43 protein-coding genes, 1 tRNA gene and 2 pseudogenes are annotated in these 57,671 nt (G+C 70.2%); 20 read left to right on the forward strand and 26 right to left on the reverse strand.

Annotated elements, in window-relative coordinates; all coding sequences use genetic code 11:
* Positions 1-17: 17 nt before the first annotated feature.
* Positions 18-356: a hypothetical protein gene (locus ACL02U_RS23500; protein WP_412792888.1), complete on the reverse strand. Its 339-nt coding sequence runs from the start codon at positions 354-356 to the stop codon at positions 18-20.
* On the reverse strand, positions 353-763 hold the full coding sequence (locus ACL02U_RS23505; protein ID WP_412792889.1) for a hypothetical protein: 411 nt from the start codon (positions 761-763) through the stop codon (positions 353-355). The genes ACL02U_RS23500 and ACL02U_RS23505 overlap by 4 nt, the downstream gene beginning before the upstream one ends.
* A 265-nt stretch (positions 764-1,028) precedes the next feature.
* Between ACL02U_RS23505 and ACL02U_RS23510 the strand changes: the two genes are divergently transcribed.
* Positions 1,029-2,033 (forward strand): helix-turn-helix transcriptional regulator, encoded by a 1,005-nt coding sequence (locus ACL02U_RS23510; protein ID WP_412792890.1) that lies wholly within the window; start codon positions 1,029-1,031, stop codon positions 2,031-2,033.
* Between the two features lie 64 nt (positions 2,034-2,097).
* Here ACL02U_RS23510 and ACL02U_RS23515 read toward each other — a convergent pair whose 3' ends face one another.
* The 7 genes from ACL02U_RS23515 to ACL02U_RS23545 form a co-directional block, all read right to left on the reverse strand.
* A complete protein-coding gene (locus ACL02U_RS23515) occupies positions 2,098-3,147 on the reverse strand; it encodes a helix-turn-helix transcriptional regulator (protein WP_412792891.1) in 1,050 nt (349 codons plus the stop codon).
* A 201-nt stretch (positions 3,148-3,348) separates the two neighbouring features.
* Positions 3,349-4,455, reverse strand: a complete 1,107-nt coding sequence (locus ACL02U_RS23520; protein ID WP_412792892.1) for a substrate-binding domain-containing protein — start codon at positions 4,453-4,455, stop codon at positions 3,349-3,351.
* A 550-nt stretch (positions 4,456-5,005) separates the two neighbouring features.
* Complete coding sequence (locus ACL02U_RS23525; protein ID WP_412792893.1) at positions 5,006-5,458, reverse strand: heat shock protein transcriptional repressor HspR; 453 nt, start codon at positions 5,456-5,458, stop codon at positions 5,006-5,008.
* 5 nt (positions 5,459-5,463) lie between these two features.
* Positions 5,464-6,654, reverse strand: a complete 1,191-nt coding sequence (gene dnaJ, locus ACL02U_RS23530) for a molecular chaperone DnaJ (RefSeq protein ID WP_412792894.1) — start codon at positions 6,652-6,654, stop codon at positions 5,464-5,466.
* Positions 6,655-6,696: 42 nt separating this feature from the next.
* Positions 6,697-7,365, reverse strand: coding sequence for a nucleotide exchange factor GrpE (grpE, locus tag ACL02U_RS23535; RefSeq protein ID WP_412792895.1), 669 nt, complete (start codon positions 7,363-7,365; stop codon positions 6,697-6,699).
* Entirely contained in the window at positions 7,365-9,215 is a 1,851-nt protein-coding gene (dnaK, locus tag ACL02U_RS23540; protein ID WP_412792896.1) for a molecular chaperone DnaK, read from the reverse strand. The genes grpE and dnaK overlap by 1 nt, the downstream gene beginning before the upstream one ends.
* Positions 9,216-9,353: 138 nt before the next feature.
* Positions 9,354-10,649 (reverse strand): MraY family glycosyltransferase, encoded by a 1,296-nt coding sequence (locus tag ACL02U_RS23545; protein ID WP_412792897.1) that lies wholly within the window; start codon positions 10,647-10,649, stop codon positions 9,354-9,356.
* Between the two features lie 243 nt (positions 10,650-10,892).
* On the opposite strand from ACL02U_RS23545, the gene ACL02U_RS23550 reads away from it, so the two are divergent.
* Positions 10,893-13,175, forward strand: a complete 2,283-nt coding sequence (locus ACL02U_RS23550; RefSeq protein ID WP_412792898.1) for a (Fe-S)-binding protein — start codon at positions 10,893-10,895, stop codon at positions 13,173-13,175.
* 654 nt (positions 13,176-13,829) lie between these two features.
* Here ACL02U_RS23550 and ACL02U_RS23555 read toward each other — a convergent pair.
* Positions 13,830-14,294 carry a MauE/DoxX family redox-associated membrane protein gene (locus tag ACL02U_RS23555; protein ID WP_412792899.1) on the reverse strand — a complete coding sequence of 155 codons (465 nt, stop codon included), beginning with the start codon at positions 14,292-14,294 and terminating at the stop codon, positions 13,830-13,832.
* Positions 14,295-15,540: 1,246 nt separating this feature from the next.
* Between ACL02U_RS23555 and ACL02U_RS23560 the strand changes: the two genes are divergently transcribed.
* A complete protein-coding gene (locus ACL02U_RS23560; RefSeq protein ID WP_412792900.1) occupies positions 15,541-16,392 on the forward strand; it encodes an MBL fold metallo-hydrolase in 852 nt (283 codons plus the stop codon).
* A 173-nt stretch (positions 16,393-16,565) separates the two neighbouring features.
* On the opposite strand, the gene ACL02U_RS23565 is transcribed toward ACL02U_RS23560, so the two are convergent.
* Positions 16,566-17,201, reverse strand: coding sequence for a YbhB/YbcL family Raf kinase inhibitor-like protein (locus ACL02U_RS23565; RefSeq protein ID WP_412792901.1), 636 nt, complete (start codon positions 17,199-17,201; stop codon positions 16,566-16,568).
* 144 nt (positions 17,202-17,345) lie between these two features.
* On the opposite strand from ACL02U_RS23565, the gene ACL02U_RS23570 reads away from it, so the two are divergent.
* Entirely contained in the window at positions 17,346-18,281 is a 936-nt protein-coding gene (locus ACL02U_RS23570; protein WP_412792902.1) for a helix-turn-helix transcriptional regulator, read from the forward strand.
* Positions 18,282-18,342: 61 nt separating this feature from the next.
* Here the strand turns inward: ACL02U_RS23570 and ACL02U_RS23575 are convergent, their stop codons facing one another.
* Positions 18,343-19,011 (reverse strand): GntR family transcriptional regulator, encoded by a 669-nt coding sequence (locus tag ACL02U_RS23575; RefSeq protein ID WP_412792903.1) that lies wholly within the window; start codon positions 19,009-19,011, stop codon positions 18,343-18,345.
* A 1,343-nt stretch (positions 19,012-20,354) separates the two neighbouring features.
* Here ACL02U_RS23575 and ACL02U_RS23580 point away from each other — a divergent pair.
* Together ACL02U_RS23580 and ACL02U_RS23585 are read left to right on the forward strand one after the other, a co-directional pair.
* Positions 20,355-21,881, forward strand: coding sequence for a hypothetical protein (locus tag ACL02U_RS23580; protein ID WP_412792904.1), 1,527 nt, complete (start codon positions 20,355-20,357; stop codon positions 21,879-21,881).
* A 421-nt stretch (positions 21,882-22,302) separates the two neighbouring features.
* Positions 22,303-24,627, forward strand: coding sequence for an ATP-binding protein (locus tag ACL02U_RS23585; RefSeq protein WP_412792905.1), 2,325 nt, complete (start codon positions 22,303-22,305; stop codon positions 24,625-24,627).
* 173 nt (positions 24,628-24,800) lie between these two features.
* Here ACL02U_RS23585 and ACL02U_RS23590 read toward each other — a convergent pair whose 3' ends face one another.
* From ACL02U_RS23590 to ACL02U_RS23600, 3 genes are all read right to left on the reverse strand, one after another.
* Complete coding sequence (locus tag ACL02U_RS23590) at positions 24,801-25,667, reverse strand: RICIN domain-containing protein (RefSeq protein WP_412792906.1); 867 nt, start codon at positions 25,665-25,667, stop codon at positions 24,801-24,803.
* A gap of 483 nt (positions 25,668-26,150) precedes the next feature.
* Positions 26,151-27,803 carry an RICIN domain-containing protein gene (locus tag ACL02U_RS23595; RefSeq protein WP_412792907.1) on the reverse strand — a complete coding sequence of 551 codons (1,653 nt, stop codon included), beginning with the start codon at positions 27,801-27,803 and terminating at the stop codon, positions 26,151-26,153.
* Positions 27,804-28,117: 314 nt separating this feature from the next.
* Positions 28,118-30,154, reverse strand: a complete 2,037-nt coding sequence (locus tag ACL02U_RS23600; protein WP_412792930.1) for a peptidoglycan-binding domain-containing protein — start codon at positions 30,152-30,154, stop codon at positions 28,118-28,120.
* A gap of 228 nt (positions 30,155-30,382) precedes the next feature.
* On the opposite strand from ACL02U_RS23600, the pseudogene ACL02U_RS23605 reads away from it, so the two are divergent.
* Positions 30,383-31,414 (forward strand): annotated as a pseudogene (locus ACL02U_RS23605) (DUF2637 domain-containing protein); the annotation flags it as partial.
* Between the two features lie 1,277 nt (positions 31,415-32,691).
* A complete protein-coding gene (locus ACL02U_RS23610) occupies positions 32,692-33,855 on the forward strand; it encodes an RICIN domain-containing protein (protein ID WP_412792908.1) in 1,164 nt (387 codons plus the stop codon).
* 882 nt (positions 33,856-34,737) lie between these two features.
* On the opposite strand, the gene ACL02U_RS23615 is transcribed toward ACL02U_RS23610, so the two are convergent.
* The gene (locus ACL02U_RS23615; RefSeq protein WP_412792909.1) at positions 34,738-35,676 is read right to left on the reverse strand and encodes a hypothetical protein; all 939 of its coding nucleotides are present in this window, start codon (positions 35,674-35,676) and stop codon (positions 34,738-34,740) included.
* A gap of 1,116 nt (positions 35,677-36,792) precedes the next feature.
* Here ACL02U_RS23615 and ACL02U_RS23620 point away from each other — a divergent pair.
* From ACL02U_RS23620 to ACL02U_RS23635, 4 genes and pseudogenes are all read left to right on the forward strand, one after another.
* Positions 36,793-38,154 (forward strand): hypothetical protein, encoded by a 1,362-nt coding sequence (locus ACL02U_RS23620; RefSeq protein WP_412792910.1) that lies wholly within the window; start codon positions 36,793-36,795, stop codon positions 38,152-38,154.
* Positions 38,151-39,371, forward strand: a complete 1,221-nt coding sequence (locus tag ACL02U_RS23625; RefSeq protein ID WP_412792911.1) for a DUF917 domain-containing protein — start codon at positions 38,151-38,153, stop codon at positions 39,369-39,371. The genes ACL02U_RS23620 and ACL02U_RS23625 overlap by 4 nt, the downstream gene beginning before the upstream one ends.
* On the forward strand, positions 39,368-40,885 hold the full coding sequence (locus ACL02U_RS23630) for a PucR family transcriptional regulator (RefSeq protein WP_412792912.1): 1,518 nt from the start codon (positions 39,368-39,370) through the stop codon (positions 40,883-40,885). Before ACL02U_RS23625 ends, ACL02U_RS23630 begins: the two co-directional genes overlap by 4 nt.
* A gap of 135 nt (positions 40,886-41,020) precedes the next feature.
* Positions 41,021-41,152: pseudogene (locus tag ACL02U_RS23635) on the forward strand (IS630 family transposase); the annotation flags it as partial.
* Position 41,153: 1 nt separating this feature from the next.
* Here ACL02U_RS23635 and ACL02U_RS23640 read toward each other — a convergent pair.
* The 3 genes from ACL02U_RS23640 to ACL02U_RS23650 all read right to left on the reverse strand — a co-directional run bounded on the left by ACL02U_RS23640 (position 41,154) and on the right by ACL02U_RS23650 (position 44,242).
* Positions 41,154-41,600 (reverse strand): ATP-binding protein, encoded by a 447-nt coding sequence (locus ACL02U_RS23640; RefSeq protein ID WP_412792913.1) that lies wholly within the window; start codon positions 41,598-41,600, stop codon positions 41,154-41,156.
* Between the two features lie 370 nt (positions 41,601-41,970).
* Positions 41,971-43,260: an NAD(P)/FAD-dependent oxidoreductase gene (locus ACL02U_RS23645; protein WP_412792914.1), complete on the reverse strand. Its 1,290-nt coding sequence runs from the start codon at positions 43,258-43,260 to the stop codon at positions 41,971-41,973.
* Positions 43,261-43,321: 61 nt separating this feature from the next.
* Complete coding sequence (locus ACL02U_RS23650; RefSeq protein WP_412792915.1) at positions 43,322-44,242, reverse strand: ornithine cyclodeaminase family protein; 921 nt, start codon at positions 44,240-44,242, stop codon at positions 43,322-43,324.
* Between the two features lie 147 nt (positions 44,243-44,389).
* Between ACL02U_RS23650 and ACL02U_RS23655 the strand changes: the two genes are divergently transcribed.
* From ACL02U_RS23655 to ACL02U_RS23675, 5 genes are all read left to right on the forward strand, one after another.
* Complete coding sequence (locus ACL02U_RS23655) at positions 44,390-45,082, forward strand: GntR family transcriptional regulator (RefSeq protein ID WP_412792916.1); 693 nt, start codon at positions 44,390-44,392, stop codon at positions 45,080-45,082.
* 274 nt (positions 45,083-45,356) lie between these two features.
* Complete coding sequence (locus ACL02U_RS23660; protein ID WP_412792917.1) at positions 45,357-46,121, forward strand: amino acid ABC transporter ATP-binding protein; 765 nt, start codon at positions 45,357-45,359, stop codon at positions 46,119-46,121.
* The gene (locus ACL02U_RS23665) at positions 46,111-46,755 is read left to right on the forward strand and encodes an amino acid ABC transporter permease (RefSeq protein WP_412792918.1); all 645 of its coding nucleotides are present in this window, start codon (positions 46,111-46,113) and stop codon (positions 46,753-46,755) included. The genes ACL02U_RS23660 and ACL02U_RS23665 overlap by 11 nt, the downstream gene beginning before the upstream one ends.
* Positions 46,752-47,405 (forward strand): amino acid ABC transporter permease, encoded by a 654-nt coding sequence (locus ACL02U_RS23670; RefSeq protein ID WP_412792919.1) that lies wholly within the window; start codon positions 46,752-46,754, stop codon positions 47,403-47,405. The genes ACL02U_RS23665 and ACL02U_RS23670 overlap by 4 nt, the downstream gene beginning before the upstream one ends.
* Positions 47,406-47,602: 197 nt before the next feature.
* Positions 47,603-48,454 (forward strand): substrate-binding periplasmic protein, encoded by an 852-nt coding sequence (locus ACL02U_RS23675; RefSeq protein WP_412792920.1) that lies wholly within the window; start codon positions 47,603-47,605, stop codon positions 48,452-48,454.
* Positions 48,455-48,508: 54 nt separating this feature from the next.
* Here the strand turns inward: ACL02U_RS23675 and ACL02U_RS23680 are convergent, their stop codons facing one another.
* Positions 48,509-48,850: an antibiotic biosynthesis monooxygenase family protein gene (locus ACL02U_RS23680; RefSeq protein WP_412792921.1), complete on the reverse strand. Its 342-nt coding sequence runs from the start codon at positions 48,848-48,850 to the stop codon at positions 48,509-48,511.
* Between the two features lie 147 nt (positions 48,851-48,997).
* On the opposite strand from ACL02U_RS23680, the gene ACL02U_RS23685 reads away from it, so the two are divergent.
* Positions 48,998-50,065 carry a Yip1 family protein gene (locus ACL02U_RS23685; protein WP_412792922.1) on the forward strand — a complete coding sequence of 356 codons (1,068 nt, stop codon included), beginning with the start codon at positions 48,998-49,000 and terminating at the stop codon, positions 50,063-50,065.
* A gap of 280 nt (positions 50,066-50,345) precedes the next feature.
* On the opposite strand, the gene ACL02U_RS23690 is transcribed toward ACL02U_RS23685, so the two are convergent.
* From ACL02U_RS23690 to dcd, 4 genes are all read right to left on the reverse strand, one after another.
* On the reverse strand, positions 50,346-51,065 hold the full coding sequence (locus ACL02U_RS23690; RefSeq protein ID WP_412792931.1) for an SDR family NAD(P)-dependent oxidoreductase: 720 nt from the start codon (positions 51,063-51,065) through the stop codon (positions 50,346-50,348).
* A 345-nt stretch (positions 51,066-51,410) separates the two neighbouring features.
* A complete protein-coding gene (locus tag ACL02U_RS23695) occupies positions 51,411-52,577 on the reverse strand; it encodes an RICIN domain-containing protein (RefSeq protein WP_412792923.1) in 1,167 nt (388 codons plus the stop codon).
* Between the two features lie 662 nt (positions 52,578-53,239).
* The gene (locus ACL02U_RS23700) at positions 53,240-53,569 is read right to left on the reverse strand and encodes a winged helix-turn-helix transcriptional regulator (protein WP_412792924.1); all 330 of its coding nucleotides are present in this window, start codon (positions 53,567-53,569) and stop codon (positions 53,240-53,242) included.
* A gap of 562 nt (positions 53,570-54,131) precedes the next feature.
* On the reverse strand, positions 54,132-54,707 hold the full coding sequence (dcd, locus tag ACL02U_RS23705) for a dCTP deaminase (RefSeq protein ID WP_412792925.1): 576 nt from the start codon (positions 54,705-54,707) through the stop codon (positions 54,132-54,134).
* Between the two features lie 574 nt (positions 54,708-55,281).
* Between dcd and ACL02U_RS23710 the strand changes: the two genes are divergently transcribed.
* Both ACL02U_RS23710 and ACL02U_RS23715 read left to right on the forward strand, forming a co-directional pair.
* Positions 55,282-55,355 (forward strand) — tRNA-Gly (locus ACL02U_RS23710).
* A gap of 584 nt (positions 55,356-55,939) precedes the next feature.
* Positions 55,940-56,428, forward strand: coding sequence for a hypothetical protein (locus tag ACL02U_RS23715; RefSeq protein ID WP_412792926.1), 489 nt, complete (start codon positions 55,940-55,942; stop codon positions 56,426-56,428).
* 629 nt (positions 56,429-57,057) lie between these two features.
* On the opposite strand, the gene ACL02U_RS23720 is transcribed toward ACL02U_RS23715, so the two are convergent.
* Positions 57,058-57,324 (reverse strand): Txe/YoeB family addiction module toxin, encoded by a 267-nt coding sequence (locus ACL02U_RS23720; protein WP_412792927.1) that lies wholly within the window; start codon positions 57,322-57,324, stop codon positions 57,058-57,060.
* Entirely contained in the window at positions 57,321-57,599 is a 279-nt protein-coding gene (locus tag ACL02U_RS23725) for a type II toxin-antitoxin system Phd/YefM family antitoxin (RefSeq protein ID WP_412792928.1), read from the reverse strand. The genes ACL02U_RS23720 and ACL02U_RS23725 overlap by 4 nt, the downstream gene beginning before the upstream one ends.
* Positions 57,600-57,671: the final 72 nt, after the last annotated feature.

Genomic DNA, 57,671 nt, shown 5'->3' on the forward strand with positions numbered 1-57,671 from the left:
ACGACGGGGGAATCGCGTCAGGCACTGCGGGGGGTGGCTGAGATGGTCCGGGGAACAGCCGGAGCCGCCGGCTGCGTCAGTTGCTGCTCACGCTGGTCGAGGTTGACGAAGATCATGCCGTACCGGATCGCGCACCGAACCGGCTGTGGCGCCCCCCGAGGCCGCCGCAGACATCGGTACGCCCGCACGTCACCGTCCTCGTCGCGGGTGACGACGACCGGCTCACCGAACACGGTCACCATCAGCGAGTCACCGTCATGGGGCAGCGCGGTGACCAGGTCGATGAAGTGCCATCCGGAGCGGTAGGCGGTGGCCATTTCTCGCCGGAAGGAGCGATCGTCGGGTGGGTTGGTCACGTCTGCTCCTCACCGCCGGTGGCGTCGGCCGCCGAAGGGCCGACGTACCCCGGATCACTGTCCGCGACCACGGCGGGCCAGGCGGTGTCCGCCTGTACCGCCTCCCCGGGCGCCGGCCATGCGGTGTCCCCCGGCACCACCGGCGCCGCAGGCCAGGCCGTGTCCGCCGGCACCATCGCCGCCGCAGGCCAGGCGGTGTCCGCCTGCACCACCGCCGCTGCGGGCCATGCGGTGTCCGCCTGTACAGCCTCCCCGGGCGCCGGCCATGCGGTGTCCCCCGGCACGACCGGGGCCGCCGGCCATGCGGTGTCCGCCGGCACGATCGGCGCCGCAGGCCAGGCAGTGTCCGCCTGCACCACCGCGGCAGGCCATGCGGTGTCCGCCGGCCAGGCGGTGTCCGCTTCCACGACTACGGCAGGCCACGCAGTGTCCGCGAGTACGGCTGCGGCAGGCCACGCAGTGTCCGCCCGAACGTCACCCTTCACACCAGAGAGGCCACTCAGTGTTCCGAAGGCCACGACAGCGGAGAAGGTGGCGACAAGTATCGAGCGAAGCATTCTCTTACGCATATTCGGCTTCGTCCTCACTTGAAGGTCCCTCTTCCCCCGTCGGGTAAGACGATGGCTCATTCAGGCACGTCGTGGCCACACAATCGATGCATCATGTTCCTGCATGTTCAGGACCCTGGGGGGTGGAGATTTGGAAACGAATCAGGTCAAAGCGACACATCCCCATGCGGTCACCGATATGTGCGACGAGGGTGGCCGCCTCTACGCGAACGCCCTGCGTACGGGACGCATCGCACGTGTCGACGTGGAATCGGCGCCCTGCTTGGTGGAGTTCTCCCTCCTCTACCCCGATCCTGACGATGCGGACTGGTTGCGCCCGGTCCCTCCGGCGGCCGCCCTCGCCCAGCGACTGCACCCCATAGAGCACGAGATCACCGAACGCCGGCGGATGTCGATCGAACTCGCCGACGTCTTCGAGCCGTTCATGGCGCTGAGCACCCAGGTGACGGCGTCCACCGACTCGATCACCGTGCTGGAGGGCGGCGAGCGTATCAACGCGGCGCTCAACCTGGCAGCCACCCAGTGCCAGTCGGAGGTACTCACCATCCAGCCCAGCGGCAACCGCCCCGAACGCAGCCTCCTGCAGGGCCTGGAGCGCGACCGGCCGCTCATCGAACGCGGGGTGCGCATCCGCACCCTCTACCAGCACACGGCACGCTACAGCCCGGAGAAGCTGGCCTACGCGTCCCACCTCTCCAACGGCAAGGCCGAATACCGCACCATCGACGAACTGGTGGAGCGGCTGATCATCTGCGACAAGTCGGTCGCCTTCATCCCGGCCCGCGACGACCAGCAGGTCGCCCTGGAACTCCGCCACCCCGGCATCGTCCGCTACCTGACCAAGCTCTTCGAGTTCCTGTGGGACCGCTCGGTGCCGCTGAGCACCGGCGCCCCCTACGAGACCGCACCGGACGGCATCACGGAGGTCCAGCACTCCATCGCCAAGCTCCTGGTGGAGGGCCACGTCGACGAGGCGATAGCCCGCCGGCTCGGGATGAACGTGCGCACCTGCCGGGCGCACATCGCCAAACTGGCGTCCGCCCTGGGCAGCGGCAGCCGGGCCCAGCTCGGCTACCTCATCGCGCAGTCCGGGATGCTCGACCAGTAACCGGCCTCCCGCCCCCGGGACCGACCTGACACGTGTCCACCGGCCCGGCACCCCGCCCCGCGCCTCACCCCGCGGCCGACGATCCCCGTTCGGGCGCGGCGACCGCGGCCGGCCCCGCCGGGCGGACCTGGCCGTCCAGCCCCACCTGCGCGATACGCACCCCCAGCTGCGTCCGGCTCGCCGCGCCCAGCCGCTCCGACAGGCGCGCGATGTGCGCCCGGCAGGTGCGCACGCTGATGCCGAGCCGCTCGGCGATGACCGCGTCCTGGTGCCCCTCGGCGAGCAGCGCGGCGATGGACTGCTCGCGGTGCGAGATGCCCTCGATGCCGGTGTCGGGGATCGGCGCGGACAGCGGGACGGCCAGCCGCCACAGCCGCTCGAAGACGGTGACCAGGTAGGAGATGAGCGCCGGGTGGCGAAGCTCCAGCGCCATGGTGTGCTCGCTGTTGGCCGGGACGAAGGCGACCGTGCGGTCGAAGAGGATCAGCCGGTCGACGACCTCGTCCAGGGTCCGCGCCTCCACCGTGTCGCCCATCAGCTCCAGGTAGTTCAGCAGGCCCTGACCGTGCCGTGCGACGTGGTTGTACAGGTCGCGCATCCGCACGCCCCGCCCGCGCAGCGCCAGCGCCCGGTGCAGGCCCTCGGACAGCTCGTGCTCCCGCCGGATGCCGCCGGGCTGGACGGTGAGCACCTCCGTGGTGCAGGCCTGCGTCGCCTCGTCCATGGCCGCCTGGATGCGGGGCAGGCCGTCCAGCACGCGGATGGCGGAGCCCTCCGCGGCACCGGGGCCCGCGGCCGGCGCACCACCGCCTCCCAGGGCCGCGTAGCGCTCCACGGCCGCGACCGCGACGCCCACCCGGCGCTGGCCGGCGGCGACCTCGTCGTACACACCGCGCAGCAGCCTGGTCATGACCTCCTGCGGCGCCGTCGGCACCAGCCAGTCCATGTCGTCCGGGTCGGGGTGGAGCAGCGCCAGCTCCAGCAGGCAGGGGACCGGGTCGGCGTCATGGCGGCTCACCCGGCCGCGCCGCACGGCCCGGGAGTACACGCGGTCCCCGGCCTCGCACAGCCGGTCGGCGCCGTGGGGATGCTCATCCGTAGCGTGCCCGGCCATCGCCCTCCACCCCCGGTTCCAGCCTCCTACGCAGCGCAACTATGCGCGGGCCGGACGTGCTCCGCAACAAGGCTGGGCACACGACGGGCAGGGGAAACCACCGGTTCGGGGTGTTTCCTCCCGACCTCGGCCCGGCGCGTTCGCACCGGGCCGAGTCGGCGTGCGAGGTGCGGGCGGGGGCCTCGCGCCCCCGGCCGGGCCTCACTTCACCTTGTTCTCCTTGCAGGCCGCCGCGTACTTGGCGGTGCAGATCTCGGAGACCTTGTAGATGCCGTCCGCGACGACGGTGTCCATGATGTTGCTCTTGGTCAGGGCGACGACACTGACCAGCTGCGCGGGAATGCCCTTCTTGGTGGGGCTGTCGACCTTGTCGGAGGTGAGGGCGTCGAACTGGATGCCGTGCCCCTGCACCTTGGCGACGGCCATCTCGGCGGCGGCGTCGGCCTCCTGCGGGTACGACTTGTAGACGCTCATGTACTGGTCGCCGGCGAGGATGCGGTGCACCGCGGACAGTTCCGCGTCCTGGCCGGTGATGGGCGGCAGGTCGGTGCGGCCCGCGGCCTTGAGGGCCTTGACGATGCCGCCGGCCATGGCGTCGTTGGCGGAGTAGACGGCGGCGATCTTGTCCACGCCGATCGCCTGGATCGCCTCGGCCATGTTGGCCTTGGCGTTGTCCGGGTCCCAGTCCTTGGTGTCGTAGGACTCGGCGATGTTGACCTTGCCGTTCAGCTCGGCCAGCGCACCCTGCTTGAACTGCGCCGCGTTGGGGTCGGTGGGCGAGCCGTTCATCATCACGATCTTGTCGGAGGTGTGGTCCCCGTCGCCCATCGCCTCCAGCAGGGTGCGGCCCTGCACCTCGCCGACCAGCTCGTTGTCGAAGGAGACGTAACCGTCGATCGGGCCCTCGGCCAGCCGGTCGTAGGCGATGACGGGGATGCCCGCGTCCTTGGCCTTCTTCACGTCGCCGGCGATCGCGTGCGAGTCGACCGCGTCCAGCAGGATCACGTCGACCTTGTCGTCGATCATGGCCTGGAGCTGGCTGCTCTGCTTGTCGGCCTTCTGCTCGGCGTTGGCGTACTGGACCTTGCCCTTCCCGCCGGTGAGCGAGCGGACCTTGTCCTTGATGATGGGCAGGTCGAACTTCTCGTAGCGGGTGTTCACGTTCTCCGGCAGCAGCAGGCCCACCGTGATGTCGTTGCCCTTGGTCGGACGCGCCGAGGCGCCGTCACTCGTGGCGTTCAGCATGCCGCATCCGGCGAGCGAAAGGGTCATGGCGGAGGCGGCCACGAATATGGCGGTACGACGCATGCGGGGCTCACTTCAGGTGCGTGACGGGTGGAGGCGCGGTGCGGCTCACGTGACTGAAAAGCCAACGCTTCGCCGCTACCCGGCGTCAAGCCCCACCACTTAACGAGATAGCAACATCACGCACCGTTCCGTGCGAAACCGTTCGCGAAGATGATGCAAAACCCCCACCAAGCACACGTTATGGACCGTCCACGCTACGGAAGTTGCCGAAGCCTGCCGCAGGGAGCGGCCGACGCGGGCGGACGGAAGCGGACCGCGCGTGTCCGACCCACCGAACGAACTCGGCCATCCCGCACGTGCGGCAGGACCCCCGAACATGCGGCAGGACCCCGCACATGCGGCAGGGCCCGGAGACCCCGTGAGAGGTCCGGGCCCTGCACACCGCCTGCGCGACACCGCCTGCGCGACACCGCCTGCGCGACACCGCCTGCGCGCCACTCGGTCCGAGGACCACTCGGCCCCGAGGCTGCTCGGAGCGAGGACCGCTCAGTCCGAGGACCACCAAGTCCGAGGACCGCTCAGTCCGAGGACCACCAAGTCCGGGGACCGCTCAGTCCGAGGACTGCTGCCGCTTCGGCCGCCAGACGACCAGCGCGCTGGTCTGCTGGACCTCCTGATACGGCACCAGGTCGCGCCGGTAGGAGGCGTGAACGGCGGCCTCCCGCTGCTGCATCGCCGCCGCCGCGCCCTCCAGCGCCGTCTGCAGCTCCGCGACCCGCGACTGCAGCGCGGCGACCTGGTTCTCCAGTTCGATGATCCGCTTGATGCCGGCCAGGTTGATGCCCTCGTCCTGCGACAACTGCTGCACCTGGCGGAGCAGTTCGATGTCACGGGCCGAGTAGCGGCGGCCCCGGCCGGCGGTGCGGTCCGGGGAGACCAGGCCGAGCCGGTCGTACTGGCGCAGCGTCTGCGGGTGGAGACCGGAGAGCTGGGCCGCCACCGAGATGACGTAGACCGGGGTGTCCTCGGTCAGTTCATACGGGTTGCGTCGACGGCCGTCCATCCCTCTCAAGCTCCCTTCGCCGCCTCGAACAGCTCGGCCCGCGGGTCCTCGTCCGCGGTCGCCTCGCGATACGCCTCCAGCGCGTCACGAGCCTTCCCCGACAGGTCCCTCGGAACACTCACCTCGACGGTGACCAGCAGATCGCCCCGGGTGCCGTCCTTGCGGACCGCGCCCTTGCCACGCGCGCGCATCGTACGCCCGTTCGGGGTGCCCGGCGGCAGCTTCAGCGTCACCGGCGGACCGCCCAGGGTGGGCACCCTGATCTCGCCGCCGAGCGCGGACTCCGAGAAGGTCACCGGAACGGTCACCGTCAGGTTGTCGCCCCTGCGCCCGAACACGGGGTGCGCGTCGACGTGCACGACGACGTACAGGTCGCCCGCCGGGCCGCCCCGCTCGCCGGGCGCGCCCTTGCCGCGCAGCCGGATGCGCTGCCCGTCCGACACACCGGCCGGGATGCGCACCTGCATGGTGCGGGAGGACTTCGCCCGCCCGCTGCCCTTGCAGACCTCGCACGGGTCCTCCGCGATCAGTCCGCGGCCCTTGCAGTCCGGGCAGGGGTCGGTCAGCGAGAAGCCGCCGCCGGAGCCCCGCGCGACCTGACCGGTACCGACACAGGTCGGGCACACCCGCGGGGTGCCGTTCTTGTCGCCGGTGCCGGAACAGGCCTTGCAGGGCTGCTGCGAGGACATCCGCAGCGGGACCGTCGCCCCCTCGATCGCCTCCGTGAAGCTCAGGGTGACCTCGGACTCGACGTCCTGGCCGCGGCGGGGCTGGGTGCGGGCACCGGTGCCGCCGCGGTTGAACAGGCCGCCGAACACGTCGCCGATCCCACCGCCGCCGCCGCCGCCGAAACCGCCCTGACCGCCGCCCTGGCCTCCCTGGGCGCCCCCGAAGAGGTCGCCCAGGTCGAAGTTGAAGGAACCGCCGCCCGCGCCCGGCCCCGGACGGAACCCGCCGTTGCCGAACAGGGCGCGGGCCTCGTCGTACTCCTTGCGCTTCTTGGGGTCACCGAGGACGTCGTTCGCCTCGGAGACCTCCTTGAAGCGCTCCTCGGCCCTGGCGTTGCCCTTGTTGGCGTCCGGGTGGAACTCGCGGGCGAGTTTCCGGTACGCCTTCTTGATCTCGGCCTCGGTGGCGTCCTTGGGGACGCCGAGGACCTTGTAGTAGTCCTTCTCGATGAAGTCCTTGGTACTCACCCTCGACGTCCCTCCTTCCCCTCGGTGATGACGGTGATGACGTCAGCCCTCCTCCGGGCCACCGTTCTCCTTGCTGTCCGCGTCGTCGGCGGCCGCCTCCGACTCGTCGGCCGCCTTGACCGTCTGGGCGCCGGGCTGCGGCTCGGCCACCGCCACCCGTGCGGGGCGGATGGTGCGCTCGCCGATCCGGTACCCGGGCTGCAGGATCGCCACGCAGGTCGTCTCGGTGACGTCCGGCGCGTACGAGTGCATCAGCGCCTCGTGGATCGTCGGGTCGAAGGACTCGCCCTCCTTGCCGAACTGCTGCAGCCCCATCTTCGCCGCCACGGTCTCCAGCGACTCCCCGACGGACTTGAACCCGCCGACCAGTTCGCCGTGCTCCCGCGCGCGGCCGATGTCGTCCAGCACCGGAAGCAGCTCGGTCAGGAGGTTCGCGATGGCGACCTCCTTGACCGCGATCCGGTCCCGGTCGACACGGCGCCGGTAGTTCTGGAACTCGGCCTGCAGCCGCTGGAGGTCCGCGGTGCGCTCACCGAGCGCGGTACGCGTCTGGTCCAGCTGCGCGGTCAGGCCGGTGACCTGTGCGCTTGCGTCCCCGGCCGGGGCCGCGCCCTCCTCCGCGGAGGGGGCGGCGGCCTGCGGCTCGGCGTCGTCGGCGGCGCCGGAGGGGACGTCGGGCTTCTCCTCGAAGCCCGGGGTCTCCTCCGTCATTACGCGGCACCGTCCTTGCGCTCGTCGTCCACGATCTCGGCGTCGACCACGTCGTCCTCGGCGGCCTTCGCGCCACCGTCGGCGGCGCCCTCCGGACCACCCGCGGCCTGGGCACCCTGGGCGTCGGCGTACATGGCCTGGCCCAGCTTCTGGGAGACCGCGGCGACCTTCTCGGTGGCGGTGCGGATCTCGGCGGCGTCCTCGCCCTTGAGCGCTTCCTTCAGCTCGCCGACGGAGGTCTCGACCTCGGTCCTCACCTCGCCGGGGACCTTGTCCTCGTTGTCCTTGAGGAACTTCTCGGTCTGGTAGACGAGCTGCTCGCCCTGGTTGCGGGCCTCGGCGGACTCGCGGCGGCGGTGGTCCTCCTCCGCGTACTGCTCGGCCTCCTGGCGCATCCGGTCGACCTCGTCCTTCGGCAGCGAGGAGCCGCCGGTGACGGTCATCTTCTGCTCCTTGCCCGTGCCCAGGTCCTTCGCGGTCACGTGCATGATGCCGTTGGCGTCGATGTCGAAGGACACCTCGATCTGCGGGACGCCGCGCGGCGCCGGCGGCAGACCGGTCAGCTCGAACATGCCGAGCTTCTTGTTGTAGGCCGCGATCTCGCGCTCGCCCTGGTAGACCTGGATCTGCACCGACGGCTGGTTGTCCTCGGCCGTGGTGAAGATCTCCGACCGCTTGGTCGGGATGGTGGTGTTGCGCTCGATCAGCTTGGTCATGATGCCGCCCTTGGTCTCGATACCGAGGGACAGCGGGGTGACGTCGAGCAGCAGGACGTCCTTGACCTCGCCCTTGAGGACACCGGCCTGGAGCGAGGCGCCGATGGCGACGACCTCGTCCGGGTTGACGCCCTTGTTGGCCTCCTTGCCGCCGGTCAGCTCCTTGACCAGGTCGGCGACGGCGGGCATCCGGGTGGAGCCGCCGACCAGCACGATGTGGTCGATGTCGCTGATGGAGATGCCGGCGTCCTTGATGACGTTGTGGAACGGCGTCTTGCACCGCTCCAGCAGGTCGGCCGAGAGCTGCTGGAACTGGGCCCGGGTGAGCTTCTCGTCCAGGTGCAGCGGACCCTCGGCGGAGGCCGTGATGTAGGGCAGGTTGATCGAGGTCTCGGTGGACGAGGACAGCTCGATCTTGGCCTTCTCGGCGGCCTCGCGCAGGCGCTGGAGCGCCATCTTGTCCTTGCTGAGGTCCACGCCGTGACCGGACTGGAACTGCTTGACCAGGAAGTCGACGATGCGCTGGTCCCAGTCGTCGCCACCGAGGTGGTTGTCGCCGTTGGTGGCCTTCACCTCGACGACACCGTCGCCGATCTCCAGCAGCGAGACGTCGAAGGTGCCGCCGCCGAGGTCGAAGACGAGGATCGTCTGGTCGTCCTTGTCGAGGCCGTAGGCGAGCGCGGCCGCGGTGGGCTCGTTGACGATGCGCAGGACGTTGAGGCCCGCGATCTCACCGGCCTCCTTGGTGGCCTGGCGCTCGGAGTCGTTGAAGTAGGCGGGGACGGTGATGACCGCGTCGGTCACCTTCTCGCCCAGGTAGGACTCGGCGTCCCGCTTCAGCTTCTGCAGGATGAACGCGGAGATCTGCTGCGGGTTGAAGTCCTTGCCGTCGAGCTGGATCTTCCAGTCGGTGCCCATGTGGCGCTTCACCGAGCGGATGGTCCGGTCCACGTTGGTGACCGCCTGACGCTTGGCCACCTCGCCGACGAGCACCTCGCCGTTCTTGGCGAAGGCGACGACGGACGGCGTGGTCCTGGCGCCCTCGGCGTTGGTGATGACGGTGGGCTCGCCGCCCTCCAGAACGCTGACGACGGAGTTAGTCGTGCCCAGGTCGATGCCGACCGCACGTGCCATGGTTGATTCCTCCAGCTGACTTGAGTGGAACGGACTCAAGTGTGCACGACGTCCGCGCTGCGGTCAACAGACCTGAGCCGAGCAGACTCAACTCTTATCCGTTCCTTACGCGCAATGACCCTCTGAGCTGCGACGACATCAGGCATCCCACCCGGCGGCCTCGACAGCACCCCGCCCCGTCACCTCGGCGGCACCCCGCCCAGTCACGTCGGCGGCGCCCCGCCCCGCAGCGGTCTCGGCGGCCACCGCGGCGGCAGGTTCACGGGCGGCCCCGCTCGCGGCCCCGCCCCCGAGCCCGCCGGCACCCTCGCCGGCGGGGTCGCCCCCGGCCTCGGCGGCGGCCGGGCCGAAGACGACGCCCCCGCGGACACCGCGGGGCTCGGCGCGGGGCTCGGCGCGGGGCTCGGCGCGGGACTCGGCGCGGAACTCAGCGCGGGGCTCGGCGCGGGGCTCGGCGCGGGGCTCGGCGCGGAGCAGTCCGAGCACGGCCGCCAGCGCCGCCGCGACCACCCACAGCGCCGCCCCCGCACCGGCCCACCCGGCCTGCACCAGCACGCCCGTCCCGGCTCCGGCGAAGGCCGCGACGCCGAGCAGGACCACCGAGGCCCGCGGGCCCGGCCCCAGCCGCCGCAGCCGGTGGGCCAGGTGGTCGGGGCCCGGGCGCCGCAGCGGCCGCCCCGCCGAGCGCCGTACGAGGACGACCAGGACGGCGTCGGCGGCCGCCACCGCGGTCAGCGCGAACAACACCCCCGCGGAGGACGCGATGCCGTGACCGGCCCGGGTCAGCACGGCGGCGGAGGCGAGCAGGAACCCGGCGAACAGCGAGCCGCAGGCACCGAGCGCGATCCGCGCGGGCGGCCAGTTGTGCATCAGGAAGCCGGTCATCGCGGCGGCGAGCACGCTCAGCAGCACCGCGAGTCCGTCCCGCACCTCGATCGCCGCGCAGACCCCCACGCCGAAGGCGGTCACCACCGCGACGGTGCCCGCGAGCGCGTCCGCGTGGTCCAGCGACCGGAAGGCGAGCGCGGCGCACACGATCCAGCCGGCCGCCAGCAGCCCACCCGGCACACCCGTCTCGCCGTAGGGCACGACGCAGACCGCCGCCACCGCCGTACCGGCCGCCAGGAACCGCGCCTTCAGCCGCCACACGTCCGCGGCCAGCCCCAGCGCCGCCACGACCGCCGCCGCGGCGAGCAGCCGGCCGACCCCGTGCCCCAGCGGGGCGGCACCGCTCCACTCCCCCGCCACGGCGACGAGGCAGGTGGCGGCCGCCACGGCCGCACCGCCGAGCAGCGGCACGGGCCGGCCCCGGCCGGGACGGACCCGGCGGCGCCGGTCGGTGATCCCGTACCGCAGGGCGGGCACCCGGAGGAGAGCGGCGAGGACGGCGGCGAGGAGAAGGGCGGCGGTGGCGGAGGCGATCCCGTAGAGCACGGATATAAATTAGTGGCAATTGCACCGATTTGGCGCGAATAACACGATCGGATCACCCCGGGCGCGGGAGGGGGCGGCACCGCACGCCACGCCGACCCGCCGACTTGAGGCAAGCCTCAGCGACACAGATCACCGCACGCCTGGCTACAGTGCGACCGAAGATGGGGGTAGTCTCGAACGGACTGAATAAGTTACCGCTTAGTAATATCCCCTCGAACCATCTCGCAGGCCCGAGGAGCCCCCATGCAACTCGCCGCGATCATCGTGTCGCTGGTCTTGACCGTGGTCGGCGTGGCGCTGCTCGCGCGCGCCGTCGGCCAGTTCGTCCGGTACTTCCGGCTGGGCCAGCCGGTGCCCGCCGGCACCCGTACCGACAACCCCTACCAGCGGAGCGTGACGCTGGTACGGGAGTTCCTCGGACACACCCGGATGAACCGGTGGGGCATCATCGGCTTCGCCCACTGGTTCGTCGCCGTCGGCTTCCTGACGCTGCCGCCGACCCTCGCACAGGCCTTCGGCCAGCTCTTCCAGGCCGACTGGACGCTGCCGGTCATCGGCGGCTTCCTGCCGTTCGACATGTACATCGAGTTCATCGGCGTCATGACGACCATCGGCATCGTCGTCCTGATGAGCATCCGCCTGATGAGCCTGCCGTCCCGCGCGGGCCGCAAGTCGCGGTTCGCCGGATCCAAGGCCGGCCAGGCCTACTTCGTCGAGTACGTCATCCTCACCATCGGCCTGGCGATCTACGTCCTGCGCGGCCTGGAGGGCGCCCTCCACCACGTCGACGCCTACGAGGCCTCCTACTTCGCCTCGTACCCGCTCGTCCTGGCCTTCAAGGGCCTGAGCGTCACCACTCTGCAGAACCTGGTCTACCTCACCGCCATGGTGAAGATCGGCACCTCGTTCATCTGGATGATCGTCGTCTCGCTCAACACCAACATGGGTGTGGCCTGGCACCGCTTCCTGGCGTTCCCCAACATCTGGTTCAAGCGGAACGCGACCGGCGGCACCGCACTCGGCGGCCTGCAGCCGATGACCTCCGGCGGGCAGCCCATCGACTTCACCGACCCCGGCGAGGACGACGTCTTCGGCGTCTCCCAGGTCGAGCAGTTCTCCTGGAAGGGCCTGCTGGACTTCTCCACCTGCACCGAGTGCGGCCGCTGCCAGTCCCAGTGCCCGGCCTGGAACACCGGCAAGCCGCTCTCCCCCAAGCTGCTGATCATGTCCCTGCGGGACCACGCCCACGCCAAGGCCCCCTACCTGCTCGCCGGCGGCGGCAAGACCATGGAGGGCGAGGAGAAGGGCACCGAGGAGCAGCTCGCCCAGGTGCCCGCGGCCGCGCTGGCCGAGGCCGAGCGCCCGCTGATCGGCACCGCCGAGGAGCACGGAGTCATCGACCCCGACGTGCTCTGGTCCTGCACCACCTGCGGAGCCTGCGTCGAGCAGTGCCCGGTGGACATCGAGCACGTCGACCACATCGTCGACATGCGCCGCTACCAGGTGATGATCGAGTCGGCCTTCCCCTCCGAGGCCGGCACGATGCTGAAGAACCTGGAGAAGAAGGGCAACCCCTGGGGCCTGGCCAAGAAGCAGCGCCTGGAATGGACCAAGGAGGTCGACTTCGAGGTCCCGGTCGTCGGCAAGGACATCGAGGACCTCACCGAGGTCGAGTACCTCTACTGGGTCGGCTGCGCCGGCGCCCTGGAGGACCGGGCCAAGAAGACCACCAAGGCCTTCGCCGAACTGCTGCACATCGCGGGCGTCAAGTTCGCGATCATGGGCGGCGACGAGAAGTGCACCGGTGACTCCGCCCGCCGCCTCGGCAACGAGCCCCTGTTCCAGGAGCTCGGCATGGAGAACGTCATGTCGCTGAACGCGGCGTTCGGCGAGGAGATGGACGACGACGGCAAGGTCACCGAAGGGTCCCGCAAGCCGAAGTCGGCGAAGAAGATCGTCGCCACCTGCCCGCACTGCCTCAACACCCTCGGCAACGAGTACCCGCAGATCGGCGGCGACTACGAGGTCATCCACCACACCCAGCTGCTCCAGCACCTCATCGACGAGGGCAAGCTGATCCCGGTGACCCCGGTCGAGGGCCTCATCACCTACCACGACCCCTGCTACCTGGGCCGCCACAACAAGATCTACACCCCGCCGCGGGAGATCATCGGCAAGGTCCCGGGCCTGCGCAACGAGGAGATGCACCGCCACAAGGAGCGCGGCTTCTGCTGCGGCGCCGGCGGCGCGCGGATGTGGATGGAGGAGCGGATCGGCAAGCGCATCAACAACGAGCGCGTCGACGAAGCCCTCTCCCTCAACCCCGACATCGTCTCCACCGCCTGCCCGTTCTGCCTGGTCATGCTGACCGACTCGGTCAACGGCAAGAAGAACGACGGCCAGGCCAAGGAGTCCGTCCAGGTCGTCGACGTCTCCCAGCTCCTCCTCGACTCCGTCAAGACCCCGGTCGACCCCGCGGGCGACACGGAGACCGAGGACGCCCCGGAACCGGCCCCGGTCGAGTAGTCGAGCAACCGGAGCCGGCCGAGACAGGCCCGAGCCGGCCGGGCGACCGGGGACGGTCGGTCGAGACGACCGGGGACGGTCGAGACAGGCCGGAGCCGGTCGAGACAGGCCGGAGCCGGCCGAAAGACCAGCGAGGTCGACGGACTACCGCGGTTGCCCCACCGGAACCCTCCTACGGACAACCGCGGTTGCCCCACCGGGACCGGTGGAGCAACGGGCCCGGCCGAGCAACCTGCCGACGGCGGCCCCGATCCGAACGGGCGCAGTTGCCGAGCGACGAGCCCCGGCGGGAGGTGACGGCGCTCGTGCGGCAGGAGCAGGCGCGCGGTGCCTACCCCGTTGGTATCCGCTCAGGCGGAACCGGCGAGTTGGCCCAGCCCGCCGGGGACGGGCGGTGATGACGCGGCAGGCCCGGTCCTCGGTCGTGGTGATCAGTTAATTCGACAATCCGTGATCACCGGGGGCTGCGCCTGCACGTGGTCCTGCCGATCCATCCCGGAACGCCATCACGGCCGAGTTGGGGCATCGGACCCACACCGGCCACTTCGGACCGACCGCGAGAACGACGGAGCCCTGGCAGCCTGGCCGTCTCCGCCACACGCAGCAGGTGCTCACGGTCACCCGGCGCGACCAGCAGCTCCCCGGTCGGCCCGCTCATGGCGCGTGAACATCACGCACGCCGTCAGCACCTGTCACCGGTTGCTGGGTGCGGGCCCGGCGTGCAACGTGAAACAGGGTGTACGAATATGACGAAGCCGCAACATTCTGCAACAGGGCGAACCAATTCAGTCGCTGGCTGAAGTACACCCCGAAGGTGCCACTGTTCGAAACGGCCAGCCCACGAAGGTAAGCCTGCACGGAGAGCAATGTCCACACCGCCGACACGCCCGTGTACACCCACGCCACAAGACCGGACCTGGACCGGGGGCGCACCAGGAACCATATTCCGCATGCCAGTTCACCTGCGATCAGCGCGGCGGGCAATACGGTGGCGGTCTCATCGGTCTTCAGCCCGTAGGCGGACAAGATGTGCGGCATTTGCGAAAAGGAGGCGAGCTGACCGATACCCATCGCGGCGTACAAGACGCCGGTGAACCACTTCAGGCTTCTGTTGAGCATCGCACCCCCACTTGGTCGGCGAGAAGCGCGCGGAGTTCGGTTCGTACGCTGTCGGTGCGGTGACCGGTACGACATTTTCCTGTCCCGGCGTCCCGGGGCCGGAAGTGATGGGTATGGAGGGTGCGCGCGGCACTGCGGCCGCCGTGGGCGGCGATTACTGACTTCATGGGTGTTCTTTGCACATTTCGAACCGGCAGCGTGTGGCGACGGAAAGGGCACCGGATGTCCGGCGGGGGAGAGGGGAACGAGCCGTTCGGCTCGCTGCATCGGGCTGACTTCCCGCGGTCGTTTTCTTTGACGACACAATCACTATTCGATACTTCCTCAACCTCAGGCATCCGCAGAACTACCCGATCAGATACCTGAGCCGTGTTGCTCTCTCGTTGGAGAAGGGGCTTTCCCGATGCCTTCAGGCGTGGGCCGACTTGGGTGGTGCCCCGTCTCGTGGCGCAAGCGATCTCGAGTGGGGGTGCGCGGGCGTTCGCTCGGGGCGCACACATGCGGGAGACCTGCCCGATAGAGAAGCGAGGTGGGGCACCGGTGGCTCATATGCCAACAGTCCAAGTGGCGGTTGTGCCCGGTGGCCCTGTCCCGGTCTGCCCCGGTACGCCTACTGAGGTCAGCTGCGCTCGGCCGTCGAAATCGAATTCTTCCGGACCGTCGCCGAGTAGATGGTGTCGAGGCGGATCGAGGCAGAGGCCGGCGCGCACATCGGTACGGAAAGGCAGATTCCCGGCGCGCAAGGGATGACGGGCCCCGCCTTCGGTATCCGCCTCCTGCGATGAGGCGGATACCGATACAGGTATCGGAGCGGGTAGTTTCACGGAGGCCTGACACCCCGTCAATGCCGAATGGTTGTCGTGTCGTCAAGGCGGCTCACGGAGCCGGTCCGGCGCGTGGCCCCGGGTCGCTGCCAGTGGGCTCCTGCCTCTCCAGACGCATCTGGCGTCCTTCCCGTTACTCCCAGGGGAAAGGCGTCAGGGGTTCCGCCCGGACGGCCCCATATCCGACGACGCCGAGCCGGACCAGCAACCCGCTCGACGGTGGGACAGCAACGACTGCACGCGTAAGGAGGTCCACCAGGTGCACGGGGCCGCCCCTCGGGCGAACGGCAGGGGGCATCGGAAGGTCCCTCGGCGCGACCGCAGTCGGCCGACATACCGCCCCCCGGCAGGCAAGCCGGCACACCTACCTGCACACGCCGGCCCGGCGCCGATCTCAGCCATGTCGATTCAACGCTGTCGCCGTGGATCCGGCGCCGACCACCGAGGGAAACCTCGACAACTCACACCGCACAAGAGATTGGGAAAAAATGAATTGCCTCTTGGATCACATTCCTGGAATCATAGGGAATCGCGACCCCAAGACATGGTACAAGACGGAAGCGATTGATCCCCAGACCATCGCCATTCGGGAATACCGGTACTATCAGCACAACATTCACTACCTGATCATGGGTACCGAGAGGGCAATTCTTCTCGATACGGGCCCCGGGCTCTCCGACATCTCTGCCGTGACTTCTCAGCTCACGCGACTCCCGGTAACCGCCCTCGCCACCCATGGACACTATGACCACATTGGAAATCTTCACCTGTTCGAAAGAATCGCGGCCGCAGACATACCCGCTATACGGGAGCACTGTGAAGGCGATGAATATCATTCCACCTTCCACAGCTCCGTGAGTGCACGGCGACGCGCGTTCACGGTCACTGAATGGCTGGATCTCAGCAAGCCCATCGACTTGGGAGGCAGGCAGCTGACGATACGGCACACGCCGGGCCACACCAACGACTCAATTTCTCTCCACGATCCAGATCGCGGCTATCTCTTCACAGGCGATTTCATCTGCCCGCTCCCTAACGTCTTCGGCAAGATACTCATGGGAACCAGCCTGCCGGACGCAGTGGCCTCCGCGAGAATGTTGGCGACGGAGTTCCCGGAAAGCAGGGTTTTCGGAGGGCATACCGGTTTCCTTCCGCCGCGTTCTCTTCAAGATACGCATGAAGCGCTGGAAGAAGCGGCGGAATGGGCAGAGCACGGATCGGGAATTATGTGCTCATTCCAAAAGGGGGACATGCGAATCATCGCCAGTAAGTAACCACATGAGAGACACCTTCCGCGCTCTTGGCCATCCAGCAGCGTTTCGCTGTTCGGCCGCCTGGCCGGATGGCGTCATTCGGAGTGCAGTCGGCTGATGCCTTGTCAGGGGCGATCCTCGCGGACCGCCCCTGACAAGGCGTGGATCACGAGGGCCCGGTGCGGGTCTCCGGGTCAGCGGTGGGCTGTGCCCGTGATCCGGGCGTATCCGATGACGTGGCCGGACATGGTGAACGCTGCGACGGTCGGCGGCGTGGAAGCGGGCAGGTCGAGCGTGGGCACGTCGAGGGCGTACACCGTGATCTCGTAGTGGTGGGTGAGGTCGCCGCTGGGCGGGCAGGGCCCCAGATAGCCGGTCTTTCCGGAGTCCCCGGTGCCGGCGACGGCGCCGGCCGGCATCGGGGTGCCCACGCTGGTCTGCGTGGCGGGGACGTCCCAGACGAGCCAGTGCCAGAATCCGGCCCCGGTGGGCGCGTCCGGGTCGAACATGCTGACCGCATAACTGCGGGTGGCCTGCGGCGCGCCGCTCCACGACAACCGGATCTGCCGGTTGCCGCCGGTGCAGCCGAAGGCGTCGGCCCAGGTGCCGGCCGGAAACTCCTCGCCGTCGCGCACGTCGGGGCTGGTCACCGTGAAGCGTGCCGCCGAATCGGGCACGCCCTTGCGGATCTCGGTGTAGCCGAAGCCCGTCCGGCTGGTCGCGGCCGCAGCGGAGTCGGGTTTCCCGGACATGGTCACGGCCGCCCCGGCGGTGAGCGCGGCACCGGCGACGACGGCCGAGACCACCGTGGTGCGCAGGCACTTGTTCATCGGATCCTCCTGAAGTTCGGCATCGGCTGGATCGATGGTCGGGACCCGGGCCCAGGGGCGGGAAGGCCCCTGGGATGCTGGTACGCGGCGTACCACCGTCCGCTCTGGACAGGGGGGTGCGGCGTGGGGCGACGATGGGGCGTGGTGGATCGTCGAACAGGGCGCAACGAGGAACTGGCTCAGTTCCTGAGGGCCATGCGGGCGCGGCTGCGGCCAGGCGACGTGGGCCTGCCGCAGCAGGGGCGTCGCCGCACGCCGGGACTGCGGCGCCAGGAAGTCGCCCAGTTGGCGGCCGTCAGCGTCGAGTGGTACGTCCGGCTGGAGCAGGGGCGGGCGAGCGTGCCCGGCACGGCGGTGCTCGACGCCCTCGCCCGAGCACTGCGGCTGTCGCCTGCCGAGCACCGGCATCTGCACCTGGTGGCCCGCGGCGAAACGCCGGTGTCCCGCCCGGTGGACCTGCCGGTGAGCGGGTCGCTGCGCGCGCTGATGGAGGGCATGCCGCTCCTGCCCGCCTACCTCGTCGATCTCAGGTTCGACGTGCTGGCCCACAACAGCGCCGCGGCGGCGCTGTTCGGCGAGGATTTCGGCTCCGGCGACACGGGCAACGTCGCTCGGATACTGTTCCTGTCGCCGCGTATGAGGCAGATGCAGTTGGACTGGGCGCAGGTGGCCCGCGAGACGGTGGGCAACCTGCGCGCCACGCTCGCACGCCACCCCGACGACCCGCGGCTGTTGGAGGTGGTCGGTGAACTGCGTTCAGCCAGTCCGGAGTTCGCGATCTGGTGGGACGACCACACGATCAGGCAGCGTGCCCACGGCACCAAACGGATCAGTCACCCCTCGGCCGGCGAGCTGGCCGTCAACTACGACACCCTGGCGACCCTGGACGGGGCGGGGCAGTGCCTGATCGTCGTCACGCCTGCCGACCCGGCGGCCGAGAGGTGCCTGCGCGCGCTGATGGCCGATCGTGCCGGTTCCCTGGGCGGTCCCGGTCTGCACGCCCTGCCCGCCCGGGCCGGGCACCCCGGAGAGGCCGGCGGCGGGCAGCCGGGGCCGCGCCGCCGACCGGGCCGCAGGTGACCGCGCCCGCTCCACGGGCGGCGGGATGGCACACCGGACGCGGGGAGGTGTTCAGGGGGCCTCAGTCCTGGCCCTCGATCTCGTGTCCGACCTGGGAGACGGTGTGCGCCTTGGCTGCGGCCTCCGCGGCGACGGAATCCCGCCGGCGCAGGGCGTCCACGATCTCGTCGTGCTCAGCGATGACGGCGGACCAGTTCGGAATGTCGCGCGGGGCGGTGACGCGGTAGCGGCGAATGGTCACCAGCAGGCACTCCGTCACCTCCGCCAGAATGTGATAGCCACTCGCCTCGGCGAGGAGGCGGTGGAACTCGGAGTTCAGCCGGTGGAGTTCGTCGGTGTCCTTCGTCCGCAGCGCGCCTCGCATCCTGTCCTGCACGCCCTGGAGATCCGCCAGCAACCGGTCGTCCGCCCGCTCCGCCGCCAGCCTCGCCACCAGGCCGTCGAGCACCTCGCGGGCGAGAAACGCGCCGTGGCTCTCGGTCTTGTCGACCCGGGTGACGACCACGCCCGAGTGGGCGCGAGAGGCGAGCAGCCCCTCGGACTCCAGCCGCTTGACCGCCTCACGGATGGGAATCTTGCTGACACCGAGGTTGCGGGCCAACTCGTCCATGTTCACCCGCTCACCTGGAGCGAGATGCCCTGCCACAATCGCCTCGTGCAGGCTCTCGTATGCCAGGTCTGCCTTGCTCTTGATCGCGGGTAGTCGAGTCGCCCAAGCCTTTTCCACCATCCGCCTATCGTATGCGATATTTTTTGGCGATACCATTACTTTAAGCCGATGCTAGATATACCAAATACCATATAGCTTCCATTCACCGCCCGCGCCCGCCCCACTCGATCGAGGTACACGGTCGAATCCCGCAGCGCACCGCAAGCCCCCTACGCGCCGCTCGCCGCTCCGAGCACTGGAAGCACCATGACCGCCCCGCGTCCCAACGTCACGGACGTGGCCGCCACCCCGCCCCCCGCGCTGCGATCTCGCGCCTGCACGGCCTTCCCAGGGACGACCGCCCCGGCGGCGGTCGCGGGCCTGGACGCCGGCGGCGCCGGAGCGGGCTTCGACGCCGCCCCCGCGGTCCGGCCGCCGCCGTGCGCCCGGTCCGGTGTGTGCGCGCGAATCGGGGCGCCCGTGGACCGGGTCGCGCCGGAACTCCCTCAAGTTTGGGAAATCCCCCTATCCCCCAGATCGTATGTCGTATATCGTCCGCCGCATGTTAGCCGCACCACCCCCGCCGTCAGGAGCCTCCGCAGCAATACCGCACGCTTCCGCCTCGGGAGCCCGGGGCCCGAGGCGCCTCGGCGCCGACCGGCGGACCCCCCTGGGAGGCACGCGCCTGACCACCGCCTTGGCCGTGCTTCCCACCACCGAGCAGGCGGCAACCGCCCCCAAGCGCGCCGCCTCAAGCCAGCGTGACACGTTCCGCTGGGACGCACTGCGTCAGACCGTCCGGGGCCAGAGCACCGAGGTCCGGAGCGACTCCATCGGGCCGACGCACAGGGGCCTTCCCGAGCAGCGCATCCCGGTGCCGAATGACCTGACCCCCTCCGAGCGTTCCCGGGTGTTCCGGCGGATTCTGCGCACCGGCGGGCTCCGGGGGTCGCGGTACTGCCGACTCGCCCCGGACCTTCACCTGCGCGGGCTCGTCCCGAAGGCGAAGTCCAGGGCACCGCCTTCGAGGACGCCCACGCCCTGCGGGAACAGCGCAGCTACTACGTGGTCCGGTCCAAGAACCGGCACGGAGTCCGTCGCCCTGACCTCCGCACTGCGGGAACACCACCCGGCGCGAGGCGGCCCACCTCCCGACCGCCCCCTCCTCCTATGCGAAGGGGGAGAACAGCGGGGGCGTCGGGAGCAGCGACACGAGGGGGAAGCCCCCCTTCGGCACATCACGCACGCGGTGGGCCGGTCACGCCTGTGTCCAGGCGGGTCCGGCCCGGGGAACCGCGTGTCGATCCAGGCGGTTCCCCGGCCTTCCCCCTTCCTCGAAGGGGTGCCGTGCGGCGCCGCACACACCAGGTACCCGATGCGGTCACGGGTGGACCCAGCGGGGAACCACAGTCAGGAGCAGGCCAGTGCCCCGAAACAACGTGACTCCTTCCTCCCGCACGCCGCGACGGCACGCCCGGCGCTGGAAGAAGTCGAAGATCTCGCTCGCGCTGCTCGCGGGGCCGGCGGTCCTCGCCGCCGTCGCCGGGTCGGTGTTCGCCGCCGGCAGCCACCCCTCCCCCGCGCAGCGGCGCGCGGCCGGATCCCCGAAGGCGTCCGCGCGGCCGACGCCGGCCGCCGCACCCGACCCGAACTGCACCCTGGTGGTCCCGGACCGGCCGCTCACCGCCCGGGGCCTGGCCACGCCCTACGAACTCCTCGCCACCGACCCGGCGAAGGGTCCGTGCCACGAGGCCCGCCCCGGTCAGGCGGCCTTCGTGGAGGCCGCCGTCCTCACCCGGGACGGCACACTGACCGTCTACCACCCCCTGGTGATCGACCACGGCACCGCACCGGCCGCGCCCCCCGTGCGGGCGTCGGTGCCCGACGGGGCGATCGTGGGGATCTGGTTCGGTTTCAACGGCGACCACCTGACCCTGAAGGCGAGCGGTGCCAGGAGCCTTGCCCAGGGGGCCTGCGTCAACGGTGTGCCGGGCTCGGACTTCGGCCAGTTCGCCTACTGCAACGCGCCGGCCTTCTTCCAGGCCGCCCGCACCCAGATAGCCGCCGGGCGGCTGGTCGTCCCGGTGCCCGGCACCGCCAAGGACGGCCTGCCCTGCCCCACCACCAGGGACTTCTCGGTGGTGGATCAAGACGGAAGCGACAACGTCGTCACCCGCTACCTGGTCGGCGCCGACGGCCGGACCGCCCAGAGCAACGCCGCGAACAAAGCGGCCCTGGGCGGCACCGCGAAGGATCTGGCCAACGGCAGCGACAACCTGCTGCTCACCCAGTTCATGGACCCGGCGCTGGGGTGCACGCCGTTCACCGCGCCCGACCAGTCCGCCGGCGGCCAGGCCACCTCCGCCCTGGTCCTGGACGAACTGTCCGCCGCGGCCGGCCAGAAGGCGCCGATCGCGCTGGTCCCGCAGAACGATCCGATGACGCTCGTCGACGGCCGCGCCAGCACCGAGAAGACCGACGCCTACCGCGCCGGAGTCGGCATGCCTCCGATCGGCAGCGCCGACGGCGGCAACGGCAACGGGGCGGCGTACTGCACGACCCTCTTCCACGACCCGGCCGGCATCCGGCGCGTCTTCGCCGACAGGGCGCTCCTGGCCGCCGCGCCCTCGCCGGACCCGGCCATGGCGTCGAACCTCTTCACGTTTCTCGCCGCGCGCGGCCGGCAGAGCTTCACCGAGCTGGGCTGCGACCGCCTCCTGGGGACCGCCGACCCCGTCACCCTGACCACCGGCGCCGGCGGCCTCGTCACCGACGCCGCGCTGGCCGAGGGCGGCCCGACGCCGGCGAGCGGCAGGGACCCGCACAGCGCCCGGCCCTGGGCACCGAACGCCACGGCCACGCCGGCGACGGCGACAACGACGGCGACGGCTTCGTGCTCTGCGGCGCCGACGGCACAGCCCTCACGTCCGGCCCGCCCCGGCAACGGCTGACAGCCGGGAGCGGAGCGAGCGGGGTGCAGCCCAAGGCTGCGACGGCCCCAGCACTCGCCCCGGCTCGGCAGTTCCGGCCTGCCGCCCGCGGGTCGCCACCGGCAGGTTCTCGCGCACCGCACCGGCGGTCTTGCGGGAGCCGCGTCCCGTCCCGTGTCGTGCCCGTGGTCACGGGCGTCGGTGCCCGGACCGGGCGGGACGACAGCGGGCCGCACACCGGCCAATGGCGTATGGGGCCGGACCTGCGGGGACGGCCTCTGCGGGCCGTCCGGTGCCGCCCGACGGTGCCTTCGCCCTTTCGCCCTTTCGTCCCTACGTCCCGCCGGGCGCGCCTCTTCGGCCGCCGGACCCGGCGGGGCCGGTCCCCTTCTCGGCCGAGGATCGCCCCGGCCGTCCGCGAGCAGTACCCCATGGAGAAGAAGTGGAAGCCAAGGTGCCAAGATCTCGTTCATCCACGCAGGGCCTGCCAGCCGAGACGACGAGTTTTGTAGGCCGTCGTCAGGAGATCGCGCGCGTCCGGGAACTGCTGTCGTCGGCACGGCTGGTGACACTGTCCGGTCCGGGGGGTGTGGGCAAGAGCCGGGTCGCGCTGCGGCTGGCCGCGCAGGTCAGACGCAGTTACTCCTTCGGGGTGCACTGGGTCGACCTGTGCGGCGTCAGCGACGCGCAGGGGGCCGTCGGAGCGATCCAGGACGCGCTGCACCAGGACGCCGTCCCGGGCGGCACGGACGGTGCTCCCCTCGCATCCGGGGGCGCCGCGGCACTGATCAGGAGCCTGCACGGCAGGAGGACGCTGCTCGTACTCGACAACTGCGAGCATCTGACGGCGTCGCTGGGACCGTTGGCGCGCACCCTGCTCGCGGCGCTGCCCGCACTGCAGATCGTCGCCACCAGCCGGCGCGCGCTGGCCGTGCCGGACGAGTACGTGCTCAGGATCGCTCCGCTGGGCACTGCGGGCCCGGACGTCGGAGCGGCCAAAACGCTCGGGGAGGCAGTGCAGTTGTTCGTCCAGCGGGCGGCTGCGGCCCGGGGCGGTCTCCTGCCGGACGGTTTCAGCCATAGCGAGGCAGCGGCGGTCTGCCGCCGCCTGGAGGGGATACCGCTGTCCGTCGAACTGGCCGCCGCGCGACTGCGGGTGCTCACCTGCCGGCAGATCCTGGACCGTCTCGGCGACCGGTTCGGGCTGCTGACCGCCAGCGGCACGGCGCGACCGCCGCGGCAGCGGAGCCTGCTGTCGACACTGGAGTGGAGCTTTGAGCTGTGCAGCAAGGAGGAGCAGTTGCTGTGGGCGCGGCTGTCGGTCTTCCGGGGCAGTTTCGACCTGGAGGCGGTGGAGTCGGTCTGCTCCGGCGGGCTCCTGCCGCGCGAGCGGATACTCGACGTGGTCGCAGGCCTGGTCGACGCCTCCGTCCTGGTCCGCGAGGACGACGGCCCGCACGTGCGCTACCGCATGCTGGACACGCTGCGTGCCTACGGGGAGCGGCACTTGAACGACGGCGGTGACGGCGCGGCCCGGGTTCTGGGGCTGCTCCATCGCGACTACTACCGCAACCTGGCGGGCAGGGCCGAGGCGGGCCTGTTCACCGGCTGCGGGGGCGCTCCTGGCTGGCCGCAGGCCCTGGGACGGGAGTGGCCCAACATCTGCCGGGCCGAGCGGCTCAGCCTGGCCACGCCCGGTGAGGAGTCCGTGGGACTGTCCATGGCCGGCTCGCTGTGGGCCTACCGGATCGGTTCCGGCGATCTGCGCCAGGAACGGCGGCGGCTGGGCCGGGCGCTGGCCGGCACGCGCCCGACCGGCTCCGAGGGGGCCAGAGCGCTGTGGGTACACGGCTGGCTGTCCCTGCTGTGCGGGGAGACGGCCGGGGTGGACGAGGACATCGCCCGGTGCCGGGCCGCAGCCGGGCAGTCGGCCGGCTGGGGCGAGCAGTTGTCCGGGCTGGCGCTGCTGTTCGCCGGGGCTTACGCGCAGTCCGCGGACGCTCTGGAAAGTGCCCTGGACGCTCATCGCACCCACGGCGCCCCGGTCGACGTCTGGACCTCGCGGCTTCTCCTGGGGCTGGCCAGAATGCTGGACGGCGCCGCGGACGCCGCGACTGACCTCCACCGCTGCGTGACCCTCGCCGCGGAGCACGGCGAGCAGTGGTTCCTTCCCTACGCCCGGTGGGCTCTGGGCCTGCACACCTGGCTTCGCGGCGACCCGCGCCGGGCCGCCCAGGTGCTGCGCTCCGCCCTCGACGCGGTATCGCCCGGCAACCGGCTGGCGGGTGCACTCGTCCTGGAATCGCTGGCGTGGGCCCTCACGCCCGAGGGTCACCACGAGGAGGCTGCCGGCCTGCTGGGCGCGGCGCACCGCACCCGGCAGGCGATCGGTATGGTGCAGCCCGGGTTCCTGCGGCTGCACCACCGGGCCTGCGAACGGGTGCTGCGCCGCGTTCTGGGCGGCGACCGGTTCGAGGCGCGCCGACAGGCAGGTGGGGCGTGGACGGCGGAGCAGGCGCTGCAGCATGCGAGCGGGGCCTCCCCGCAGCCGCCCGCAGGTGCCGAACCGGTCGGCCCGCAGACTGTGCTGACCCGGCGTGAGCGCGAGGTGGCCCAGCTCGTCCGGGAGGGTCTCACCGACCGGCAGATCGCTGCCCGGCTGGTCATCTCCCCGCGCACGGCTCAGGGGCACGTGCAGAACATCCTGCGCAAACTCGGCTTCACCCGCCGTGTCCAGGTCGCTCTGTGGCTGCAGAGGAGGGTGTGAAGGGCGCTGCCGGGCGGTGGTACGCCGCCCGCGCAGGGCGGGCGGCGGCTGAATCGGTGGAGCGCCACCGGGGACGGCGGCCCGGCCCACCGGGGGACGGCGGGCCGGCGATGCGGTGGCCCGCCGTCCCCGGGGTCGTTCCTCTCCTTCGGTGTCACGGCCTCCGGGGGGCTTCAGGCCGTGGTGCAGCTCGTGGGCTCGCTGTCGGACTCGTGGATCACCTTGACGGGCTGCGCCCCCGCGACCGGGATGGAAACGGTGGCGGGGACGGTCCACGCCACGCCGTGCACGTCGAAGGTCCACTCGCCGGTGACCTTGCGGCTGGGCCGGGAAACGGTGACCCATCCCCACTTGCCCGGCGGCACGTCCTGCCACAGGGTTTCGGTCCTGGTCTCGGACTCCCACCAGCCGGCGGTGTAGGTGGTGGTGAGTTTGATCGTCACCTTGCCGATGAGGGCGCCCGTGAGTTCACCGGTCTCGGCGGCGACCTCCAGGCTGTTGGCGATGGAGTAGGTCGTGCCCTTGGCGAGTTCGATGGCCGTCTGGAACCTTTGCTGGAGCGACGTGTCGTTGTGCCAGGGCGAGGTGTAGCAGCGTGCCGGTGAGGGGGCCATCGGGGACACGGAGTCCTGGGTCCAGGTGCAGGAGTTGGTGTCCTTGGCACACTGTGCGGAGGCGTGCTCGATGGCAAGCCGGAGGAGTTGACTGGATCCCTGATCGGCCTCGGGCAGCCGCGGGTCGTTGGCCCCGATGATCCACTGCTGGGTGGGGGCTCCGGTGCAGTGGACGGGCCGGACGGTCCCGCCGTCCTGGTGTTTGCCCGTGATGTCCAGGCATTTCCCGGTGGCCTCGTTGCGGATCAGGAAGACGCCGTTCTTGACGTTCCCGCTGGGGGTGACGTACCACTTCTGTGCCTTGGCGCCCGTGCAGTCGCGCGCGCCGGCGAGGTCGTGGGAGCCGTCGGCCGTGAGGCACTTGCCGTAGCCGCGGTTGTAGAGGGTGAACGTTCCGTCGGAGTGGTCCGGGCTGATTTTCCACAAGGGGGCCGCGGCATGTACCCAGTAGGCGACCAGCAGGCCGCCGGCTCCGGCGGGCGGGTACAGGTCGAGGTTCCTGTTGCCGACGGAGGGGGTTCTGATCTCGGCGCAGTTGAGGGAGTGCAGGGTGTCGGTGCCGCATGCGTCGATGCGGGAGTCGGCCTGAGCGGGAGTGACCGCGTGGGGGGTCAGGCCCGCGGCCGTCGCCAGAAGAGCTCCGACGGCGATGGCGGCCAGGCGTCTGCCGGTGTGTCGGCGTAGGGGTTTGTCACGACTGACATTCCACTTCCTGTCTCGGTGTGTGTCGGGGGTTGCGGACGTGAGCCGGTTCTGCGGGATCCTTCGCGTGCTCCGGGGTGCGGCGGCGGGCGCGGTCGGCGTCCGAGAACGCGTCCGGCCGTGGTGGTGCTCGGTGCCCGAGCCGGAGCGAGAGGCGCGGGACCCGCGGGTGACCGGGGCTGCGTGCCGGAGGGTGGCATCCGGCGTTCACGGGGCCGGTCGCAGAACGAACAGGAAGCTCGGCGAGGAGTAGTAGTTCGGCAGGTGGGCCAGGAAGGTTCCGGCGCCCGGCGGGTCCGACTTCGCCCAGTGCTCGGGCCCGAGCAGGTGCTCGGCGTAGTCGCTGCCCGTGACGGGGTGGACGAGGAAGACCCGGTAGGAGCCGGCCGGATCGCCGCTCGGCTCGAACCTCCACAGCTGTCGGGTGTCGCCGAGCGCGGCGCAGGACCTCATCTCCACGCGCACGATGTTTCCGGGCCGTGCGGTCCCGTCCAGGCAGGTGCCACTGCCGGCCCCGCGCAGCCGGTAGACGGACCCGCCGCCGGCCGCGGCCCGCTCCCACACCTGGACCGCGCCGGTGGCGCAGTCCTCCAGCCGCAGTGCCCCCTGCGCTCCGTCTCCGGCACCGACGCACAGGCCGGTGGCCCGGTTGACCAAGACGAACCGTCCATCGCCTCCGCCGGGGCGGGCCGTGGAGGACGAGGCGGTGGCACTCGGCCCGCCCGGGGCCCTCGCGGGCGAGGGCCGCCGTGTGCGCAAGGTGCCGCCCGGCGTGGGAGACGGGGCGGCGGGCGGCGTACCCGCGCGGGCGCGGGGGGTGTTGGTCACGACGAGCGGCCACCTCTGTATCTCGCCGGCCCGGTGAGCCACCGCTCCGCTGCCCGACATCGACACCAGAGCGCCCAGCATCACCAGAGCGGTCACAACGGCCCCGGCGGCCACGGACTTCACGGCCGGATGTCCCGCCCGCGTTCCTCCCCCGTCCACGGCGCCGTCCCCGGCTCCTTCCCCGGGCAGGCCTCCGGCCCGCCGCGGCGCGGGCGGGGCGGCGTGCTCGGCGGGCGTGGGAACGGGCGCGCGCAGCGGGCCCAGCGGCCACAGCAGCGCGGCGGCCAACCGGGCGCGGTCACCGGTGTGCAGGGCCCTGAGTTCGCTCTCGGCGCGGGTGCAGTCCTCGCACGCCGCCAGGTGCCGGCCCAGTTCGTCACCAGGGTGGGCCGGGTCCTGGCTGACGGACTCCCCCAGGGCCGCGGTCAGGTGGCGGCAGGCCCGCCGGGGCGCATCGGTGGCCCGGGAGCGCAGGTAGGAGGCGTACATCGCCAGGCGGGCCGGGCCGGTCAGGCAGTCCCATGGCCGCCCGGCAGAGTCCGGGGGCGGCGGCAGCGATGCACCGGGCAGAGGTGCGTCCACGGCCATGTGCCATACGGCCGCCTGCTGGATCGGCGGCAGGCCGCGAAGGGCCCGCAGCAGCGGCGCGTCCTCCTCCTGCGCAGCAACCGCCGCTCGGAGCCCGCCGTCCTGCGCCAGCGGCTCCAACCAGCCGGTGGCGTCGCCGCCGAGGTCGCCGCCGCGGGCGCCCTCGTACCAGCGGGCGGCCGTTCGCCGCGCGGCGCTCATCAGCCATGGGCGTACGCGGCCCGGATCGCTGCCGGCGCGCAACGCCTGCAGGCAGGCGTCGAACACCTCACGGGCGAAGTCCTCGGCCGCCGGGTCCTCCCGGCAGCACAGACCCGCGTACGCCCGGGCGGCCGACCGGTGACGGGCGGTGAACTCCGCCTCGGCCCGCGCACGTTGCCCACCGGCACTGGTGCCGATGAGCCGGACGAGTTCCTCGTCCGGTCTCCTGCTGTCTGCTGACACGAACCGATACTCCTTGCCTGCCAAGGGGGTACGACCGGTGGAAGGGGCGCGGCGGGCGGCTGCGGTGATCCGCGCAGAGCTGCGGCCCGGTGCAGCGTCCCGAGAGAGCAAGAGCTCGAAGGAAGAAAAGGGGGCGAGAGAAAGAGAGGGACGGCAGGTGGTCCCCGCCTCGGATGCACTGCCGGCCTCGGCGGAGAAAGCCGGGACCGAACGGCCACGCCGCGACCAGGTCCTCGGGCGCCGCGACCGGCGGGGCCCCGAGCCGCGGCGCGGCGAACCCGTGGGGGCGTCCTGTCGCGGAGAGCACGAGGTGTTCAGCCCGCGGCACGTTGCAGAGCGTGGAACGTGGCCGGCCCGCAGACGCCCGCCGGGTCCCCCCGGACACCGAATGCCCGTTGGAACTGGACCACCGCCGTACGCAGTCGCCCGGAGTACCAGCCGTCCAGGCGGTGGGACCAGAACCCGAGCAACTTCAACTGCGCTTGCAGCGCCCTGACATCGGCCCCCTTGTCCCCCGGGCGCAGGACGGACTGCGAGGACGGCGACCGCGTGGGCCGGGCGCTGGGTGTCGCGGGCGGCGGGACACGCGCAGGCGAGTCGTCCCCGTCCCGCCCGGGTGACGCAGACCGCTTCGGCGCGGAGGGAGGTGCGGTGGAGGGAGGCGGCGTGGACGGCTCGGGCGTGGGCAGGGACGGCGGGGGTGGAGGTGGGGGTGGGGGTGGGGCGGACCACGCGGATGCGGACAGGGTGGGGGTGGGGGACGTCGGCTGGACGGGCTCCGGGTCCGAGGTCGGCTGCGTGATCTTCATCGCCTGGCCCGACGGATCCTGCGATCCGGTACTCAGGTGCGAGGGGTTCGACAGCGCCGCCGCAGCAGCAGCGATCGCCCCGACGACCAGAGCCGTACCGGCGGCCAGTGGCAGACGCCGTCTGGGCGCCGCGTGCCGCCCCCCCGCGTGCCGGCCGCCCGCGCGCCCACCCGCCTGCCGGCGCACGGCCACGGATGTCTCGGGGCCGGTGAACCCGTTTTCCGCGCCGTACGGATATGCGCCCCCGAACAGGGGGTCCGCCTGCTCCCACACGGCCTCCCCGAGCGCTCCGGGAGCCTCCTGGGCCCAGGGCGGGCCCGCCTCGCCGAGATACGGGCGTATCCGCAACCGCCGGAACTCCTCGGGCACTTCCCGCGGATCGCCGCTCCACCACCCCGAGCGGCCCCCTGCACCCAGGACGAGCGTGCAGACGGGGCAGTCCTGCGATGCCGACACGGCACCACAGCGGGAACACCGATTCATGTCACCGATCCCTCTCGATTCCTGCGGGGCAACGCCCGTGGCTACGGCGCCGACCGCCATGGCGCTGGGCCCGTGAGGCGGGTAACCCGCGGCACGGCGGTGTTCTCCCGGCTCTTTCCTCGTGGCCGCGGCGCTGCCCGGTTGCACGCCGCGACCTCTGCAGCCGGCCCGGCCTGCGACGGACCGGCGCTCCACCCCGCACGTTCCCGAGCCGGCAGGGTTCCCGCTTCCGCGCCGTCCCGACCCCGCGCCGGCGCCCCGCCGTGCCCGTCTCAGGGTCTGTGAGGGATTCCTGAAGGGGCCACCGGCCGGGTGACGACGGACAGCGTACGCAACGCACGGACCGGCGCTGCCGCTGCCGGCACGGCCCACCACGCCGACTCGCCCGGGCAGAGGCCCCATTGGCTGCGGCGGGCCGCCCCGGCCTGTCCGGCACCGGCCCGAGCGCCTTCGCGGGCCGCCACCACGCCACGAGGAGATCGGGTTGCCGGGACCGACACCGAGCACCGGGCACGCCGCCGTCGCACCGGCCCGCATCAGCGCCGTGCTCCCGGGCACGGCGCCGTCACGCCCCCCCTGGGCCCTCGGCAGCCCCGGCAGGAACGCTCCCCGCACCCGCTGCGCACAGGCCCCGAAGGAGCATCCGCCCTGTACACAGCCCTGCAGGGGACTCTGCGAACGGGCGTTCCGGGCGGGCCGCCCGGCACGCCCGGTGTGGCCGGGCTGGGCAGGGCCTCGCGGTCGTCGTCCCTCAGGGAGAGGCCGTCGTCCGGCAAGGGCTCGCGGCACTCGGAGCAACGGCGGCATTCCGTGTTGCCGGCGGCGGACGCCGAGACGTATTCGGCCACCGCGCCCACCGCGCGGACCTGCCCGACCGGCAGAACGTCGTTCAGGGAGGGGGGAGTCGGCCCCGTCTCCGGGATCGGTCCCGGGCGACGAGGCGCCACCGACACGGGTACCGAAACAGGTATTTTGACCGAGGTCGGCAAGCCTGCCGGTGTCGCACAGTCGTCCCGTCGCCGACAAGGCGGCCCGAGGAGCCGGCGGGTGCGTGACCATGAGCCGCCACCAGCCGTCTCCGCCCCCTCCAGGCGCCTGTGCCGTCCGTCCCCTGCATCCCCGGCACGAGGGACGGACGGCGCGGGCGCCGCCCGGACCACCGGCCCGTGTCCGGCGATCGCCGGTCTGCCACCGTCGCGCAGGGACCGAACCAGTCGGCCCGACCCGACAGCCCCCGCACTCCTGCCTCCGGCGCTCCCCCTTCAGCCCATGAATGTGACACTCCTTATGAGACTTGCGGACACATCGCTCGAGTGGGTAGTGCCGGGCGTCGTCGGTGTGGCGGTCCTCGCTGCCGGGGCACTGTTCCTGCGCAGCCGCCGGAACAGCGCGCAGAACGAGGCGCAGGCCGACTCCTGGGAACGCGCGGAGGAACGGCGCCGCAGGAAGGAAGCCGTCTACGGGACGCTCTCCTACGCGCTCCTCTTCGGATGCGCCTCGGTGGCCGCGGCCCTGTCCTTTCACGGTCTGGTCGGTTTCGGCATGCAGAACCTCGGCCTGTCGGACGGCTGGGAGTACCTGGTTCCCTTCGGCCTCGACGGCGCCGCCATGTTCTGCTCCGTCCTGGCGGTGCGTGAAGCCAGCCACGGTGATGCGGCACTCGGTTCACGCCTGCTCGTGTGGCTGTTCGCAGGGGCCTCCGCCTGGTTCAACTGGGTCCACGCGCCCCGCGGCGGCGATCACGCCGGCGCTCCGGAATTCTTTGCGAGCATGTCGCTCTCGGCGGCGGTCCTGTTCGACCGGGCACTGAAACAAACACGCCGCAGCGCGCTGCGCGAGCAGGGTCTGATCCCCCGCCCCCTGCCCCAGATCCGCATGGTCCGCTGGCTGCGAGCGCCCCGCGAGACGTTTGCGGCATGGTCGCTGATGCTTCTCGAGGGCGTGCGCAGCCTGGAAGAGGCGGTGACAGAGGTGCGCGAACAGCGTGCGACTGCCGAACAGGCGGTCCTGCGCCGCCGGGAACAGGCGCGTCTGGAACGGGCCCGGCTCAAGGCGATCAGGCGGCAGGGCCGCTTCTTCTCCCGCGGCACACGCGCCTACCGGCTGTCCGGTGGGGACGGTACCTCCGATTCCGCAACTGGTGCGGAGCCCGCACCGGCATCGGTGCGGACACAGGCGGAGAAGGCAGCGGCCGCGGTGGCGGGGGGCGAGTAAGGCGCATGCCCGGGGGTCGACTCCGGTCCCGACAACGGCACCTCGGCACTTCCCAGACTCGACTCACTCGCACGCAAACTCGCAGCGACGAAGGGCGAATACGGGTGGCCACCGGCCGCCACCGATGCCGCCCCCGCCGGCATGCCCTGCCGCGTCGGGCGGGAGGCGCGAGGCCGGGAACGTGTCCACGGGCGCCTGGCGGACCTCCTCCGGTGGGGGCCGGGCGAGCGCGTCGTTGCTCTCTTCGATGTCGGCGCCCGGGAATCCACGAGTCCGTCAGCGCAGGACGGTGGCGGCGCAGGACGGGAGGGGAACGGGGAACAGGCGGGCTGGACGGCGGTGAAGAAGCTGGGGCGGCTGCGGGCCGCCTCGTGAGCGAGGCCTCCGGGCCGGGGCCGCCGGGGTGTGCGAACGATCTCGTCTCCGACGCTCCACGGGTCGCGTGGCAGTGCTGCCGACCGTTCGGGCACCCGACGGCACCGGCTTCCCGGCCGGTATGTATGGCGCGTCTCCGGCTCAGTCGGCGGTTCCGGCCCGCAGCGGACGAGGGCGGGGCCGGTACGTGCACGCCATCGGTGCAGGTGGCACAGCAGTCCGTGCTCCTTCCCCTCAGGGCTCCGGCAAAGTCGTCTGGTAGCTCTGTGACGCGGAGTCTTGCGGGTACGTGAGACGCGGGCGTGTTCCGGTCCGGGGCCGGCGTCTCCCCGGACGTGTACACCGGCAACCGCCGGTAGGTCTCGGTGCGCTGCGCAGGCACCTTGCCCGTGGTCCTGGTGCTCGTCGTGGTCGTCACCGAAAACCGTCTACCAGCGTGTTCACGACTGTCAGCCAACCTAACCGCCGTACTCCAACGGCAGGTTGGGAAAGGCTCAGCACGGGAAAGACCCTCGTCTCCCCGCCGTGAACGAGCTGGCCGTTAAGAGGGACGCAGCCCGTCCACGGTGCGGAGGGCCGCGGACGCTCTGCGTGAAGAGGGACCGCTCTACACCGCGCTCGGGCAAGGCTCGTTCGTGAAAGGCGACGAGCAGGCGGGGCGGTCGTCGTCATCCGGTGCCCGTCGGGGTGCCCGGCCATGAGGGCGTACCAGAGGAGGCCTGCTGCGTGCGGCGGCCTGAGGCGGCGGCGAAGCCGTACGGGCTCGGGTGCCACCGGGAGTTCTCCCGTCTCCGGAGCCCGGAAGCGGGTAGTGCCATGGGCATTCCCCACGATGTCACTGAACCGCAGCACGGCGGAATATGAGGTCACGCCCTGCTGGGTCGGGACCCCGGGACCAGATCCCCGGCCTCGTGGGCTCGCGGGGCCGACGGACACGCCACAGGAACTCTCGTCGCTGCCGGGCCCCGCAGAAGTCCCTTCCGTGCAAGCAGCAAGGAGAAACGCCTGTGAGAGGTCTTCTCGGACTTGGTTCGGTCCGCAGACGGTTCGTCGGTTCCGTCTCGGGGGCAATCCTGGTGACAGGTGCGGGGATGTCTCCCATAGCCGTCACCCCGGCTCATGCAGGGAGCAATGACATTTGTGCCGACAACACCTACCTCACGCTCAACTGCTCCAACGTGTACCTGCCTTCGCTATACAGCCTCAACGTGACCGCAGCCGATTCGTATGCGACGCTCTCGTCGCACAATGACGCCTCCCGGTACTGGGCATTCATTCCCGACACCTCCGACGGAACCCTCAGATTCATCAACAAGAGGTTCGGGACGTGCCTTACATCGCCGCACCCCCCCCGCTGGACTTTCAACGGACCCACCTGGCAAGAGTCCTGCGGCAAACCCCTCTGGCCGTCGCTCCAGAAGTGGTATCTCCAACCCGTCAAAGGCATCGATGGCTATGCCCCTGCGTACATGATTCGAAACGAGTTCTCCGGGAAATGCCTCGATGCCACCGGAGCACGCTATGAGGATGGCACCGTCATCCGGGCTGACGACTGTCACGGCGGCGAAAACCAGCAGTGGATATTCAACGCGATAAGGGCGCTTCCCAATCAGTCCACGGGCGAGCAGGTGCTGAAAACCCTCGCCATCGAACACGCCGTCAAGCAGTGCCAGAAGGACACCCACTTCTGCGACTGGACCCAGGAAAACCTCACGCCTGACGTGAAGTACGGGCCGAAGTACTGCTTCGCAGGCCCCTGGTACAACGACCAAACGGGCACGGGTGGGTCGCAGGATGAAGGTAGGGTACTTGTTACAGAAGAGACCGTCAAAGGTACGAGGGACTCGATTACCAACAGCTTGGAAGTCTCGGCGGAGGGTAGTCCTTTCGGCGGCCTCTTCGGGAAGGTGGCTGCCAAGTACACGTTGTCACAAACACATGAATGGTCGACTTCCAACAGTAGATCGGTATCCCACTGGGTACCAACCCCCCCGGGTATGTGGACGTGGGTCGAGGCGAGCCAGAAGGTGCGTGACGTCACCGGAGAATGGACTTTCGACGTCAACGGCAAATTCCCGTGGAAAGTCCACAAGACAATTGCCCTCCCGGTCGTCGACTCATGGCCTGCCACTGAGAGGAAGAGCGAACCCACAAGGTCGGGGATCTGCTGACGTCGTCGGCAACCGGGGCTGAATCCTCGTCTCAGTCCCGCTGACGGAGCGCCTCCGGCAAGGCAGGGCCCGCCCCTCTCTTCGGCCCGGTCGTCTGTGGCCGGTGGCGCTCCGTTGCGGTCGAGACCGCGTTCAGGGGCACTTCCGGCATATGGCCCACTGAACCGTTCCCATCCTGTCTCTGCGGCGCGAGATGGCAAGTCAGCGGAGTGGCGAAACGGGGCGAGGCTCCTGGTCGTTGCAGTGGTGTTCTCTACGCACCACGCCACGTCCGAGGAGCCTCGCCTGGTCCCGCATCGTGCCACGATCGACGTCCCTCATGTCATGGTCGAGCACGCCTCCTGACTCATCCATGCCCGAAGGTGTGAACGCGGCTCGCGATGGTGCAGGTTGAGGTGCTTCGATCAAAGATCCGTGAAGATCACGGGGCGCCGTGACGATGGGTGGCCGGTGCGCCGAGACGGCGAGGGCCCCGCGACGGATTCGACGGCACCACGCGGGCCAGTTGCAGGCGGTCGGAACGCAGCCCAGCCGGCACCCAGACGGAATCCCCGCGCTCCGGCCGTCACCGGGCACACCGCGACCGCGAGCAGCGCGCCCACCGGGTGGCGGACCCCGCGCCGACGGCGCGGATCGGGCGTCAGGCCCAGCAGGTCGACGACGGGCTTATGCTCCAGAACGGGCGTGCGAGCAGGCGCGGAGATGCGAGACGATGGCATGGCGCGGGCGTTGTTCCCTGGTCGGGCGGAAGGCGTAGGAACCTCCATCCAACCGGACCGGAACACGCCCGCACACCTCACGCACCCGCAAAAACTCCACGTCACAGAGCCACCAGACGACTCTGTCGGAGCCCTGTCCTTCCTGGGGGCGACGCCGCCGGGTCTACCGGTGGGTCGCCCGCTGCCGGCGTTTGAACTCGTCCAGCGGGTCTCCGTCCAGGGACCAGGGCCAGGGCGTCACCACGCTTCCGATGGCCTCGAAGACCGTGGCCGCGTCCGCCGCGCGGCGCGCGGCGGACAGCGCGTAGGCGAGGGTGTTCAGATCCGCCAGAGCTGCCGAGTGCGTGAGGAATCCCGGTTTCGGCCAGTGGTTCAATGCGCGGTCCAGTGCTGCCGACACCGTGTGCTGCGACCAGTACGACGGGGCCGTCACGGCGGCCACGCCCCCTCTGTCGAGAGCCCTCCGGTAGTGATTGACATGCGCAATCATCTCGATCCCGATGCAGGGCGAGTCCGCTGGGACCGCGCATCTCACCGCGTCGACGAACTCGGTGACCCGGACGTAGGAACCGCCGTTGTCGGGTGAGAGGTGGTCCAGCATCTGCAGATGCGCCTGGCGATTCCATCGATCCCGCGAGACTGCCTCGTTCCAGGCCGTGAAGATCTCCCGTTGCGGAAGGTGCGCGAGACACGAAATCCCGATCATGAGCGCCCACGGGGTCGGATCCGGCGGGTTCAGTTCGGCAGCGGTGCGACACAACTCGATGAGCGATGAGGGCTCGGCCACGGCCCCGTACTCGCGCATCCTGACGTACCCCGAGCAGGCATAAAGAATGAGCGCATCCGGGTTCTTCGGCTCCCGGGACAGCCAGCGTGCAGGAATGGCGGTGTGCGCCAGGGATCCGGCAAGAGTGGAGAAGCGGTGCTGCCTTCGGTCCCAGTTGGAGCCGCTCTGTTCGAACAGGCCCGACAATCGGCTCGCGTAGAAGGAGTCCCCCCTCGCAAGGGCCCACTTCCCCGGCACATCGAGGGACTTGACCAGCCTCCCGAGGATCACGTCGTCGAGTTCGGGGCTCAGTCGCCACCGGCCGCGGTCAAACACAGAGATTTCACATCCATGGACGAATATGCAAACTGATTGTCGGACAGGTGCCTGAGGTGTTGAACCAGCCAGGAATTCACGTCCCCACCCGAGACATCGAGGCCGGACGAGGGCAGCGGGACCGGGCCGGCTGCGGACACGCGGACAGCGAGTTGCGGAGCCCGCACTCTCACCTCGGCCCGCCGCCCCCGCACCTGGCGCACCCCCTTTCGGGCATGCGACGCAGTTCCTGCGGCCGGTCGTGTCGGGCCCGGTCAGAGGGCCGCGGCGCAAGGGCGGGCACGTCCCGCCGCCCCTGGCAGAGCGCCGCCCGCAGGGCCCGACGCCTTCATTCGGGGGCCAAGGACCACGAGGGCGTCGGGGCACCCGGGGGGAGGGGGAGGGGAGAAGTGGTCGGCGGCGCTCGACCGATCCGCCGAACCGGCCCCCTCGGCCGTCTCGTTGACGACACGACGACTATCCGTCGCCGACACGGGGGGCGACTTCCGCAAAAATACCTGCCCGGATACCCGTCTGCTCGCCCCGGTGGGGCGCACGTGCCCGTGTCAGGCGATGGCCGTCGCCTTACTGCCCGGTTACGGCGGCGTCCGTCCGGAACTCTCCCGTTGTTCGGCGGATCCCGCACCGGCCGGTGCGCCGGTGGTCCGGCCGGCCCTCAGCCCGGTCCGAGCCGCGGGGAACCCGCGGATCCGCAGTCCGGGCTTCCGTCCGACCGATCACCTGCGCCTGCCTCCGCGGCCCGGATCAGAACCTGAGCGAGGTCGGCGCCTGCGACGCCAACCCGTCCCAGGCCCCCAGCCCCTACGACCTGCCGGCCGCCTCGGAGCGTCACTCCATCGTCCGGCGATGTCGGGCGAGCCGTACCCCTGGATCAGCAAGCCCGACTACCAGGAACGGGCCGACGGCCCGTGGTGCCGGCAGGTCACCCAAGCGTTGGCCCGGCTCCCCAGCCGGTCAAAATCACCCTCGAACGGTATAGCAATGGATTCAACCTATTAGAGCGAGATATCCTATATTAGGAGGTTGTACATATTTTGCAGATTTCTACGGCAGTGGGATGCGACAGGTTGCTCCGACAGCGAGGGCGTTAAGATGGATGGCCGTGGGCGGATCGGGGTGCGGCTGACCGCCGACCGCGCTCGTGCGGCCCTGGTCACCGACGGGAGAATCAGGCAGGCCGAGTGCCGCGCCGATGACGACCGGGCACTCCCACGCCTGCTGCGGGATCTCGCCCGCGACACCTCGCCCCGGTCCGTGACATGGGACGTCTCTACGCAACTCGATCCGGCACGGTTCGGCTCACCGGTGGCAACCCTGCGGATCACGCCCCGGCCACCGGTTCACACCCTCGGCGGCCGCCACCCCTCTCCGCTCCTGCGGTCGCTCGTGCGGCGGCGGGCCTTGGTGACCGGAGGACACGACCTCTTCGACGTTCAGTTCTCCCCACTGGACGCCGAAGAGGTGCTTCGCAGCGCCGCCTCGGCTTACGAAGAGGGAACGAGCACCTTCGCGGTGACGGCCACGGGAGCCCCCGGCTCCCCCGATCATGAGCTGGCCGCCGCCGAACTGATCCGCAGCCTCCATCCCCAGACCGAAATCTCGCTCTCACACGAGGTCGGCGGACTCGGTCTGGTGGACCGCGGAGCCGCGACCGTGATCAACGCCGCGCTCCTTTCCACCGCCGAGCGGGTCGTGGAGCATTGCGCGGCCCTCACCGGCCGGCTCGGCCAAGATACATCGGTCTGGTTCATGGCCGGGGACGGCGGCCGGATCTCGGGGGAGCGGCTGCGAACGCTGCCCGTGCTGGGACTGTCGGCCACCAGCGCCGCGGCTTTGATCGGGGCCGCGGCACTAGCCGGTTACGAGGACGCGCTGGTGGGGCTTGCCGGTCCGGACGGGCTCGCTGTGGGGCACGTCCGGGGCGGTCTGCCACGCGTGGCGACCGACCTCCCCGGCCCGGGCGGGGTGAGGATGGCCGTGCCCCAGACCCCACTCACCCCGATCACAGGTTCCCCGGCGGATTCCGCGTCCGTGTTCGCTTTGCTGACCGAGCACGACCAATTCCCAGGAGTGATCGCCGTCGCCAGTGGTGCCTCGGACGGGGCCAACCCAAGCGGTGACGACCATGATCGGCACGACCGGCACAAGGCCGCCCTTGAGCGGGCGCGAGCCGCTATCACCCGACTGCCTTCCACCTCCGTGCTGGTGGAGCCTCCTGCTGAACTCGCTGCTGTCGGTGCGGCCTTTGCCGAGCCCAGTGCCTGGCTGGACACCGTGTTCTACGCAGAGACCCCTGAGAAAATCGCCCGCAAGCGGAAGGCGGCGGAGCAAAGGGCGCTAACGCTGGTGGCGAGAAGCGGCGCCATACTCGGCAGCGAACACGTGGTCGACGCCAAAATCCTGTCGCTGTCATTCCTCCCCAGCGGCGCCTACCGTCTGATGGTGCGCGCCAGCGGGCAGGCCGAGGTCGATCCATGACCGCCCGCTCCATCTCCCTGGCCGACGTCCCAGCCCTGCTGGCGGGTGCCGAGTTCTTCTCCACCAGCGCAGCGGGCGAAGGGATCGAGTTCGTGGGCGTCTGGCTGGAGGACATTCTCGCCCACACCGGACCCGTGCAGCTTGTCACCGTCGATGAGCTCGACCCGGACGCACTGTGTGTGGCCGTCGGCTTGTTGGGCTCGCCGGTCCCCATGTCCGAGCTGCCGCCGTCCGGGGACGAACCTGAGATGATCGCACGGAGCCTGGCAGGCCGCCTCGGCTCCCCGCCGGCGGCCGTGATGGCACTCAACGCCGCCAACGTCAACGCGCTTCTCCCCGTGGCAGCCGCCGCCGTACTGGGACTGCCGTTGATCGACTGCGACGGCATGGGCCGCGTCTTCCCGCTGATCCACCAGACCACGTACGAACTGGCCGGACTGCCCCTCACCCCTCTGGCGACCGTCAGCACCGGGCACGATCTGACGCTGCTGGAGACCAGCTCGGCCCGAGCCGAACGGATCGCCAGGTCGTTGGTGCGCGCCGCCGGCGGGTGGCTGTTGTGCGGGATATATCCAGGCCCTGCCGGACGGCTGCGGGAGGCCGCGATCCACGGTTCCATGAGCCGCCTGATAGATGTCGGCCAGGTCTTGCGCGCACATGCACCGAGCACCATGCGCGCACGCGAACTCGGCGACGTCTCACCGTGGCCCGCCTTTGCTGCTCCCTCCGCAACCCCACCCCAGGACCCCGATTCCGACGGGCCACCGCCCGGACCACAAGCCGCGCACCGGCTCACGAACGCCCCCGCCGAGCGGCTTCTTCGCGCCCTGTCCGAGGCCACTGGAGCACGCACGGTAGGAAGCGGGCGGGTGGTGGAGGTCGGCCCCTCGGTGGGGCAGGCGGTATATCCCGGCAACCCGATCAACACAGTCGTCCACGACCAGGACAGCGGCCGCCTGATCCGGCTGGAAGCGTACACAGAGCTGCTCCTCGCTCTGACCGACGGCGCCCTGACCGCAGCCGTTCCCGACCTGATCTGCCTGCTCGACAAAGGGACGCTGCGGATGACCGGACCCGAGCGACTGACCGCAGGCGACCAGGTGAGCGTTCTGTGCGTGCCCGCCGCTCCGGTATGGCGCACCGCTGCCGGACTGGCCCTCGCCGGACCGCGAGCTTTCGGCTATTCCCTGCGCCACCCCTGCGAGGAGGGCAGATGAAGCGCGCTGGACAGCCCAGAGAACTGACCGTGGACGAGCTCGTCAGGTACGGGCCGCTGAGCGTCGCCCAGATCCTCGCCGGGGAGAACCTGACCCGGCCGGTGTCGCAGGTCGCGCTCGTCTCGGAGTTGGACCAGGTGCGTTTGTGTGAGCCGGGCACGGCGATCGTGCTCTCCGGCACTCTGGCCCAGGGAGCCTGGACGGTCGAGTCGGCGCTCCGACTGGCCTGGGAGCGCAGCGCCGCCTGCCTTGTCAGCCCTTCCGTCGCCGGTCTCACGCAGACCACCGCCCAACTGGCCCGGCGCATGCAACTCCCTGTCTTCGTCGTGGACGGGGACATGGCAGCCTGCACGGTGAAGCTTGCCGCGGCCATCGCCAGCCCCGAAGCCGCCCGAGCACGGCTCGCGGCACACTGCGCGGAGCTCTTCACCGAGCGCAGCAGCGTCCGTAGCATCGTCGGCGTCATGAACTCGGAGGTCCCAGGAGTTTCCGTCGCGCTCGTGGCCCCGGACGGCCGTGTACTGGCCGGTCGGGCCTCCGCCGCCGACAGCGAACACGCGGTGCGGGTGGACGTGCCCGACCCCGAGGGCCATCGCTGGGGCGACCTCGTCGCAGCCGTAGCCGGTCCGCCGTCGCGGTCATGGGCCGACACGGTACATCTCATTCTGCGGTTGGCACGCGCGCCGCTGGGCGCTGCGGTGGCCAAGGACCACATCAGCGCGGTGCACGATTCCGAGCGTGGACGAGTGGCGCTCGGCACCCTGCTCCGCGCGCCCTCCGGTCCTGTCCAGGAAACGACGCGTCAAGGCCCCACTGCACAGGACCAGGAGACGCAGGCTCTGGCCGAGGGCCCGTTCGGCTGGCGTGTCGAGGGACGACATGTGGCGGTCTTCCTGCGGTCGAACTCCACGCTGGACACCGCCGTCTCCGGCCCTGGTGTCGTCTCCGCCTGGCAGGAGACCGTGGCAGACCTGCCTCTCGTGCCCTGGGACACGGGGTGGGTCAGTTGGTGGAGCGGGGACCACATCGATGAGCAGACAACGGCGAAGGCCTTGCGGCGGGTGCTGACCCAGATGCGCTCACCTGTCCATCTGAGCGGCGGTGTGGGACGCGTTGCGCAGGGCCCCCAAGGGCTGCGGGAGTCTGTGTCGCAGGCGGCGCTGGCAGCCGCAGTAACAGTGCGGCAGGGCCATGGGACGGTCCGCTCATTCGACGAGCTCGGCTACCAGGTGATGCTTGCCGCACTGTCCCAACGAGACCTCCGGCACGCGGCCCGCATCGTCCTGCGTGACCTGCTCACAGCACCTGACGGGACGATGCTGGTCATCACGCTGGCCGCACTGCTGGACTGCTCGAACTCCACCAGCCAGGCCGCCGCCCGGCTCGGCGTACATCGCAACACAGTGCTCGGTCGGGTGGAGCGGATCAGGGCGAGAGGAATCGATCTTGACCATCCCGATCAGCGGTTGGCCCTTCACCTTGCCTGCTATGCGGTGCTGCCAGACAGGGGCTGACACGTCACAACGACCAAGCCCCGGCGCGGTATCGAGGAGAACTCGGCCGCGCGTGCTGCTGGCACCTGACCGTCGAGCACGTCGGCGCGGATCGCCTCGACGTCACGCTCGGCGGGGTCCCCGAAGCCGCCACCGAAGGTGACGGCCGAAGGCGGTGAGATCCTCTTCGCCGACCAGGTCACCGGCCGCACTTGGGGAGAGAAGGGGAAGACGCCCGTCGTACGGCGGAGCGGGAACCGGTTCTCCGTGAACGCGATGTCGAGTTTGCTCATGCCTCCAGGTCGGTGAGCAGCACGTCGACATCCACACGGCGGCCGTTGTCCGTCTCCCGTATGGCGAAGGAGTGGGAGAGGACTTCGACGATGTCGAGCCCGCGGCCGTGCTCGTCCGGATCATTGCACACCAGCCGCGAGGCCGTGGGGCAGGGGCGTCCGCTGTCGGAAACCGCAATGCTCAACATCCCCTGGGACAGGGCCAGCATCACAGTCATCTCCGAACGCCCATGCCGTGAGGCGTTGGTGGCTAGCTCGCTGATGATCAGGACGACGGAGTTTCGGTCATCCGAACCCATGCCCCAGTGGCTCAGCACGCGCGAGGCGAACCGGCGAGCGGTCCGTACATGGCCATCGGCGGCCGGAAGGGAGATCAGTGCCTGGTGAGAAGTCGCCCGGTCCGGGGCGTCGGCCGGAGCGGGCCGGACCACGGAGGCATCCACAGGAAGATCGTGACCAGGAGGGACCGCGGGTGCTTCAACGAACCGAGATCGGCGATTTCTCATGGCCCCTCCTCGGATGGGGGAACCGCCTCGCGCGGCTTTGCCGCGATGGGAGCAGCTTCTCAAGGGGAGGGGCGGCAGCCATGGGCGGCGTGCTGCCGGCGAAGGGAAGTCACTGGGCGGATTGCACATCGTCCGCAGCGGCTGTCGTATCCGATCAAGCGGACGGGGAGGCCTCGACGACGTCGGCCCGGTCCCGACCTCGTCCCCGAGAACAGCCCGGGGCACACGGGCGTGGCCTGTGTGCCCCGGGCTGTTCGTCCACCGCGTCGTGGCACGGACGGAACCGGTGGTGGTGGTGGTGGTGGCGTCAGGTTCGTGTGGACGCCGCGCGGCGCCGGCGCGGGGCGAAGCGCTGCGGCGCGAAGGGGAGGGCGATGTCGGACGTGTCGGCTCCGTGGCGGCCCGCGCCGATGGCCGTGGCGATGAGGTCCGCGGTCACCGGCGCGAGGGTCACGCCGAGCATGCAGTGACCGCTGGCGACGAGCACGTTGTCCGTGCCGGGCAGCGGCCCGACGACGGGCAGTCCGTCGGGGGTCATCGGGCGCAGTCCGGACCAGCTCTGTTCGGGTGCCGACGGGGGGAAGCCGGGCAGGTAGGTGCGGGCGGAGCGGGCCATGCCCAGCAGGCGACGAGGATCGATGGCCGCGCCGAAGCTTCCGAACTCCATCGTCCCGGCGAAGCGCAGCCGGTCCCGCAGGGGGGTGACGGCCACCTTCGCCTCGCCGAGGTAGACGGCGTGGCGCAGTTCGACGGCTTGTGAGGTGTCGTCGAAGCCGTAGCCCTTGCCCGGTTGGATGGGCAGGGGGAATCCCGCCAGTCGGGCCAGAGCGGCGGTGTGTACGCCCGCCGCGAGGACGAAGTGGGTGCCGGGGATCTCCTCGCCCCCGGCGAGGACCGACGAGGCTTCGGTGCCGCGGAAGCGGATGTCGGTGACGCGGCGCCCGCGCAGGAACCGGACGCCGAGTTCGCGGCAGCGATGCTCGAGGCCGGCGACCAGGCCGGCCGGGTCCAGATGCCGTTCCTGCGGGCAGCGCAGGCCGGCGTGCACCTGTGGGCCGAGGGCGGGTTCGAGGTCTCTGAGCTCGTCACCGGTTAGGGGCTCGGCGGTGTGCCCGATGCGCTCCATCGAGGCCATGTCGGCCCGGTAGCCGTCCAGGGCCTGCTGCGTGGTGAACGCCATGAGCTGGCCCGTGCGGTGGCACTCGAAGTCCACTCCGTCGCGTTCGTAGGCGTCGAACAGTGCCAGTGTGCGCGCGTTGAGGGAGACCAAGGCCTGCACGCCGTACTCGAAGTCACGGGGGTTGCAGCGGCGCAGCATGTTCACCATGAAGCGGACGTGTTCGGGGCGCGGGGACGGCCGCACGTACAGCGGGCTGTCCCTGCGGATCATCCAGCGGGCGGCCTTGCCGAGCATTCCGGGTGCCGGTACAGGGGCCGACATGATCGGGACCACCCATCCGGCGTTGTGCACGGAGGCTGAAGCCGCCGTGCCGCGGGCGGCCTCGACGACGGTGACCGCCAGACCGTCCTGTGCGAGTCGGTGGGCGGTGGCCAGTCCGACCACGCCCGCGCCCACAATCACTGCGCTGTCCGTCATCGTTGTCGATCGTCCTTGTCAGGGGTTCTCGGTGGCCGGGCGGCCCTGGGCGGGGTGGGGGTCAGTGGAGGAACTTGTCGGCCAGGAGGCGTGCGACGGCCCAGTCCTGCGTGGCGACGCCGACGGTCTTGAACACGGTCCGCCCGCCGTGCGGTACGGGCGGGCCGGTGAGTGCGTGGCCGAGTTCGGCAAGCGAGTCCTGGGTGATGGCACCGGCTTCGAGGGCGTGGATGATCTCGCCGGATTCCTGAAGCACGGCATCGAGTTCGTCGATGACGACGCGGCTGTCGGCGAGCAGGTCGTCGGGCAGTTCGCGCATGGTGGGGCGGAACGCTCCGATGGCGTTGACATGCACGCGGGCGGGCAGCGCCGACGCCTGGAACAGGGGTTGGGTCGCCGGGGTGGCGCAGCACACGATATCGGCTTCCGAGACAGCGTGGTCGGCGTCCGTTGCGGTGTCGAGGTCGACCCCCGCCAGCTCGGTCTCCAGCGTCTGCAGGAGCGTCCGGGCGCGCCGGGGGTCGGTGTCCACCACGGTCAGTCGGCGCAGGGGCCGGACCGCGTGGACGGCGCGGACCTGGTCCGGGGCCTGCCCGCCGGCGCCGATCAGGGTGAGCCGGTCGGCCTGGGGGGCGGCGAGGAGGTCGGTGGCGACACCGACCACTGCCCCGGTGCGCAGGGCGGTGACCGGCCCGGCGTCGGCGACCAGCTGGTCCGGGCGGCCGGCCTCGCTCCACACCACGATGCCGGTGATGGCGGGTGTGCGCCGGAAGTTCACGCTCAGCGTCTTGATCATGGCGGAGGAGGTCGGACGGTGGCGGGTCGCCATCACCAGGAACTGGCCGTCGTTCAGCGCTATGCGGGTGGGCATCTCGAACATGCCGCCCGCGAGGTCGATGAATCCGTCGCGGACGGCGTCGATCGCCTCCTTCATGGTCACGGCCTCACGGATCTCGCGTTCTGTGACGGTCGTGGTCGTCATGGCACTCCGCATCGTGTTCGTCGGGCTCCTCGACCGACTCGTCCAGGAGAAAACCCCAGTAAGGTATTACACCTTAGGTAATGCGGCAAGGAGTAGCGCGAGGGTGCGCCCCTGGGGCGCCTGGATGTTCCGTGTTATGCATAAGGCGTGACTACTTCTCGCCCGGAAGCGAAGCCCGCGCACAAGCCGCAGCTCAAGTCGGTCAGCCTGCGCCAGCAGGCACGGGAGGCCCTGCGGATCCGGATCACACTCGGGCAGATCGAGCCCGGGCGCGTAGAAAGCGTGATCAACGTCGCCGCGGAGCTGGGCGTCTCGGTCACACCGGTCCGCGAAGCCGTCATGGACCTCGCCAACGCCGGCATGGTGGAGATCATCCGCAACCGGGGCTTCAGGGTGCCGGAACTCACCGAGCACGACCTGGACGAGATCTTCCTGCTGCGCACCATGCTGGAGGTCCCGGCCACGGCCGAGGTCGCTCGGCTCTCGGACAAGGCGCCCCTCGCACCGTTCCGGCAACTGGCCGAGCAGCTCGCCCGCGCCGCGCGCGAAGGGGAACTCGTCTCCTTCCTGGATCTCGACCGCCAGTTCCATCTCGGCCTGCTGGAGTTGCTGCACAACCGCCGACTCGTGGCCATGGTCGGCCAGCTGCGCGACCAGGCCAGGATGCACGGCCTTCAGAAACTGGCGGACCAGGGGGAACTCGCGCAGTCCGGCGACGAGCACATCGCCCTCGTGGACGCCCTCATGTCCGGCGACGACGCGCTCTGCGCCGACCTCATGCGCAGACACCTCGTGCACAGCCGCGGGATCTGGGCCGGCAAGGCGGAGGACGGCCTGTGACACCGGCGTACAGCGTCCCCGCAGCCACCGCACCGGGCACCGTCCGGCCCTGACCCCCGACGCGGCCTGCCTGCACACCGGGGCGGCCGCTGCGCATTCTTTCCCATGACCTGAACACAGGACTCTTGACAGTGGCCGACCGGCCCTCGATCCTCAGTGAGGTATTACACCTCAGATCAAGAAAGGGGGAGGTCGGCAGGCCCGTCCGCCACGCCCGGACCTCACTCCGGGCCGGCCGCCGTCGAACGGATGGCCCACAACGGAGACAGGAACATTGCTCAGCAAGAAGAACGCCATCGAACTTCGCAACGTCGTCAAGAAGTTCGGTGACCACACCGTCATCGACGATGTGTCCATGACCGTGGCCGAAGGCGAGGTCGCCGCCATCATCGGCCCGAGCGGCGCGGGGAAGAGCACCCTGCTGCGCTGCGTCAACCTGCTCGAACGGCCAGACAGCGGGACGATCGCCGTGGCGGGCACCCGCATCGACGCCGACAACCAGATCAAGACCAGGGACCTCGCGCGGCTTCGCAGCGTGGTGGGCATGGTGTTCCAGTCGTTCAACCTCTTCCCCCACCTGAACGTGCTGCGCAACATCACACTCCCGCAGGAACAGGTGCTCGGCCGGAGCCCGCAGGAGGCACGCGAGCGAGGGCTCGCACTGCTCGCACGCGTCGGACTGGCGGACAAGGCCGACCAGTACCCCAACCGCTGCTCAGGAGGACAGCAGCAGCGGATAGCCATCGCCCGCTCCCTGGCGCTCGACCCCGAGGTGATGCTCTTCGACGAGCCGACATCCGCACTCGACCCCGAACTGGGCCTCGAAGTCCTCACCGTGATGCGGGAACTCGCCGACGAGGGCATGACGATGGTGGTCGTCACCCACGAGATGCAGTTCGCGCGAGATGTCTCCGACCACCTCGTCGTCATGGCCGACGGCGCCGTCCTCGAAGAGGGCAAACCCGGCGACGTCTTCGACGAACCCACCCGGGCGCGGACCCGGCAGTTCCTCAGGGCGGTGGACCGCGATGGGGTCTGACCTCTTCCTCACCGTCCTCAAAGGGGTGCCCCTGACCCTGCTGCTGACCGGCGCCAGCCTCGGCATCGGCATCGTGGGAGGCCTTCCGTTCGTGGCCGCCCGCACGTCCCGCAGATCGCTGCCGCGCGCCCTGTCCCGCACCCTCATCGAGATCTTCCGGGGCATCCCGCCCCTGGTGTGGCTGTTCATCATCTACTTCGGCCTGGGAACCTCGCTGCCCGCGATGAGCCCGCTGGGAGCATCGATCCTCGGCATGGGGCTGATCTCCTGCGCCTACATGGCCGAGATCTACCGAGGCGGCCTCACCGCCATCCACCCCGGGCAGTGGGAAGCGGCCAGGGCACTGGGCATGAGCACCACGGCCATCATCAGCCGGATCATCGCCCCCCAGGTCCTGCGCATCTGCGTGCCGGCCACGGCCACCTACGGCATCGGACTCTTCAAGGACTCCTCGGTCGCGTTCACACTGGGCGTCACCGAGATCCTCTACTGGGCGAACGAACGGGCGCGCGACACCGGCGACGCAATCAAGCCGTTCCTCGCCGCAGCCGTCGTCTACATCGTCATGTCGGCGCTCTGCGCGGCGCTGTCCCGCTCCCTCGACAAGCGCCTGCAGGCAAGGGTGGCCCGATGACTCTCCTCACCGACTGGGCGGACGCCTTCCCCTCACTCCTGGACGGTCTCGCCACCAGCGTCCAACTCGTCGGCGGCAGCCTCGCGCTCGGGATGCCGCTCGGGCTCCTCCTCGCCCTCGGATCGGCCTCACGGACCCGGCCGCTGCGCTACCCGGTCATCGTCCTGGTGGAAATCGGGCGCGGCACACCAGCCCTGGTGATGCTGCAGATCGTCTACTTCGGGCTACCCGAACACGGGCTCTCCCTCACCTCATTCCTCTCCGCAACACTCGCCCTCGCCCTGACGACCGGCGCCTACGCAAGCGAGATCATCCGCGGCGGCCTGCAATCGGTCCCGCAGGGCCAACTGGAAGCAGCGGCGGCACTCGGCATGAGCCGACCGTCCGCACTGCGCCACATCGTGATCCCGCAAGGGCTGCGCGTCGCCGTCCCAGCCCTCATGGGCCTGGCCATCCTGATCTTCCAGACCACCTCCCTCGCCTACTCGATCGCGGTCCCCGAACTGCTCCACGCCGCCTACTCGGCGGGATCCTCCACGTTCAAGTACCTCAGCATCCTCTCGCTCGCCGGCCTCATGTACGTCTCCCTCACCATCCCCGCAAGCTGGCTCTCCGCGCACGTCGAGCGGCGCCTGGCCCGCCACACCTGACCCCTCACCACACACCCGCCCGCCGGCCCCACGCAGGAAACCAGACCGACCTGCACCACCCCACGGAAGGTACCGACCGCACAGACACCCACCCTCATGCCGCCCTCACTCCGCCGAAGGGACCACCCCCTCAACCCCGGAACGCGGACATCGAAAGAGCAAGCGACCCACCCCACCTCCACGCACCAGGAAGACCCATGAACCACAGACTCCCGGCCTCGGCAGCCGCCGCACTCCTGGCCATCGCCTCGCTCGCAGGATGCGCGAACGACTCGTCCCCGGCAAAGGCGGCCAGCGACAACTGCACACCCCGGCACACCTTCACCACCATGAGACCCGACACCCTGACCGTGGTCAGCTTCGACATCCCACCGTTCACCAAGATCGAAGGCGACGACCTCGTCGGCGTCGACGGGGACATCCTCAAAGCCATCGCGAAGATGGAATGCCGCACCCTGTCCGTCAAGGCCGCCGGCGCAGCCGCCGTCATCCCCACCGCACAGGCCGGCCGAGCCGACCTGGCCGCCGGCGACTGGTACCGCACCGCGCAGCGCGCCAAGGCCCTCGATCTCTCCGCCCCCCTCTACCTCGACGACATGGCACTCGTCTCCAAGCAGGGCACAGCCTCCATACAGAACCTCAAGACCCAGAAACTCACCGTCGGAACGACCGAGGGCTACCTGTGGGTCGCCGACCTCAAGAAGTACCTCGGAAGCAAGCTGAAGACCTATGCATCCAGCGTCAACTGCTACCAGGACATGCAAGCAGGCCGCCTGGACGTCTGCGTCGACAGCTACGGCTCAGCCGTCTACACCACCAAGAACAAGGGACTGAAGATCAAGAAGGCTCAGCCCTTCGACAAGGTCAAAGCCTCCATCGAAGCCGCACAGGCCACCTTCCCCATGCCCAAGGGACACCCCGACATGGTCAAGGCCATCAACGACGACATCGCCACCCTGCACAACAACGGTCAACTCGCACACATCCTCACCACCCACGGCCTCCAAAGCACCGCCGCAGACGTCGGCGCCCCCCGCCTCATCAACTGAGACCACACCCCACAGAGGGGTCGGGGGCGCCGTCGTAGCAGGCGGGGCCGGGCCCTACGCCTCCTCGGCCCCCGGCCCCGCCTGCTGCACCACGTCGAACGACCACAGCGTCGAGCCGGAAGCAGCCGGGCGGGGACGCCCCGCCCCCTCCCCGCTCCCGCCGCCGCCCTGGTGCGCGGCCTGCATCGGCCCCTCCATCCACGCCTGGAAGGACTCCTCGTCCCGCCAGCGCGTGTACACCAGGTACTGCTCGGTGCCCTCGACGGGGCGCAGCAGCTCGAACCACTCGAAGCCGTCGGAGTTCTCCACGGCGTGGGCCCGCGAGGCGAACCGCTTCTCCAGCATCTCCCGCTGCTCGGCGGGAACGGTCAGGACATTGATCTTGACTACGCTCATGCCCCCATCCTGCCCGCCCCCGTCCGCCCGTGGGGCCGGTCCCCGGCACCGGGCGGGCCGAGCCGGAACGGCGCGGGTCGGGTCCGGGCGCCCGTTTCAGTCACCCCACCGCCCCGAAAAGGGTCCCCGCGCCCCTCTGATCGGGTGATGTCACAGGTCCGCGCCAAAGCCGACCCCGCCGACGGCCGTCCGGCGCACCGCGCCCCGGAACCAGGTACGTTCGAGAGCGTGGCAGCATTCAGGATGGGACGCGGCGGTCGGAACGACCGTGCCGCACAGACGCGACCGCAGCAGCAGCCCCCGCACGGGCAGCCGGTGCCGCAGGGACCGCCACCCGGATACCCGCAGGCGCCGCACCCGTACCGGCAGGCGCAGCACCGGCACCAGCAGTACGGCGGCGGCGGACCTGCGGGTCCGTCACGTCCGGCCGCCTCCTGGCCGCAGCCGAACGGCGGAGGCGGGCGCGGCGGAGGCGCGCACGGCGAGCCCGAGTACTTCGGCGACGGTCCCGCCCCGCACACCGGGGGCCCGTCCGGAGTCCAGGACCCCTACGCGGCCAACAACCCGGGCCACACCCAGGCGTTCTCCGTGGACGACCAGGCCCCCTACGACGACGGATACAGCCAGGGCGGCACCTACCACGCGGGCTCGGCCGCCCAGGCCGCCCCGGTCGGCCCGCGCCTGCACTGGAAGGAACTGCTGAGGGGAATCGTCCTCTCCCCCGACCAGACGTTCCTCCGTATGCGGGACCACACGATGTGGGGCCCGGCCCTCATCGTCACCTTCCTCTACGGCCTGCTCGCCGTCTTCGGCTTCGACGGCGCACGCTCGGACGCGATCAACGCCACCCTCGCCAACGCCGTCCCGATCGTCCTGATCACGGCCGTGGCGATGGTGGTGTCGGCGTTCGTCCTGGGCGCGGTGACCCACACCCTGGCCCGCCAGCTGGGCGGCGACGGCTCCTGGCAGCCCACGGTGGGCCTGTCCATGCTGATCATGTCCCTCACGGACGCCCCGCGCCTGGTCTTCGCGATGTTCGCGGGCGGCGACGCGGGCTTCGTCCAGGCACTCGGCTGGGCAACCTGGGTGGCCGCGGGCTTCCTGCTGACGCGCATGGTCGCCCGCTCCCACGACCTCCCGTGGCCGAAGGCGCTGGGCGCCGCGTCCATCCAGTTGATCGCCCTGCTGTCGATCGTGAAGCTCGGCACTTTCTGAGCAGCGCGGTCCACGGGGCCCGGCCGAGCGGCGGGCGGCCCCGGCCGAGCACCCAGGGGCTTCCCGCGTCGCAGGGAAGCCCCTCTCGTGTGCCGGGCCGGCCCAGTCGGCCCGGCGGCCCCGCCGGCCCTGAGAACCCGGCCGGCCCTGAGAACCCCGCCGGCCCGGGGGATCCGACATCCCGGGAGGCCCGGACACGAAGGACCTCGAAGCAGGACGCCCGCGCCCGACACGCGCGGTCTCGACGCGGGCCCCCACCCCCCGGACACGGCGCGTGGTCTCAACGTGGGGGATAGAGGTGCTCGGGCCCCTTCCGCGTCGGGTGCAGATCCCAGTACAGGTCGGCGATGGTGTCCGGCTGCGTCTCGGGGCCGCCCTGGCCGATGAAGGTCGCCAGCACCACATGGGCGACGTAGACACCGCGGTCGGAAGCCACCGCGTGCAGATTCTGCGCCCAGTTCTTCAGCTCCGCGCCCGCCATGCCGACGTTGGCCAGCGGGGGGAGCGGGAGTGAGGCGGAGGCGTTGGTGGTGAGCAGGACGGTTCCGCTGCCCCGTTGAAGCATGTCCGGCAGCACGGCACGAGCGGCGGCCACCGCCCCGTACAGGATCCGCTCGAACTGGGGCTGAATGGTCTCCGGCGTCACCTCCAGCGCCCCGACCTGGTCCATCCCCTCGCCGGGTGCATGCGGTGCCGGGGAGTACTCCAGTACGTCTATGCCGCCGAAACGGGACCGGGCACCGGCGAGCGCGTCGACGACCTCGTCCGGGCGGGTGACATCGGCGGTGAAGCCTTCGGCCTCGACGCCCTCGTCGGCCAGGGTGGTCACCAGTCGGTCGAGCCGCTGACGGCTGCGGGAGAGAAGCGCGGCGCGATAGCCCTCGCGGCCGAACCGCCGGGATGGACAGTCCGAGACCTCCTCGCTGAGGTGGGTAGGGGCTGCTCGGAGCGCCAGTCCGGCCAGGAGTTGCGCCTCGACCGGGCGGCCGTCCTCGGCGATGTGCCGAACCGGTCGGAGCGACCGTGCTGACCCGGCGTGAGTGCCAGGTGGCCCAACTCATCCGGGAGAGTCTCACCGACCGGCAGATCGCCGCCGGCCGGTCATCTCCCCGCGCACGGCCCAGGGGCACGTGCAGGACATCCTGCACAAACTCGGCTTCACCCGATGTGTCCAGGTGGCCCTGTGGTTGCAGAGGAGGGTGTGAAGGGCGCTGCCGGTGGTGGCGCGCCGCCCGCCGAGAGGCGGGCGGCGGCCGAGCCGGTGGAGCGACCCCCGAAGGGGCCGGGCGGCCTTGCTGCCGGACGGGGGTACTCCGTCAGCATGGTGCTCGCTCCTCCGGCTTCTTCACGATTGCGGCAGCAGGGAGCCCTGCAGGCAGGACTTGGGCGGCTCTGCGCCGCCGTCGTAGTCCATGACGGGATCCGCCCCCTGGACCATGAGACCGACGGTGGCGGGGACAGTCCACGCCAGGCTGCTGTTGGCGTCGAAGGTCCACTCGCCGGTGACCTTGCGCATGGGGATCTGGAGCCAGATCCATCCCCACTTGCCCGGGGGCACGTCATGCCAGTAGGTCTTGGTCCACGTCGTGGAGTGCGACCAGGTGGCAGTGTAGGTGGTGGTCAGTTTGACGGTGATTTTCCCAATCAGGGCGCCCGTGAGTCCACCGGTCTCGGCGGCGACCTCCACGCTGTTGGCGATGGAGTAGGTCGCACTCTTGGATGTCTCGACGGCCAGCTGCATCCTTTGCTGCACCGACGAGTGGTTGCCCACGGGCGCACCGAAGCAGCCTTTCGGCGTGTAGTAGACCTTGCTCATGGAGCCCTGGCTCCATGAGCAGGACTTGGTGTCCTTGGCACACTTGATGGAGGCGTGCTCGATGGCGAGCTGGAGAAGCTGGCTGGATCCCTGATCGGCCTCGGGCAGCCGCGGGTTGTCGGCCCCGATGATCCACTGCTGGGTGGGGGCTCCGGTGCAGTGGACGGGCCGGACGGTCCCGCCGTCCTGGTGTTTGCCCGTGATGTCCAGGCATTTCCCGGTGGCCTCGTTGCGGATCAGGAAGACGCCGTTCTTGACGTTCCCGCTGGGGGTGACGTACCACTTCTGCGCCTTGGCGCCCGTGCAGTCGCGCGCGCCGGCGAGGTCGTGGGAGCCGTCGGCCGTGAGGCACTTGCCGTAGCCGCGGTTGTAGAGGGTGAACGTTCCGTCGGAGTGGTCCGGGCTGATTTTCCACAAGGGGGCCGCGGCATGTACCCAGTAGGCGACCAGCAGGCCGCCGGCTCCGGCGGGCGGGTACAGGTCGAGGTTCCTGTTGCCGACGGAGGGGGTTCTGATCTCGGCGCAGTTGAGGGAGTGCAGGGTGTCGGTGCCGCATGCGTCGATGCGGGAGTCGGCCTGAGCGGGAGTGACCGCGTGGGGGGTCAGGCCCGCGGCCGTCGCCAGAAGAGCTCCGACGGCGATGGCGGCCAGGCGTCTGCCGGTGTGTCGGCGTAGGGGGTTTGTCACGGTGAACACTCGGCTTTCTGTTTCCGGTGTCTGTGTCTGGCGGTCTTGCAAGGGGGTGATCCGGTCCTGCCGGATGTCGCGCGTGTCCGGGTCGCGGCGGTGGCGCGGTGGGTGTCGAAGGGACGTGTCCGGGTCACGGCGGTGGCGCGGGGCCCGAGAATCGAGTGGGGCGCGCCTGCGCCCGGGAGGGTTGGTCGGTTCCTCGGCTGGCTCTGCGTGACACGACCGCCGGTGGGCGGCGTTGCGATCACGCTTCGGATCCTGCACCGCGGGGCGGACCGCGGACGACCGGAAAACTACTCGCTGTGCTACTGGCTCTGTTCAGGGTGCACCAGGCATCGGCTCCATGGTGCAGTGCCCCCCTGGAGGCCTGACATGGCCCCAGCCATGTGCGTGGCCAGCGCTGTTGCACTCGGTTCGGTCTCGACGGGGGCCGCTTTCAAGGCTCCGTTCGATGTACTGCTTGCTGGTGCTGCCGGTGTTGTGCCCGCCCGCGGGGGCGCGGGTTGGCTCCCGACTCCGCCGCGGGGCAGGGCGGGTGTGCGGTCGGTGGCGCTCCCGTGTGGCGCACGGGTGCCGACCGGCGCACCGGCGGAGGGCGGGGCGGATATGGAGGTGGGGGTGCGCGTCCTTGCCCCGGAGGCTGCGGGGGGGCGACTACCGGGGAGAGGCTAGCCTCGGTCGAATCGGCGGCGGGCGGCCTTGACGTCGGGGAGATGCTGCTCGGCCCAGTCACGCATCGTGGCCAGGGGCTCGGTGACGGTCATTCCGAGGTCGGTGAGGGAGTAGTCGACTCGCGGCGGACGAAGGTGCGCGAGGACTTCGCGGTGGACGAGACCATCGCGTTCGAGGCGGCGAAGAGTCTGAGACAGCATCTTCTGGGTGATACCGGGGATCGCCCGGCGGAGTTGACCGAACCCGTGGGGCTCGTCCTGGAGCTTGCCGACGATCAGCGCGGACCATGCGTCCTCGGCTACCCGACCCCGCGCGACGAGACGCACAACGACGCGGACCTCGCCAGGGCGAGGGCACTGGTTGCCTCCCTGCCGGGGAACGCCGCCGGGGTCCCCTACGATACGGACGGCGCCGGCCGCTGGTTCCGGACGTCGGTGACGTGGAGTTCCTGGCCGCCTGCCTTCGCCATCCGGACTTCCACCTGGCCAAGTAGCGAATCCTGCCGCTCGCGCCCGACGGTCGGTTCGGTCCGCGGTGTCCCGCAGCCACAGCGCCGATGAGGCGATCCGCACGCCGGCACGGCAGCGGGCGGCCGGCTTGTCGAACCGGCCGGCGACGGCCCGGAACTGATTCAAGGGCGCAAAGCAGCGTTCGACCACACCCCGGCCCCGACAGGCCTGCGCGTCGAATGCGGGAGATCGACCGCCCGGTCCGCCACGGCGAGCCCGGTCGGCGATCTGGTCGCGCCGCTCGGGGCCACGCGCCGGGAATGCCGCAGGCGGCATGGTGCGGTCGGCGGTATCGCCGGTGCTGAGCACGATCGACAGCGGCGGACCCCGGCCATCCACTCCCGTACGGCGTCGTTCATGTCGGCGATGCTCTCCGCGCTCACACCTGGGTGCGGTGGAAATTGACGTAGGACCGCGAGGCGGTCGGTCCGCGCTGCCCCTGGTACCGGGAACCGTACCGCTCGGCGCCGTAGGGGTACTCGGCGGGCGACGTGAGCCGGAACAGGCACAGCTGCCCGATCTTCATACCCGGCCAGAGCTTGATCGGCAGGGTGGCCAGGTTCGACAGCTCCAGCGTGACGTGCCCGGAGAACCCGGGGTCGATGAACCCGGCGGTGGAGTGCGTCACCAGACCGAGCCGGCCCAGCGAGCTCTTCCCCTCCAGACGGGACGCGAGGTCGTCGGGCAGCGAGATGACCTCGTACGTGCTGGCCAGCACGAACTCCCCGGGATGCAGGATGAACGGCTCGTCGCCCTCCGGCTCGACCAGCCGGGTCAGATCGGGCTGCTCGACGGACGGGTCGATGTGGGGGTACCGGTGGTTCTCGAACACCCGGAAGAAGCGGTCCAGCCGCACGTCGATACTGGACGGCTGCACCATGGAATCGTCGAGCGGATCGATCCGCACCCGCCCGGCGTCGATCTCGGCCCGGATGTCCTTGTCTGAGAGAAGCACGCCCCGAGGATACGCAAGGCGTGCACGGCCACCACAATCGCGGCGACCGGGCACGCCTCCCGCACAGCCTCGGCAGCAACCTTTCCCTGCTGCCGCTCTACCGCTTCTCCACGGCCACGGGCCGCTCTACCGCCCCTAACGCCTCTCGAAGCTCACCGGCACCACACTGCGGAGCCGGGCACATCGAGGACATCGCATGAGCCGGCCGGGCCCGAGGCGCTCGGCCTGCTGCATCGGGAACGAAGTGGCGGTGAAAACGTGCCCATCGGCACAACGGACGACGGTGCGCTCCATCAAGTCCTGCAGTCCCTTCCCCAAGAGCCGCGTCTGGCTGGCATAACCCTGACGACGAAAGGCCACAGTACGGGATGAAAGGGACGGCCCTCCAGGCGGCGCTCCGACCCCGCGCGGCCCCTCTCCGTCCGCTCCACCGTACGCCCCAACTCGGGCCGCCCGCAGCCCGCTCACCCCCCTGAAACACACTCAGCCCCCGAGGCCTGAGCACCGGGGGCTACGCATGAGGTACAGTGATCGGGCATTCCGACACCGCCCTCGGCGGGCCTCGGAAGATCACGCGGGTGTAGTTTAATGGTAGAACATCAGCTTCCCAAGCTGAGAGCGCGAGTTCGATTCTCGTCACCCGCTCCACGCGAAACCCCCAGGTCAGAGACCCGGGGGTTCTTTGTTGTCCAGACCGGTGGGCAGGCGCCGCACCACAACCGCACCACTAGCTCCAAGGCCGAGGGCCGGCGCCTGCCCTTCTTGTTGGCCATCAAGCCCCGGCTCCGCCCACGCTGCGCCGACGCGCGCCCACATGCGGATAGAGCCGGTGGCCATGAGGCGATCACCTCAGAGCACGGCCCGCGGTCAAGGTAATGCCTCCGGCGGGGGATCGGCCGGCACCGGGATGGAAGGGGCGCCGTTGCCCACTGCGGGACCGTAGTGGCGTGCGTGGGGCTCCCATCCCGTCCACCGTCGACCCAGGCAGAGCCGAGCAGACACGGCACCGGGCGTCCAGGTCGTTCGTACAGTGGCGCGCTCCACCTGGACGCCCTGAACCACGCCCGCTCCACGGTGTGTGGGTCGACGGCGGACGGGATGGGAGCTGGGGTGGGTGGTGGGTGCAGGGGATAACCTCGGCACCCGATCTCAAGATTTGTGGGCACTGCGATCGGTCCGTCTGCACATCAGCGGACACGAATATGGGCTGGTCAGACGTAGAGGTGGAGTGGATGAGCGCGAGTGTGGAGCGCGAGCGCTGGGAGCTGCGGGCCGAAGGTGGCGTGGGACCGCTGCGGTTCGGGATGTCTCCAGCAGAGGTCGCCGAGGCACTACTGGTCTCCGAGCCGGAGGCACGGGTTGGCGGCCGGTACGAGCAGGAAGACTTCCCGGGCGGCGTGAAGGCGTTCTACGACGTGGGCAAGCTTGCATGCGTCGCGCTGGATGCGGTCGCCGGTCCGCAAGTCTTCCTGGCAGACTTCCCGCTGGCAGGCAGCGATCCGGCAAGGGCCCACCAGTTCCTCTTGGACCACGCCGCCGAGCACGGGAACTGGGTGCTTTACACCCCTGACGCATCGCTCGCCTTGACCGATCTCGGAATCCTTCTGCGTGAGCAGCGGGCCGGGGAAGCGCTCCTGACACGCCCGCTCTTTGTGAAGGAAGAGTGGTTGGAGTCGGAGTACTACCGCGACCACATTCCGCTGGAAGGTGCCCCCGGCTGACCAGGGGACGAGGAACGGCCGTGCCATAGCCGTGCCAGAACGGGCGGGGACTCGCGGGGAATCGGGGTACGCAGGGGTACCCTCGCCGGACTCTGATGGCGTCCCTTGAAGTGGTGTAGCCGTTCTTGGCCGATGTGCGCCCCCGGCTCGCCACCGCGTTGCCCCTGATGGACCGCTCGTACGCCCTGAACGAGTACGGGCCACCGTGCAGCTCTTCCCAACGACGCCGCCCGCTCCACGACAAAGGCCCAGGTCAGAGGCCCGGGCCTTCTTGCTGTGCGGTTCCCTCAGTCGTCGCGTGCCAGATGCTTGATCATCCGGCTTCCGTGCCACGGAGCGGCGAGCCTCCTTCAGGCGCGTTCGGGCACCGGTCCACCTCCCTCAACCGCGCAGCCAGGCGGCGCGTTTGACGCCGAAGACCGGCAACGGCATACCGACGACCACAGGGTGGGACGAACGAAGCTGAGCCGATCAACTGCCCTTCCCCGAAGAAGACTCGACGAAGGGAGCCGGCCGTTGGGCGTCACCGCGCACCCGGTCCCCCACCGCACAGAACCCAGCCCCATGACCCGCTGCCCGCCCGCACAGCGCTCCGGCGCGGCACACCCGATCCGTGCCCGCCGGTGTGGTCAGTGATCGCTGTAGTGAAATCGGGCTTTGATGATCTTCACTGCCTTGTCGTCCCACCGATAGACGAGGCGGTTGGAGTCATCCACGCGCCGTGACCAGTAGCCGGACAGGTTGCCCTTCAAGGGCTCCGGCTTGCCGATCCCTTCGTCCGGGGTGCGCTGGATCTCCACGACGAGTCGGACGATGCGCCGCAGCGTCCTGCGGTCCTGACCCATCCAGTAGGTGAGGTCGTCCCACGCCTCCGGGCCCCAGGTGATGTCCCTCACCCGGAGCCTCCGGCCATCTCGCGAAGCTCGTCCACGGTGGTGGTTACGGTGGGCTCCTGCCCGGCCCTGTCGCGGGCGACGGCGGCGAGCAGCCGGGACGCGTTGGCGGGCGTGGACAGGAGGTACATGGTTTCCTGCCAGGCGTCGAAGTCCTCTTCGGACATGAGGACCGCGTTTCCCTGCGTGGAGGAGATCCGCACGGGGGCGTGATCGTCATTCACCTGCTTGAGCAGGGGGTAGAGACGCTGGCGAGCCTCGCTTGCGCTTATGGTCATGGGTTCCTCTCCTCCTCTTCCTCACCCGGTCTGGCTCGTACGTAAAAAAGTACCACGCCGGTACGGAATTAC

This window comes from Streptomyces sp. MS06, from assembly GCF_047200655.1.
In the GTDB taxonomy this organism is placed as follows: domain Bacteria; phylum Actinomycetota; class Actinomycetes; order Streptomycetales; family Streptomycetaceae; genus Streptomyces.

Coding starts and splice junctions, on each gene's coding strand:
- ACL02U_RS23575 (WP_412792903.1), bottom strand. CDS start 19,011: ATGGTGGAAAAGGCTTGGGCGACTCGACTACCCGCGATCAAGAGCAAG.
- ACL02U_RS23520 (WP_412792892.1), bottom strand. CDS start 4,455: ATGCGTCGTACCGCCATATTCGTGGCCGCCTCCGCCATGACCCTTTCG.
- ACL02U_RS23680 (WP_412792921.1), bottom strand. CDS start 48,850: ATGAGCGTAGTCAAGATCAATGTCCTGACCGTTCCCGCCGAGCAGCGG.
- ACL02U_RS23565 (WP_412792901.1), bottom strand. CDS start 17,201: ATGAACAAGTGCCTGCGCACCACGGTGGTCTCGGCCGTCGTCGCCGGT.
- ACL02U_RS23515 (WP_412792891.1), bottom strand. CDS start 3,147: ATGGCCGGGCACGCTACGGATGAGCATCCCCACGGCGCCGACCGGCTG.
- ACL02U_RS23665 (WP_412792918.1), top strand. CDS start 46,111: ATGGGGTCTGACCTCTTCCTCACCGTCCTCAAAGGGGTGCCCCTGACC.
- ACL02U_RS23630 (WP_412792912.1), top strand. CDS start 39,368: ATGAAGCGCGCTGGACAGCCCAGAGAACTGACCGTGGACGAGCTCGTC.
- ACL02U_RS23725 (WP_412792928.1), bottom strand. CDS start 57,599: ATGACCATAAGCGCAAGCGAGGCTCGCCAGCGTCTCTACCCCCTGCTC.
- ACL02U_RS23625 (WP_412792911.1), top strand. CDS start 38,151: ATGACCGCCCGCTCCATCTCCCTGGCCGACGTCCCAGCCCTGCTGGCG.
- dnaK (WP_412792896.1), bottom strand. CDS start 9,215: ATGGCACGTGCGGTCGGCATCGACCTGGGCACGACTAACTCCGTCGTC.
- ACL02U_RS23670 (WP_412792919.1), top strand. CDS start 46,752: ATGACTCTCCTCACCGACTGGGCGGACGCCTTCCCCTCACTCCTGGAC.
- ACL02U_RS23715 (WP_412792926.1), top strand. CDS start 55,940: ATGAGCGCGAGTGTGGAGCGCGAGCGCTGGGAGCTGCGGGCCGAAGGT.
- ACL02U_RS23555 (WP_412792899.1), bottom strand. CDS start 14,294: ATGCTCAACAGAAGCCTGAAGTGGTTCACCGGCGTCTTGTACGCCGCG.
- grpE (WP_412792895.1), bottom strand. CDS start 7,365: ATGACGGAGGAGACCCCGGGCTTCGAGGAGAAGCCCGACGTCCCCTCC.
- ACL02U_RS23685 (WP_412792922.1), top strand. CDS start 48,998: ATGTCACAGGTCCGCGCCAAAGCCGACCCCGCCGACGGCCGTCCGGCG.
- ACL02U_RS23525 (WP_412792893.1), bottom strand. CDS start 5,458: ATGGACGGCCGTCGACGCAACCCGTATGAACTGACCGAGGACACCCCG.
- ACL02U_RS23550 (WP_412792898.1), top strand. CDS start 10,893: ATGCAACTCGCCGCGATCATCGTGTCGCTGGTCTTGACCGTGGTCGGC.
- ACL02U_RS23675 (WP_412792920.1), top strand. CDS start 47,603: ATGAACCACAGACTCCCGGCCTCGGCAGCCGCCGCACTCCTGGCCATC.
- ACL02U_RS23645 (WP_412792914.1), bottom strand. CDS start 43,260: ATGACGGACAGCGCAGTGATTGTGGGCGCGGGCGTGGTCGGACTGGCC.
- ACL02U_RS23600 (WP_412792930.1), bottom strand. CDS start 30,154: ATGGTCACGCACCCGCCGGCTCCTCGGGCCGCCTTGTCGGCGACGGGA.
- ACL02U_RS23650 (WP_412792915.1), bottom strand. CDS start 44,242: ATGACGACCACGACCGTCACAGAACGCGAGATCCGTGAGGCCGTGACC.
- ACL02U_RS23510 (WP_412792890.1), top strand. CDS start 1,029: ATGTTCAGGACCCTGGGGGGTGGAGATTTGGAAACGAATCAGGTCAAA.